We start from the raw sequence: 57,671 nt of genomic DNA, 5'->3' as shown, positions 1-57,671 counted from the left end.
AAAGTGAGTCTGAGCGACAACACGAAGATAAAGACCCACGAGATCAACTTCCTGATTTGAGTGCAGTCGGAAAGGTTGGCTCATCCTCAGATAAGTCGATGCAAGAGAAGCGTCGAACAGTCGGTCACTCAGAGTTCGAACTTGGGTTTCCCAAAGAGCACCGGCTTTCGGTGGCGGTTGACGTACCGAAGTTTACGTACTCGAATCGGTGGCCCCCCGAAGAAAACCTCGGTCTACGTAACACCTACAGCACTGCCCTGTCTACCGTGGTTAGAACAACACCAGGGAACGTGCTGGTCTGTATGCCATCTTACGACGAGGCTGCGTGGGCCAGTGATGTCCTCAACGAGGACTCGAACGTTCAAAAAGAAATTCTTACAGACTCACCTAGTTCCGACGCAGAAACCCAGTGCCTCAAAGAAGAGTTTATTGACGGCCCGCCGAAGGTGCTGACGACGAGCCTTCGGGGAACACTAACCGAAGGAGTAGACTACGATGGCGATAAGCTCCGCGGCGTCGTCATCTGCGGCGTTCCGATAACAACAACTGGGACACCTCTCGCCAAAGCAATCGAAACTGCATACAACCATCGGTTCGATGGGAAAGGATTCGAATATGCATTCACGGTACCCGCTGTGAGGAAGGCACGACAGGCTATCGGGCGCGTCATTAGAGGCCAAGACGAAGTCGGAGTCCGAGTGCTTATCGACCAGCGGTATGTCCAGACAGACAGTTACACTTCCGTACGAGAGTACTTCCCAGAACACGCTCGCGAAGAGTTCATTCCCATTGGTATTGACGACCTCGGGTATGAACTACAAACGTTTTGGAAATCAGTCTGAAGTGAACAGCGCAGTGCAACTCTTACCTAACATTTGGAAGAGTGCCCCGTGGGTGTGTTTGGTAAGATAACCGTCTGAAACTGTATTTTCTGTGGATCTTCGAGGGGGGACAGAGTGGTTTTTATCTCTCAATGCGAAATAGGAGATAGAGGTAGATAGTCCCCACACAACTCACCCCATAGAGACTAAGGATATTTGTGAGGGGGGTTTGAATACCTTATCACCGATAACAAGACTATGTCCCTGCAACTCTCAAATGTGAGTAAGCGGCTGAAGTCGAAACAACAATGGATCTGCTGGCGGACCACAATGCGGGACGGGAAAGAAACCAAGCTCCCCGTCGACCCAAACACCAACCAGATGGCGAAAACCGACGATCCCAGTACGTGGGGTTCCGTGATGGACTCCGTCCGTGCATTCCAGAGCAATAAACAACTCAAGGGCATCGGATTCGTATTCACCGAGAACGATCCCTTTGTCGGCATTGACCTCGACGACTGCCGTGACCCTGAGAGCGAGGAATGGGATGACTGGGCGCTCAGCATCCTACAAGACGTTGATGGATTCCGTGAAATCAGCCCTTCCGGCACCGGCGGCCACATCATCACCATCGGTGAAATCCCTGGCGACAGAAACCGGAAGGGGAGTGTCGAAATGTACGAATCCACTCGATACTTCACCGTCACCGGGGACATCATTTCTGAGGATGGTGAGCGTACCGACGAAGTTCCGGAAATCCAAGAAAGCCAGAATGGTATTAATGCCGTCTACGACCAGTTCCTAGTTGACGAGGACAGCGACTCTGCGACCGACACTGAAGTTGACGTTCACCTCTCGGGGTTAGACCATCTTGAGCTGGAGAATCACGGCAACGGCCCCTCTGGAACGTACACAAGCGGAGCAAACCTCGAAAGTCTACCCGAAGAAGAGCAAAAAATCGTCAAGACTGCCAAAGGGTCGAAAAACGGCTACAAGTTCACCCAGCTGTGGCATGGTAACTGGAAGCAAGTCTATCCTGGTGAAAGCCATTCAGAAGCCGATATGGGGTTCTGTGATATGCTGGCGTTCTGGTGTTCTGGAGACCCAGAACGAATCGACCGCGTATTCCGTGCATCTGGACTCATCCGTCCCAAATGGGACGAGCAACGGTACTCGGATGGATCTACCTACGGAGAGCGCACTATTCAACGAGCCATCGCGAAAGTTGACGACTACTATGACCCCGATCACTTCGACAATATCGCCACCGAGAACAGTAACGATACCTGTAATGAGAACGACGGGAGAGAAGGAAGCGCTGAAGAGGAAAATGAGAGTTCCGAGGCGAACGGGGGAGACTCAGATGGCTTTTCTGATGATCAAGCGCCGCCAGCAGAAGACGACGAATCCGAATCAGATTCCAGTGACGACCAATCTGAGTTCGTTGACGAAACAGGGTCTGACAAGGAGAACGCACCGAAGCGGCGGTCGCGGCGAAGTCGCTCCAACTCTACAGTCTTCGCAGAAAGCAAGGATGCTACCTCTGAATCTAGCAAGGAAGAACAAACAGAAGAGGACGACAGCACTGCAACCAGCAGCGATCAAAACATAAACTCCAGCGGAAACGCGGAAGAGAACAAGAGTAATGCCAGCTCCAGAGATAGCAAAACAACTGATGAAGGACTTAAGACCATAAACGGTACTCGGAGATCACGTAGTGGACAAAACCGGATTGACAGCAGTTCCGAATTCGACCCCGTGAACGTCAGCAGTTCCTCGAGTGAGACAACTGAAGACGGCACGTCAACGAAGAGCGAGAATGATTCCGGCACACCAACCCCTGTTGAGGACGGTGACAGCTTCTTCGATCGAGAATTCGATGACGACGGCTTCCTTGACGATGCTCTCGAAAACAGTGATGAGGAGAGCACTCTCGGTATCGACCGAGAAGAAGCAAAAGGAATCTACGACGATGATAAGGAACCCACGTCTGATTCCGAGTCGGGGCAATCGACCCCCGATTTGACTCCACAGGAGAGGGACAGTGACGAAGCCTCTTTTGATTCTCGGATGTCAGCAAACGGAAATCGAAAGATTCCGGGCGTGCTCGACGCCAAACTCCATGATATCGTTTCCGAGGTTGACCGGCTCCGTGAAATTGTCACCGATCTAGAAACAAAGCACGACAACGATATCGCTCAACAAGAGGACAAAATCCAACTCCTCCGTAAGGAGATCACATTCTACGAAAACCTCGTTGACCAGCAAGAACACAAGATCAATCAGCTCTCTCAAGTAGTCCTGCTCTTATGTCAGCACCATCCAGAACCGCTCTTCGATCAGGTTGAGCAAGCCCTTCTCGATGGCGAAGAAATTCCGGTGGAAGATATCGTTGAGCCATCCCAGCAACCTCGATGGGAGAGTTCAGCGGACGGTCGAGATTCAGATACAAGTAGCGAATGGGTTGAACAGAGCCAACGTTCCAGAACTAAAAAGAAAAAAAAGACGAGCGACTTAGACGAGGAAGAGGTCGCACCTGAAGAAGGAAAAGACGATGATGAGAATATCCGAGACCATCTGTCGAGATTCTTCTAAAATCACTCCTGTTTTAGATCGCGACCGTAATCAGACCGAATAAAAAGGTCAGTAGTTGGGTGCGCTTTTCGCAGGTTAGTTGACCGCTAGTTTGATATAGAGCGGTTTAGATAATCAAGGTATACATATGACCGCTTCAGCCAAGCGAATCGGACTAGCTACTTTAGCAATCTCCCTCGTGTTCCTCAGTAGCGGAGGGGTTGTAGGTACCACACTCGCACAGACAGATTCTTGTGACCTCAGTGGCCCCGAATCTCTCGAAGATTGCGAAGACCCTAGCTTGAATCCGTTCGAGAACGTACTGAATAATCTCTACAAAATCTCTCATACGCTTCTCCAGTATCTCGGGTTCGTTGCGGTATTCGCTGGTTCAACACTATACTATACTTCAGATAAGAACTCTTCGCGGGGTCAGACTGGTCTTTGGCTTTTCGTTGGTGGTCTAGCACTCATTGTGCTTTACTTCGGCATGTCCGCCTTCATTTCGATGGTTCGAGGGATTGCGGAAGGCGGTGCGATGTAAGCACGAGCCAAGAAGAGTCTCTCCTGGTTTTCCTTGTTCACAATACTAGGAGAGAACTGCTCTCTGTTCTAGTTAGTCCACCTCGGACCGCACAAATGGACTCACTGAAACACCGTAACACTGTTTCAAACGGTCTGCCGTGTAATACCTACATATAAACACCAAAATCTGGAACAGCGTTACTCTGTTTCACCAATTTAATCGGATACCACTCTTGTACCCCGATTTTCGATAATGGGTTGTCCGATTGACCGGTACATTAATATCCTATCTATGTTTTGTTGGTACTGAAGTATGGCTAATTCAGTCAAGCGAGTCGGTCTAACAGCACTGCTGATGTCCCTAATGGTTTTCACAACTTTCGGGGCCAGCGTCGGCACGGTTGCCGCCCAGTGTGAGGACCCGACCAACGTCGACAACTGCGAAGGCGGGATGGATCAGTACGTAAACATGCTGGACAACGTTTATGAAGTGGCCCATACGACCCTACAATATGCAGGGTTCGTAGCGGTCTTCGCTGGTGCGGTTCTCTGGTTCACGGCACGTCGGTCCTCCGACCGCGCCCAGACTGGCGTCTGGCTGCTCATCGGTGGCCTGATCATGATCGTGTTCTACTTCGGCTTCACAGCCTTCGTCAGTCTATTGAAGTGGATCGCTGAAGGCGGGTAATCCCGTTTCACACAGCAAGCACAATAGCAGCATTCCTGAGCGGCCCATTCCCTATTTTTAAGATGACAGACCCAGTACCGACTGTTATAATTAGTATGATCCTCCGTCTGATTAGGCATCTTACCCTTGAGGCACAATCCCAAGCACTACCAGTGCTCACGCGGGGACCGCCTCTACTCAACATCCAAAGTGACATCGCGAGTTCGTTCTCCAAATTCCAAGGTGTGGACGTCGTGATGTACTACGTAGGGCTCATCCTCGCCGTTCTCGGATTCATGGCGTGGAACCTGAACAAAAAGCACCAACCACGTCGGGCGTGGGGGAAACGCCTCTTCGGAATCGGAATCGCGTTCATCTTGATCGGTCAGAACTTCAGTTGGTTCTTCAGCCTTGTCAATTATGTCCTCAACACATAGCCGGCCATTCACTGCAACGATTTTCGCCGCACTAATTGTCACAAGTGGGATCGCTGCCTTCATACCAGTTCCAGCGAGCGCAGCATCACCCCCAGAAGCAAGCTTCACCTTCGACCCATCCGCACCAAACGCGGAAGATACAGTTACGTTGTCCGCATCCTCTTCATCCGCATCAAACGGCAGTATCAGTGAGTACAGATGGGAATACGAAGTCTCTGATAACAGCACAGAAACAGCATACGGCAAACAAATCTCTCAAACGTGGAACTCTGCAGGTGAATACCAAATCACGCTTACTGTAACAGACAACAACGGGAATACGGACACTGCACGACGCACGATCGGTGTCGCTCCAAAACAAATCGATAGCTCAGAAGGCAACCCGCTAGTGGAAAACGAATCTGGTGCATATCGACTCTTAACCAATAACGACCACGAGCTGAATGGAACCGGCGACTACGGCACGATGTACAGTATCCCGGTTGCTCGACTTGAACAGCGAATGGTCGCTGAAGGCTCACCGTTGATCCGGATTGACAACCAGGCGCTGACTCTCTCACAGGCCGCCCAGTTCGGACTACTCACTGATTCGTACCGAGAAAACCTCTACTTGCCTGTTCGACTGCCGACGAACGACACATGGCAATCTATACAGGACGTCGAGGTCGTCGATACGTACTTCCTCGGGTTCTCGGCAAACGAAACACACGGCCAATGGACAGGAGACAGCCGACTCATATGGGTAAAAACTAAATCTGGAGTCGGGTGGAAGCCAGTTCGGAACGCTCACGTCTACCGGAGCCACAGCGATGGCGAATACAGCACCGGCGAGTTCTACATCGACAATAAGGATGAAGCGGAGGTCTACAACGGGGATACAATCAATTACACCGAGTTCAATCGGCAAGTCGTCGAAGAGACGTTTATCAAAACCGGCCCAGATAAGTCCCAAGTTGTCGTTTCAGAAGGAGAACCCCGATACAGTCTTGGGAACGCCTCTGTCTCAGGACGTTGGAGTGGTAAGCACGAGGTTATCGTCGACCAATATGCAAGTACCGCCCGTATCGACGGAGGTGCAATTTATGACGATTTCTGGTTGGTCAACCCTGACGGGATCAACGTCACTGTCCTCAATGACTACCGTCTCCAAACACCGTCAAGATATGAAAGTGAGAGTGATTGTACGTACACCGTTGGAAACGAAACCAAGCACGGAACCGACACAAAATGGGAAGAGTGGACGCGAACAAACTACGATAATACCGTCCGGATCTACCACGCTGGAACGTACTATGAACCAAAGACTGGAGAGTACATCTTCAATATCCAAGACCCACAAGACTCAAAACTTGTTCCGTACTCCCGGACTGAAGTAACGTTCACCCATGAATACGGTGTGGACAGTACGTGCCCCGGAAACGACTGGTCTGAATCGGAAACCGTGACTGTCTCAAACACCTACAACGCCACCTCTCACAACATCAAGCCTGCGACAGCCGAAGATCTAAACATCACCGTCTACCTCGTTAACCAAGGGCAAGAGCGGGCCGTGTACTTCGACACAATTGGAGACAAGCGACCCGAAGCCAATCCACTCGATAATATCGAGCTCGTCGCGGACGGCGACCGCGTGAGTAGAAAGAATCTCATCCTCCGTACACCATGGATTTTCGTCTCGCAATCCCTGTACGACAGAGTCGAGATGCGTCAAGAGGGGTTCGACGAATGGCGGTACACAAGCACCGAACCCGAAGCCTCACTCCACAATCTTCACCGTGACTACTTAGACGCTAACAAATATAAAATTGGCAATCAGGGGAATATCAAAGTGACCGTCAATGAAAGAAGGCGTTCACAGGTATACGAGGGTGTGAACGTTAGCCCATACGTGAACAGCACAGCTGGGAACGTTCAACTCTACCAGACGGTTGGTGCAAAAATAACAGAGGTTCCTGGCGACCGCGAACTCAACAACCCCCGAGCATACGCTACTGATGTCTTTGGAAACAGATGGGAAGTTGATGTAGTGAGGCGGAACTACACAGAAACTGATATCGAACTTGAGCCCTCCGGAAGTAGAATTGACGGCCAACTTATTGACAGCGAAGGCAACGGTGTCCCAGAGAAAGAACTCTCCCTCAGCGGGGCTCAAAACTCCACAGTGACCACCAACAAAAACGGGAATTTCAGCATCTACGTTGCGGATGATGCCCCCATTACGTCCGTGGAATTCAAGGGTGACTCTTACCGAGCAGACCACGATATATACTACGATTCCTCCAAGACGCGAATCGCCACAGCTACCAATATGATAAACATCATCGGGACTCCGATGGGGTACCTGAGCGATATGATTTCGAATCTTATGGTCTTCGTCGAGTGGATGGCACTCGGCCTGTTCATCGTCTATTGGTTACGGTTCCGCGATCAAGAACCCCGAAAATAGTAGCAATCCAGTTCCCCTATTTCCGTACTGCCACATAACTCACAGCACGCGATGATGCGGCGCAAGAAATAAATTCAGCGGGTCCGACTCCCGCAATATGGCGGACCCGAATAGAGGCGATAGTGAGAATCGAGAACGAGACAACCCACCCTCTGGAGAATCTGTTGAAGGAAACGATAGGAATCCAGATAGACCAGCAAGTGAGCCGACTTGGGGGTTCGAAGACAGCAATCAGTCCGATACAGCCACCGAAGACGATCTGCCTCTAGGCGAGGATTCCCACTCCCGTCATCCAAAAGACGATGTCGAAGGTGGACTCGGTGATTTATTCAAAGAAGACTCGTCCCCAGTGGAACAACGTAACGATGTTTCAGACACTCAATCTACCGACCCTCGGAACCAGACCAACGGCAGTCACACCAAGAGACACTCCAATAACACACACCAGGACAAACACTCTAGCCCTCAACCGCACCAGCAGTCGTCTGAAGATGGCAGAGCCGAAGAAGCCCAGTGGCGAACGATACCTCGCGACGACCAACCTACTGAGGAGGAGGCCGACCCGAGTGAACACTTCGATGCAGAGCTTCCTGACGAGGAAGATGAGAGGGACGTGGAGGACTTCATCAAGGAAATTGAGACCTCGCAGAAGTACATCAAGATTCTCCCTGTTCGGGACAAAATCAACTCTGAAACAGTCTCCCGTGAACTGTACGGCCTGCACAAATACGGAACAGGGAGGAAGCTCCCGCTCGATATGGAGTTGCATATTGACGCTATACAAGGCGTCTCCAACTTCGAGTTCATCATCTACAAGCCCGAAGGATCGTCCCACTTCGACTTCTATCTTGGCCCCGGAGAGCGTGGCGACGTCTCCACCGATCGTCTTGAAAGCGCCACACGGTCGCAATATCCCGAAGACTTCGAGTTCGACCGGAAAGATTTCGATATCACTACCATCTTCAACAATGTTCCCCACATGGTCCGTTACGAGGGCCGTGAGGAACGCCGTAAAGACTGGATGACTACACTCACAACTTACGACACAGAAACCGTCGACCGATCCCCTCTCTCGAATCTTCTCGAAACCGCGATTCAGAGCGATGGATCCGTCATCTTCCAAGTTATTTTCGAACCACGCTCGGACTGGTCTCGGAAAGCCGAACGGCAGAAAGGTCTCCTCAAACAAGGCGTCAATTCCACCGCTGGGATGATTGGACGGACAATCCTCGATGGAATCCTCGGTGTATCTGATGAAGAGAAAGCGGAACGTCATCGGGCGGAAGCGCCCCAAGAAGTCGGTGGAAGTATCCACGACTCCCAGACAGCTGGCCAACGTCATGGCACCGACCGGATGGGTCAAATCGACCTGAAAGACCCTTCCCACACCTACAACGTGAGCATCCGTGCAGCAACAAGCCTCAAAGACTGTGCAGAGAATCTCACAGACTCGCTGAACCACCTCAGTGGGCAATTCTACACCATAGAAGGGGAGTACCTCGGCCAGAACGAGTACGAGTACAAACGAATGCTTTCTCACGGCATCACGTACCCGAATGGGTACGAGCTCGTCGGACGGCAAAAGCCGTTCCTCGTCTGTAACGTCAAAGAGCTCGCGAACTTCATTACCGTCCCAAGTATCGATTCACTCCCGAAAGCCAGCCGAGCTGGGACCGGCGGCACCCCGAAGGCACAGTCTCCACTCACCTCTCCGAACGAGGAAATATTCCGCGAGTTCTCGGACGGAATGACTATTGGACGCGCTGTCACCGCTATCCGTGATACAGACGTACCTCCCTCAGATATCAGCGCCATCGAGAGCAAAAACGAGTGGTGGGACCAGCTGAACCAACGCCACGCCATTGGGCTTTCAGCGAGTGACCTCACACATCACTACTTTCGCGCAGCTACCACTGGATCAGGGAAGACCGTGGCCACAGTCAATGACATCCTCTCCACCTACACCACCCTCAATGGCCCGACAGTCGTTGTCGATCCAAAAGGAGGTGATATGTGCGAGAACTACCTGCGTTGTCATCGCACCCTCTTCGGGGACCTTGACGACGTCGAGTACATCAAAATCCCCGAAGAAGACGGAATGATTCCGGGCATCCCCTTCTTCGACCTTCGCCCCCTCGTTGAGGCCGGTGACCTTGAACGTGCAACAGCTGTCCAGAACATTGTCGACCACTACTTCCAGGTACTGTACTTCGCGCTGGGAAAGGAAACAGTGGACCAAGCGTTCGTCGCCAACGAAATCCTGACGAACCTCATCAAAGCCTGCTTCGACCCCGTCTACGGCAGCGACCACTTCTCTATTGGAGAGCTACTGGAGGTAGCTCAGAACTTCCAACAGTTTGGCGCACAAGTTGATGATCTTCAAGACGATGCCCTCGCGGTGAGTCAAGCACTCCCGCAAGTCAGTGACGATCAAGTCGAAAGCATCCTACTGTCGCACCTGCAAAAGGACCAGCGTCAGTTTATGAACACAACTGATGCAGTCCTCAACCGAATTCGGAAGCTAAAGGAGCGCGACTTCATCTGGGATATGCTTTCGTTCGACGTCGATGACGAACACTGGGACCACGATACGGGCTGGTACGACCGCGAAGCAGTCCCAATGCTGGACCTCAAGAGCGTCCTAAACTCCGACAAGGTCATTCTCATCGACACCGGGGATATCCACGGTAAGTCCAGTAAAATGTTTACTATGCTGTTCCTCAGCCACCTCTGGACCTCAGTGCGTTCTATCTGGACGCCTAACGACGACGACTACATTGCGAACGTCATCATTGAAGAGTCTGCAGACATCGCCAGAACCGAGATCGTCTACGAAGACCTCCTTCCAAAAGGCCGCGAGTTCAACATGAGTCTGGGACTCATCATGCAGTATCCTGAGCAGGTTCTCGGTGACGATCCACAGGCAAACCGACGGGCCTACAAGGAGATTCTCAATAACGTCAATACCAAGATCATTGGCAACATCGCGACCGACGATATGCTCGCAGAATCATTATTCCACGAGGACTTGGACAGTGACGAGGTCAAAGACCGCATCGCCGGCCTTCGGCGTGGGGAATGGATCGTTCAACTCCCCTCCACTGGATTCCACGAGCAGAAACCCGAGATTCTCACCCTCAAACCACTCCCTATCCCACCAGGACACGATGAAGGCCCATTCGAGGTTCGCTCCCAAGCTGAGTTGATCCGCCGCCGGAGTCGCGCCCGACACTGCGTCAGTCGCGACCACGACGCCATCGACGTCGCGAGCGCAACGGCGAACAGTCGCGCCCCAAGCGAAGCAGAGCAGGAAATCAAAGACGAGGACAAAGACGACATCGAAGGCGAGGGACTCTCGCATAAGCATCTCGCGTATCTGGAACTGGTCTTCGACGCGCTGACGGATGGTGTCGACGGGTACACCCTCGGAAAATCGATGAAGGAGTTGTCCTTCAGCGAAACCAGCGACGACCTAGAGGCGAAGGGGTATCTGGAGAAGGACTATCTCGGCAACAACGAAATCTACTACAAGCCGACAAAGAAAGCAGAGACCACTGTCGACCGAACGCTCTCCCCCGAGGGTGGAGGCGAAAAGGGCAATGAAAGCCTCACTCACCGGATCGGCGTGCGCCTGACCGCGACCTACTACGAACAGCAAGGCTACGACGCAAAGATGTACCACAGTCCGGACGGCGACTCCAACGTCTACGACGTGTTCGTCGCCCCGGATGATGACTCTCCGGACCAACGCCACAAGATCGTCGAGGTAGAAACGTCCCCCGAGAAGCGCGGGCACGTCGAAGGGGACTACGACAAGCTCACAATGGCCTACGGGGAAGCAGTGTGGGTCGTAGAGAACTTCGAAGGAGCGAAGAGGCTACTGCGTTCCCTCTCTGACAAACTCGAATCCACCATCTCCACGGAGAGTGGGAACTTCTCCAGCATCAGCGACAAACTCGATTCGCCGGGTGCCCACGAACTCCTGAGCATCAACAACCTCCGAGACGAAGTCGAACGGTAGACTTCTCCGACACAGTTTCGTTCTTCGCACGACGCTTTCTCAACGCCGTTCTCAGACCGACCTCAACAGTGACCACACGATTGACCCACAACGGAGCCCCCAAAGCGCTCGGCGGCTGACCACTACTCCGCTGGACGACTCCTCGGCGTGTAACCAGCCGAATCACGAGCGCTCACAGCGGGCAGTCAGTCACCATCGACGAGACTACTATCAGATTCTGTATGTATGGGGCAGATTCGGCGGAACTAATCACGGCACGGGTGCGTGATTCAGCGTCCTTCTAATCAAATCACTAATCACGGGACTGCGGTACGATTGGGTGGGTTCGTAATCACCGCCCGAAAACAGCGCTCAGATTTTCGTAATTACCGCACGGCGTCGAGATAGGGCATATTCGTAGTTACATCGTTAATCACCGGACAGCGCCCAGTTTCGGAGGTGTTGTAATCACGCGGCTGTGGCAGCGGAAGTGGTACCGATCCGGCTCCCACCTCCTCGGTAATTACGGGACAGCGTTGGGTTTGGCACCATCTGTAACTACTTCTCTAATCACGGTACGGGGGCAGGATTCGGTGGGTTCGTAATCAACTGCGACGACGGCGGCTAACGCACTGATAATTACCAGACGGCGTGGCGATACGCCCCCTTCGTGATTACTTCCGAGGCCACCGGCCAAATTTCATAATCACAGCACGGAGGCGGGATTCGGGGGGTCTGTAATCAGGCTATACCACCGCACGATTCGGGCTGCATAGGCTTTCGCGGCACGAGAGGGCTTTAGAGCATCTCTAATATATCGGAGAATCGCTCCTGTATGGGCTGGCCAATTCACACAAATAGGGTCCAAGGGAGCTACCTACTCAGGGGTAGTCGCGTAGCGGGGAGTTCAGGCGGAGCCGAGGAGAGACAAGGGACAGGCGGGAGTTGCCATTGGGGTGGACTACCAGTTTGCTGACAGAGTAATGGGACCCTGGTCGAGCGTTCGAGAGGGGGACACAAAAGGCATCGAGAAGGACTGGAGAGAGTGGATAAAAACGAAGGTTCGGTGATCGATGCTGGAGTGGATGGACAACGTTCGACGAGGAGACAGCACCAGCAGTTTCAACGCCGACAGGGACAGCAAGGACAGCAGCGTGCAGCGATGGCGGAGGCGGCGGCGACAGCGAGAGGGAGAGTGGAGCGAGGTCGCGTTCGAGTGGACGTTCGGTCTGGTCGCGCTCCGTGGGGGTTCAGTCTGAGTGCGCTCGGGGCGAGTAGATCGGCGGTCGGGGCAAGACGCAAGAAGAAGCGTCCGACTGCATTGCGAGAGTGGATTTGAAGCGGAACGCGATAGGAGGGAAAAGCAAGATCGCATTTCATCTCGCAGACGGGGTGCTGGAAGAGCGCGAAAGCGACGGCGGCGACAGCTTCAACGACGACTGGCATCGCACTCGAACAGCATCAGCGACAACAACGGCGAAAACAGAGCAATGAGAAGGAAGTTGAGCGAGTGAGCTTCGCGAGCGATGTCCAAGATGGATAGCACCGCAAGAGAGACCGCACCCAAGAGAGTGTCGACGGTTCGACGTCGACGTGACCCGGCCCATGTTCGAGATGGCCCGGGGAAAAGGGGAAGCGTGGGCTAACGAGGCCCACGCTAAAAGAACACATTTGAGAGCGTCAAAATGTGTGTGGCAGTGGGGGCTTCAGAGAGTGATTGGATGTAGATGAGGACAAGGCGAGAAGCACTCCCCCTGGTTGCCGTTGGCGAGATGTTCAGGACGGAGCCGACGCGATAGCACATAGGCGGGGAGTAGCCGGGGGCCGGCAGACCGGAAGGGACAGCAGGGTCTGAGGGGATGGGATCTCGCCCCTTGTGAGATCGCGGATAGAGGAGCAACGACTTAGTAGGGTCGCCGGAAACGGGTGGGTATGGGAAAGCGAATCTCCGGCTATGTGTCTGATGAGTTGGGCAGCCAGATTGAAGCGATTGCAGATCACCACAACGTCGCTCGAAACCGGGTTGTGGAGATGCTACTTCAGCAAGGGATGAGCAACTGGGATACTCGGGTTCGGATTCTACAATTAGAAGCGAAGCTGGACTTGATTGTGGATAACTTTGCAGAGGAAGAGAACGCGAAGGACCGAATGCAGGAGCAGATGAGCGAGGCGTTGGAACTACCCCTACCGGACGGCGCAGTAATCGACGACATAGCTGAAGAACCATACGCGGCGTTTCAGTCGCTAGGGATTCGACCTGACGAGTGGAGTGGACCAGAGGGAGTTCAGACTGGAGTAGAAAATGAAAGCGACGACTGACCGAGCGAGCTCAGAGTCATAAAGAGGCCTCATGTGACGGGACACTTTCAGGTTGTGTTCTGGCAGTCAGTCGCAGTTCAGAGAGCTTGAAAGCCCTCGGCGGCTCGCGGTCGCTCAGCGACATATCCGCTAAGCGGATAGAGGTCGGCTGAGGCGACACCGTCGCGAGCCACCTCGCCCTTTCAGTCCACCAGGATCGCAGTTCGTCTGCGGGTACTCGCTTCGGGGTGTCTGGCAGACGTGAAACCCCCGACCATTCTCGGTAGCTTTTCCGACCCTCCTCGAACGGCATCTCGTCTCAAACGAGGCTCTCGACGAAGCGGCCTCAGGACTCACTCCACTGCTGCCCTCTCGTGAGTCGAGTTTTTACCCTTCCAAAACAGGTAGAAAGATGATTAGTACTGAAGCGCAGGACACGCAACCCGGCACGCAGTCCACCAGCATCACCACACTCAGTTCTACCGTCTCCGGGCTCCCATGGGACATCTGTCTCAGCAAGCATCCCCACCACGAGAAAGAGACGGTGACATTCACGTCCGAGCAAGTCGGCACCCTGAAGCACTTTGTCGAAGTCCGTCCGGTCTACACTAACGGAGCGTACTGTGGCTACCGCGTCAGCCGGTACCACGACGGCCAGGAACAGCCGACCGTCCTTGAGGAGTGCGCTCCGTCGCGTGATGAAGCACTCGACACCGCCCACGACTGTATGAAACAAATGACAAACTAACCGGAACGAGACTGTCTTTCTGGGTTGCTCCGTAACCCACAGTGCAGAAGAGAAACAAACCTGATCGTATTTTCTCTCCTCCAACAGCGGCTGGTCCGCCTGACTGCAACCGATCATCGTAATTTTTACCCCTCACTGGCGAGTGGGAGGAATTCAGAATGAGCAAAGACTTCGATCCCGATTCAATGAGCATCGAAACCCCAACCGAATACGACAAAGTCCCTAACGCCAGTAGCCCCATCGAAATTCTCGTCGACGGACTCTCAAGAGACGAGGCGACATACCTCTGCCAGCAACTCTCGTTGTTCATCGAGACACACGACGTCGACGCGCTCGGTCGCTTCGGCGCTGCGCTCCAAGACGCGACAAGCGACCAACCCCAGTCGGTCGTCAGACAGCGATTCGAGGGTGGCGAGCGGCGGCCCGGTCTCGAATGGCACACCGACACCGAAGCCGATCTCAACTCAGACTAACCTCTTAGAACTCATCTTCGATCAACAGCTGACGGCATATTTTTATTTCGCATCATAGCGAGCGATGACTGAATCAACCTCGCGCGAATCGATGTTCGCCAGTGCTCCAACTGAGGCAGACGCAGTTGAAATCTTCACCGGTCAGGACCTTGACGCGCTGTCAGAGCTTGACTTTCAGCCAGGTGAGTGTCGTTGTGTCACCGGACTTGCTAAGGGCCGGTGTTATCATCTCCGGGTCGGAAACCTCTTGCTTGAAATCACTGCTGATGGCGTCCAACAGCGCTTGCCGTCAAACATCCACTTCGAGGAATCGTACGGATTCACAGAATCCGTTGACCCTGGAGAGGCCTTCGAGTTTCTCCATGGGGATTACAGTCCACACAGAACTTACATGTGTGCTGGGTGTGGAGCTACTCATCATGGAGAGGATGTTTGCGACTGTCCACTGGGGAGCAGTCTAAGTTCGATTGAGTGGCCAGACATCCCAACTCGGTCTCCCCGGAGGGTTGAGAGAGGCGAGTTAATCACCTGTTCTAAATAGGCCTACTAGCGCTTCCCGTTGCCCTCTTCATTGTCAGTGAGAGGGTACGGGGTCAAGCTCCCGCACGCGTTTGTTCGGATGATCCCGTCAGAAAAAAAAAACAACCGTTTCAGTGTGGAATCCGATAGGTCGTCACCCGAGAACTGTGCTTTTTCTTGAGGAGCCGTCCGTCTTCGGTTAATTCCTCTAACCGATTTCGGATTGTCTCCCGGCCTGCCTCAAATTCATCCTCCAATTCTGTCACCGTATACGGCTCACAGCCCTCAAGATGTTCATACAACTCCTCAGTGCTTACAGCAGTTGGCCGACCACCACTCGCGGAATCGCTATCTGTCATTGTATATCTACTCGTACGGCCCCATCGTATTTACTATTTGGGTTCGTGCCCAATATGGGCAAAGTAACACTGTTGTTGACTTCTGGAGTGTCGCCAGCTCCGACGCTTCAGACTACTTCTTCGGACTAACCAGAACTGCCACTACTGCTACTACTGCTTTCACTGACACCGCAAACACCTCGAAACCCCTCACCCGCTCGCGGCCGCTCAGCGACATATCCGTGCAGTAGCGCGGATAGGGGCCGCTGAGGCGACCAAGTAAACGCGAGCGGGCTCGCCGTTTCATCCCTCCAGGGCAACTACAGCGGAACCGCGAGACGGCGGCAAGAAACGCCGTATTCTCGATCCCGTAAAGGGGGCAACACTGCCGCCCCCTTTACGCGATCTCCGAGACGGGGATTCCCGCCGTCTCGCGGACACTAGTGCAACCGCAACAAGAATCCACACAACCCGACATTCCCAACCTCCAGAAATCACCTTCTAAAACCCTCTACAGGGTTTTTGGGTACGTAACCAAACATACTTATGCATGGCACTATATGTGTTAAATGGAGACAGACAATGTACGACACCAACGCCACTGAGACCGGAGCGCTTGAAGCCAGCCACCACGATACCCACGACCTCGAATACCAGACGCAGACGTTCCAGTCGATTCCTCTGGGCAACGCCGTAGACAACGCTACCGGTATCATTGGCGATGCGCGGACTGTTGACAACAATGAGATGCGCATCGGCTGGGAGCGAGAGCAAGCTATTGAGAACCGCGCCAGCCGACGGCCAGACGAGCGTGTGGACCCGGACCGGCAGGACATGACCACTGAAACTATCGAACGCATCAACGGTGAACAAGAGGAACTCGAACGCCATCACGAGCGTGCCCACCGAGCCAAGGCCGCCGAACACGACAGAGCCGCCGCCTGCCGTGACGAGGTTACTAACACTGACCGCCACTACACCACCCATCTTGAAGATGGCCGTCCTGTCAGAGCCACCCCCGCGCCCGCCGACCACGACCTTTCGACCCGCTTTACGCCCATTTCAGACGACACCCCTGACACTGACACCCTTCCGAGTGACCCTTGGCCAAGCCTCAGTCAGGAAGAGGTCGCCGAAATCAACAAGTCCGCAAAACGGCTCTCCGAACAGTTTAGCGGCGAAACGGCAATGGGTCGCGCCTCGTTCGCCTCCCTCCTTGCGAAGTATGTGGCTGACGGTAGCACGGTCACAAGTGCCCTGTTCACGGTCAAGGAGGGGCTTGAATCCCTCCCGACGGTCTGCCAGCCAATCGCAAACATCGACCCATACGACCAGTACGAAACGACCATTGAAGCCGAAGTTGTCACTCTCTGGCAGCCGAAAGGCGACGGTCAGAAGCAGGTCGGAGTCGTCCGTGACGATAGCGGCGAATCGGCCAAACTCACCATTTGGGAGAACGCAGGCGACAAGCCAACCCTCCACGAAGGCGACACGGTTCGGGTCGAGCGGGTCAAGGTCAACGCCTATCAAGGGGACGCCACCCTCGCTGTTGACTCCGAAGCAGTCGTCACCCGCCTCACTCACGGAAATGGCGACGCACCCCAGTCCCAATCGGCCACTGACGACCCGACTATCCCCGCGTGGAGAGCCGACAGCGACACCCATGAATGGCTTGAACAGGGTGACGCTGATCGCGACCACGATGCCTTCCTCACCCACGCAGAGATAGAGCGAGCAAACGCCTTCGTCAAGGGGAACATCACCGCCAGCCAATTCATCGGTATGGACGACTGACACCACCACCCGGTTGGTCTTCACCACCACACAGCCTCGCCCCAGCTCCGCAGCCGCACCGCTACCACATACAGCAGCCCTCCCCCGAAGCCCGGAAGGTCGGCCTCCGCCCTCCCCTCCTCCCCTCCTCACGGGCTCTCTCCACACCGCCCGAGCCCGTTCGGCTGCGCCTCTCGTACGCCGCCAGCGCCGCTACGGCACGCGCTCCCTTGGCGCACTCGCCCTCCGGTTCGCGGGTCTCAGAGCCATCCGACCACGTTCCTCGGTGTCAACAGCGCGACGTATCCAACAGGGGCTTTCCCTGTCGGCCATCAACGGGGGTTATCGGGTCGCCAGAGGCGTAAAGCTCCCGCAATCGCCCTTCCGGTGCAGTAGCGCCGGCTTGCGATTGTCCCGATGGGATTCCAGTAGGACGGCAGCAATACACCCTCTGGCGACCCGCGCCCCACTTACGATGGCCGACGAAGCCTGCCCCTGTCCGGATTGCGACGCGCCGATAGTTGACTCCGAGTCCGCAGTGGTCGGAGACTCGCGCTCCCCTGACCCGCGAACCGAGTTCGTCGTCGAGTGCGCCGACGGACACAAGCGCGTGCCGTAGCGGCGCGGCTCCAACTGCCGTGTCTATCGCCCCTCCCACCGAAGCCGGAGCCCGACGGACGATGTTGCGTCGGCCTCCCCCTCCTCACGGGCTCTCTCCACACTACCTGAGCCCGTTCGGCTGCGCCAAAAAAGCGCACTCACAGATGCCTATACAAGTCGGAAATTAACCAGATTGTGCTCTGTGATAGCTGTGCAGACGACCAAGATAGCACCTGAGCCAGTAATTGGAGTTGCACCGGAACCCACAGACAGCACTACTGAATCGCACAGTAGTTTTTACCCCTCCAGTCGAAGTACGAGGAAAATGTCCAATTCAACTGCTTCAGACGGAGGGAAGCACGGCACGCCGACCCGCGTCGGCCACTGCAAGCGAAACGATTGCAGCGTCTACATCGGACGAAACCGCACGGACGGCAAACTTCGGCATATGAACAATACGCCAGTCAAGACACGCGGATGGTTGGGGAATCCGTATCCACTTGACGACGGCTACTCTCGCGAGGAGTCCGTCGCGAAGTTCACCGAAGACCTGTTAGCGCGAGTGGATTCCGACCCCGAGTTCCGCAAGGCGCTCTATGGACTTCAGGGGGAAACGCTCGGGTGCTGGTGTCAGGGACTCTCCGATGATGGGCCACTGTGCCACGGCGAGCCGCTCTCAAGGGTTATCGACGCGATAGAAAAGCGCTAGCCGACCGTCGCAGAGCTGAGTTGAACAGGCACTCTCTCCGAATCTGTGACCGCGACCTCAAAAACCTCTCATCACTCGCGATTGGTCAAGATGACCACGTAAGTGCTACGCACACAGTTTTTCCTCACCTAACGCGACAGCCCCACGACCGCTCAGCCCCGCCAACCACGACGCGCGCGTTCCTCACGCGCGATTTCTTCGAGCCGACGGTCCACGCTCCGATTCGCCTGCTCTGCACAGATCGTCCTCACCGTTTCGGTACCAAACCGGGGGTAATCGGGTCAGGAGAACGTGAACCCGTCGCCGCTCGTCCCTCGCGGTTCCCTTCGGTCACCCCACAAGGGGGCGAGAATTCATCGTCTCCTGACCCGCGCCCCCGGATATGGAACCGACTTGCGAGAAGGACGATTGCGATGCAGAGCTTACCGAAATCGAGCGCGTGGCGTGCGTCGACTCGAAGTACAGAGGCGATGCCGTTGGGCGCTACGCTGGCGCTTGCGCCAACGGCCACCTCTCGGTCTGGGACGAGCTCGAGGCCTGACCGCCAGGCCTCGACTCGTCCGACCTCGCGACCACGTTGCGCACGTCGGAGTCACGCGCAGTTAACGAACGTCGACCGCACCACACGCCCGCTCAGCAGCCCTCCCCCGAGCCCGGAGGGTCGGCCTCCACCCTCCCCTCCTCCCCTCCTCACGGGCTCTCTCCACACTGCCCGAGCCCGTTCGGCTGCGCCGGAGGGCATCACCACCAATTTTTTATCCGGCCCAGAGAAGTGACCCGTATGAGAATATTTAGCTACAACTTCGGATTCGATGGAGATCTTGATGAGCCGGGCAGGGAGAAAGAAGTGAAGTCAACAATACGAGGCTACTTCGACTCTCGAGACGACACTGAACTCATCAAATTCACGGGTAATCCTGACAATGTACCAAGCGATATAATGACCTGCCGAGTACGAGTCTTTGAGGAAGATAGTGTTGATGGGTATAATATCATCGACGATCTGGTGGGCTCAGATGGGACGAATCTCGACAACGACGTGTATATCATACAAGGCGGTCCGGAATAAACGACTTCCACCTCTGACACCACCTCGAAAGCCCCTCGCGTTGTCGCGGCCGCTCAACGACATATCCGGACCTCACGCGCCGGCTCGGTCCGGATAGAGGTCGTTGAAGCGACCAAGCAAGCGCGACAACGCGAGCCCCTTTCATTCCCACCCACTACCACTCTGTCCAGCTCTGCCAACGACGACGCGCGCGTCCTTCGCGCACGGTTAGAATCGAGAAGCGACACGACGATCAGAGATAGTCGGTCGCTCTCATGTGGGTGATTTGGCCGTGCAAGGGTACCGGCGGCTGATTTCCGGGACACTGCTCTACGCGCGTTGGACACCTGAACCCGCACGCCTCCGGCGAATCGCGTAGCTTTCGCCGGACGCGCACGGCTCAGGAGTCAACCCCCGAGAGTCGATGTCTCCTTCGACCGCCAAAGACGGGAATTGCGCGGCCCCGAACCCACCGGAGGTCGGCGGAACCTGCCCGCGCTCGCAAGCCTCGCGCGGGTCCTTTCCACCGACCTCCGCCGGCTCGGGACACCGCTCATAACCCGTCTCCGACGGCCTTCAGTCCCATCGAGTCGTGCTACGACCAGGTTTCCTCACTCCGTCTGCTCCCTTGCGGTGGCGCTGGCGTAGCAGCGCCACGCACCCGTCGCGTTGGAACGCTGAACCACCAGCGATATCCGGCGGACCCTACCCGCCCCACCGGGCGGGTCCCATCCACCGGATATCGGGCGGCTCTACGACCAACCCGACGGGTCGGGACGCCGCCGGGAACGCGCCCATGGAACGCCGACCCCACCGGAACCGCGTCGGTCGCTTCGCTCCCCTCCGTCACTTCGGAACGGTTGGCTGAACCGGACCGGGTCCGGGTCCCTTCTCCCGGAATCGACCGGTTCAGCCACCGTTCTCGCCGTCGCTCGTACTCAGCGCGCGATTCGAACAGCGAGCGGCTCTGAGCCGGCTCACGATTCCTGCTGGGAATCGACCGGCTCAGAGGCTACGCTCACTCTACGAATCACCCGTTCGAGGCCGACGGCTCATTCCTCCGCCCGACCATATCCGCCCGATTCATCGGCGTTCGCCCACCCGCGCACGGCTCTCGATCTCGGCAGACACTACCCGCGCAAACCACGCGCGGGTCCCTTCTCCCGAAATCGACCGTGCGCGGGTGGCTCACGTTGTGAATCGACCGGATTTGACGGGTTCGTGCTTCCGGCGGCTCGGCGACCAGGGCACGTACCGGGCGGCGTTCCGGCGGTGGGGGCCGACCGCCGGAATCAGCGGAGCCACATCAATTTCTTTGCACTTAAGCGCCTACCGTTCCGCGCCGGGCCGACAGACCCACGACGCGCGCGTTCCTCACGCGCGTCTAGCAGCATTGCTGTCGGCCCGCCCCGGAACACGACGGCGCTCGCGGCAATCACCCAGCCGCGAGCACCGCCGTTCCGACAACCTGTGGGCACTGACACGGGTGATTCTGCCGGACCCTACCCGCTTCGCGGGTCCCTTCCGATTGAATCACCCGTCTCACCGCTCCTCGCCATGTCGGAAGGAACGCTTAAGTGCAAACCAACCCCCCCACTTGTCGGCTATCGACTGCACGCCTTGGGGAGCCACTTGCCGGTTGGAACTGCCGCGTCCCCACGCCGACCGTGGCCGATTCCGGCCGGACCCTACCCGCTTCGCGGGTCCCTTCCGATTGGAATCGACCACGTCGACGGGGACCCGACAGTTCCCTTCCAGCTTATGGCGGTGAGCACGTCCTCGATATCGACGGACCCTACCCACTCGAATCCGGTAGGTTCTCGTGGGTCCCTTCCATCGATATCGGCGCGCTCCCCGGCCAAGGCGCACAGTCGCTTCCAACTTTTGGGGGGGGGGTTTGAAATCATAGGGGTAGGTGAGCCCACACGGGTCGTACCGGCCATCGGCGGTCGGTTGGACGTTCTCGTCCATCTCGCGGACGGACGTAGAACGTTCCGCGCGTTGTTTTTTATCCCCCTTCGAGGCCGAAGGGGGCTCGCGTGACGCCCCTCGTGGACTCGGAGTGTTAGTTATGCACGACAACATCGATGCCACCGACAGCGGCGCACTGGAAGCTAATCATCACGATGCACACACGCTGGAGTACCAGACGCCAACATTCCAATCGATGCCTCTCGGCGATATGGTTGAGGACGCGAGCGAAATCGTTGAGGGTGCTCGGACGCTTGAGGGCTACGAGATGCGCGTTGGCTGGGAGCGAGAACAAGCCATCGAACACGGGGTTGACAAGCGTCCCACCGAAAGCGTTGACCCGGACCGTCAGGATATGACCACGGAGGTCATCGAGCGCATCAATGGCGAACAGGAGGAGCTCAAGCACCAGTACGAGACTGCACACCGAGCCGAGACGGCAGAGCACGACCGCGCTCAGGCGTGTCGCGAGGAGGTTACCTCAGATACCTACTACCAGGAGACGACACTCGACGAAACGCCAGAGGTGGAGGGTCAATCCGAGAGCCCGTGGACGGAGCTGTCACAGGATGAAGTAGCGTCAGTCAATCAGGGCGCGAAGCAGTTGGCGGACCGATTCGAGCATGAGACGGCGATGGGGAGTGCATCAATGGGCAAACTGCTGGCCCAGCGCGTGACCGAGGGTCAGAACCCGGCGTCGGCGGCTCTAAATCTCAAGGATAGCATCGAGCAGTTGCCCGAAGTGAAGCAGCCCATCGCGTCTATCGACCCGTTCAATCAGTACGCAACCACCATCGAAGGGACGATTGACGTCCTGTGGTCTCCGAGAGGGGCAGGTCAGCGTCAGGTCGGACTGATTTCAGACGAATCGAATGAATCCATCAAAATAACCGTGTGGCAGAAGGCTGGACAGAAACCGACGCTCCACGAGGGAGACAAAGTGCGTGTTGAACGTGGGAAGGTTAACGCCTACCAGCGCAGCGGTAAGTGGGAAACATCCATTGCCATTGATTCCGAAGCGCGAATCATCCACTTGGAGCAGGGAGACGGGCCGGCTCCTCGTCAGAAGAGGATGAGTGACGAGCCCCGACAGGCTCCGTGGGATGTAGACTCTCGCGCTCACTCGTGGGCGAACCAGCACGAAATGGGCTCCACGAACGAGTAGAGCTGCGTCGCCCCTTTTTTGCCCAGTGCGTAGCACACTAGTTAGTTGGCGGGCTATCGCCTTCTTGCTTGCACAGGGTGTCGTCCGCACGCTACAGCACCCTCCCCCGAGCCCGGAGGGTCGGCCTCCGCCCTCCCCTCCTCCCCTCCTCGCTCCCTATCCGGTCGCTCGGCTTCGCCGGAGGGACTAACGCTTCAATCTGCCTCCATCGAACTGACTCTCAGCTAACGACAGAGATTTTTTATCCCCCCCTATTGCGGTAGAGGCTAAAATCAGATGTCCAGAAGCGAACACAGCAAGGTGAATTCCGACAAACAGACGTACACCGAAGAGCAGTACCAGACCATTGTAGAAAGCGCCCCAGCGTGCCTCAGCGATCCTAGTGAATGGGCCGACAATCGTATTGCCAAATTCGACGAAGATCCATCCTGTCCAGAATGCGGGATGGGACCAGCTGGTCTGCGAGATGTCACCGGCAGCGGTGACTGGGGCCAGCTCAAGACGTGGTACTGCCGTCACTGCGAGAACCGCTTCAATGCGGGCCGTAGATAACATTCCGAAGGTGGATTTGTAGCTCCCGACGGGGGTAGAGGGTTATCAGTTATGACGCGCATTCCGACGATCCAAAGGACGAACCTCCAGACAATCACCCCAAAACGACTTCAGAGTGAAATCGACTACTCCGTCTACAAGCAATTCACCGACTTCATGCATCGGGGTAGTCGCTGTCAGGTTGACCGACTACTCTCCTACCTCGGTGCATCAATCGACAACGCCGCAATCCAAGCCGGCAGCGAGTCTGCACCCTCCACTCTCTCCGAGTTCGACGTCGTCAATGTCGTTATCGACGCTGTCGCTAGCAAGTACCCAGCGTGGTTTGGTGAACCGAATGCAGTTCAAAACCTGGACCAGACCATCTCAGACTACCACTTGGCAGAAAGCGACCTTCGAGAGCAGTACTGGCAGGAACAACTCAATTCCGATGATCACATCGAAGGCGATAACTGGTCCGAGCAAAAGCGCGTTATCATTCCGCTCACCGGCCTCATTCTCCAGTCAGTCCGGATACAGAAGCAAGCCGACTCCCACGCAGCAACCGGTGATGCCCAAGACCGAATCAAAAAGACGGTGATGCGAGAATCGTACGAGAACGATCTATCTGAACATCAAGTACAGCAGGCAGTCAACGAGGCGCTTGGCACGCTGCGTTCATAACTCTCTCACTCCCATAATAATGACATCGAACTCACAGCCAACCAACGACGAGCACGGTACGATATCTATTGACGGACTCGGTGAAATCACCTCACCAAGCGCCCTTCGCGAGCAGAACCGCTCAAAGTACGAGACTAAACACGTCCCAGTCCCCGACAAGTGCCCTGTTCTCGGTTGTAGCGCATCAGGCTACAGTAACTTCAAGGAGCTCCGAGCACACTTCGGGAACGCTGCAGACGCCGCTCACCGAGCTTATAACCTCAGCATTGACGACTATCGCAATACAGAGAAGTAGGCGTGATCATTATCCAACTATTATAACTAATGCGAACATTTGTTTCTACACCCCCTCCAGAGGTGAGGAGTTTCAGAAATGAGTCAGTCACAGCCAGAGCAGGTTGACCCAACAGAGTCCGACGTTTCAGACGTTCAGACCGGCCCAATAAACATCGGGTCGGACTTCGACTTCGACAGTCGGTGTGGGAGCGATGTCAAACGAATTAGCGACAAGTCCGAGCGGAATGATGGCGTGTTCCGCCCTATCTACACCGCGCTCGGCGAAGACATTGAAGTCGAGCTGGTCACACGCGTCAACCAAGAGAACAGCCCATACAAAAACGGGCACCTCGTCATCACCCGCCCCAATTGGGATGAACCACGCGAGGCACCCCCACAGGACATCCGAATCGAGACCGAGGCCGATCTCCAATGAGCCCCATCTACGGATACCCCCTAGCTGGCTGTCTATTCTTCCTCTCAGGATTCCTTACTCTCTGCATCTTCATATCCATCATCTAGCAGTGCACTCGCTTTTAGGCGATAATGCCCTCCCCCGAGCCCGGAGGGTCGGCCTCCGCCCTCNNCTCGCGCGGTCAACAGACCGCGCTCGGCTGCGCCGGAGGGCTCCCCCAGTTATATGGACCCTCTACAACTAGCCAATGGTACAGCCAGTTTCTACCCCTCTACCCGAGTAGAAGGCAGCAAACGACTATAAGAACCATGTACTACTCTATCATGACCTTCGACGACAATGTCGCGCCAGCATATCTCGGTAAGATACCGCTTGTACAGGCAGACGACGGAATCCGAGCTGTCCACCGAACCGGCGATAAAGGACGTCTGGTCGGTGAGAATGGGACCGTTGAGTTCCACTGGGGTGACCGGAACGCCTGCGAAGTTCCGCTCCCGTCAACCGTCGATTCAACTGACCCGTTCCAACTCGCCCCAATGGCCAGCTACTACGGACGGCCCTGCGGACCTCGCAGCGAGTTCATCAAACACTGTCCCGACACAGTTTACGTCTATAAAATAGAAAGCGACTCTGACGAGACAGTCTCAGCCGCAAACCTCGACTGTATAGACTACCATGAATCAACTGACGACACCGACAATCCGCAGACGAAAAAAGTCGAACGGTGGTACGAATGGGACGACAACGAAGTTCCGCCAAGAGATGACCTGAGAGGCTATCCAAATTTCGACGACGCCAGCCACGTCATCGGCTTCGTGGACGGACAAGATATGTTCGACCCCTACACACATCTCGGTGTCAGCACAGCAGAGGACGGTGCTCAAGCAATCCGAAACGTCCTCGACCGACTCGATAGCGTTCCACTATGGAGCCCACAAGCCACTCCAATCAAAGATATCCGGGCCTTCAACGCGACTTGTGTCTTCAACGTCGCAGTTCCGACCTCTAGTGACGCCCTCGCATAACGTCAGTCACGGCAGCTACTGAACTCACAGCCAAGGAGGGCGCTGGAAGGCACAAAACTTGAATAGCAGACAGTGAGAATCGGGTCATAGACAAAGAACGCACCGTGAGAGTTTCTACCTCCCCACGGAGCGATAGAGGATATAATCAATGAACGCAGTTCCCACCGCCGCAGACCTTGACGTGCCGGTCCCAGAAAGCATCCAGAAGCTCCTTCGCTACCCCAACATCACCCTCACCAGGTTCAACTGCCCACACAACCACTGTTCCAAGCCACTTGCATACACTGGGACCGAACACAACGACATATACGACGACGCTGGCTACCGCATCGGCCACAAAGAGCGCAAAACCTACGAGTGCTTCGATGGCCACCGGGTCCACGAAACCGGTCCCGAACGTGACCTCAGTGCGTAACCACACCTGCCCTTCTTGCTAAGAGAGTTTCTACCCTTCAAGAACAAGCGAGGGTTACGCAATATGTCCTGCTACTGTACTACGTCCGGTATTGACGTCTCGTTCGACAGCCAACTTCCGATCAGTAGTGATGACACATTGCTTGTTCTCTTCGGTAGCCGCTCATACACCCAGCAGGAACAGGCAGTCAACCTTGCCGACGATATTATCGATGAAATCGAAAGCCGCAAAATAGTGTTCGACGCTATCATTAGCGGTGGTGCAAATGGAGCTGACGACGTTGCCGAGGTGGTGGGTGTGAAGTTAGGTGTCCCCGTCATAGTCTTGAACGTTGGCCGGCGGAAACACGAACGACACAGCATCCGGGCTGACTTGAGCGAGGAGCCGTACATCGTTGAGACGGTCGCGACGTATGAGGGGGACTCAAACGATCCGCGTTCTGGAAAAGGGGCTTATCTCTACCGAAATTGCTTGATGGCCAAAGTAACTGCTCAGCACGGTGGGACGGGGTTAGCCATCTGGAACGGACAGTCAACCGGCACCCAGCATATGATGGATGCCTGCGAATCCCACGGCGTACCTTACTCTGTCTATCACTTCAACATGTAACCCTCCGGTACAACCGTCATCACGAACATTCGAGTCTTGAAATGACTAGGCTATCAATATGGTCCAGCCGTGCCGTGAGGACGAGAAAGCCAAGACGCCTAACTCACCCCTATGAGCCCAGCAGGTGCTTCTGACCGCCGTGCACTCATTTACTGCTCAGTAGCCCTCCCCCGAGCCCGGAGGGTCGGCCTCCACCCTCCCCTCCTCCCCTCCTCGCTCCCTACCCGGTCGCTCGGCTTCGCCGGAGGGACATCCATTTCTGTGGGACGAAGCGTAGCTCACACTGGATGAGGAAGGTGATGTAGCAGTGATTTTCTGCCCCCGAATTGATGAAGGGCAAGCAACATGCGACGACACACGCGAACTGATGTTCGCTCCTCTCAGGACAACCACAACTGTCTTCGAGATAGCTCCACACGTTGTTTTTATTCCCCATCTTAGGTGAGGGGAATCGTCCCATAATGCAGACAATGCTCTTCATTTCGAGCTCTGTTCGCCCGCTTGTAGCCTGTCCGCTTCAGAGGGGGTTTATGTGCCCCAAATTGGGTGAAGGGAGAAATCGAGATGCGCGGCATGCACAGGCCTCTCGGATCATCTGGGGTCTGGGTAGCCGTGAGCAGTCTTCGCTCCTCAAGTACATTCGTGGGTTTATATACCCCGGTGTGGGTGAGGGGCGAGATGCAGAGTGCGAGCGTCGAACGTCCCTTCAACTAGAGTGAATACCAATGAACGCAACTGACGACACTCAGAACGGTAGCAACGGCAACGAACTCAACGTCCTCGTCGCGGCCCTCGGTCTCACCGGTAACTCCCGGTACGTTCCAAACGTGGAAGCACTGGCAGATAGGGCAGAGAAGGCCATAAAGTCGATTGCGGGTATCAACGGTCGCCGTGTCGACACCGTGGTCGTTCGCGAGAACTATGAGCTCTGTCAGGTCCTGCAGGATCGGATGGAAGGCGAGGCGCTTCCGGACGTGCAGTACTATGGGATCGACTGGCGGCGACTCCTCGACGACACTGATGAGACTGACTCCGAAGGCAACGTCCTCGCGAAGGGCGTGATGCAGGAGGACGAGAAGCCGGTCGGCCAGCTGATGGCTGAGGCTCACGAGGACGTCGACGCGGATGGGTTCAACCTCCACGACCGGGAGGACCGGGAAGAAATCGATTACGATCTCCTCAGTCAGGACCGCATCAACCGTGCAAAGGCCCGTGCCCGCGGCAAGACAGACGAGCGCCTCTACAACGACTACTTCGATTCAGTCCCGACGGTGAGCGAGGCAATCTTCCTCAACGATGGGACGAACCGCGGAATCGCAGCAGTCGAGGCAGCCCGTGGCATCAATCCCTTCGTAAAGTACCCCTCAGAGTGCTCCGGCAGCGTGCTTGAGGTCTCCTGCAACAAGGACGGCGACCAGATCATCGACTGGGCGCGGTACTTGTTGGAGACGGGCAAGGTCGAGGCTGACGAACTCACCGAGGCTCAAGAGACGCACCTGCGTGAAACCTACTCTGTTGAAGATCTGGAGTACATGGGTCTCAGCGTTGAGGCTGACGAAGAAGCAAAGGAGCCGGCTGTCGAGCCGGATGCTATGCCCGATCGCGATGAGGTCACTGCTGCCGAAGCGGAAGCCGTGGTCGGTCAGCCGGTGAGCGGGGACTAAACAGGACGTTCAACGCAGGCTTTTTTTGCTACCGGGACGGAGCGATGCGACCCAGTCGGGTCGCGTTCCACCGCGCCATAGGGCGCGGTCCTCATCGACAGTTTGGCTTCGATTCTCACCTAGCTGCTCACTAGACCACACCAAGGGTTTTTATCACCCCACTGAGGCGGAGGCGTTTCAAAATGGCGAGCAACCACACGCACACCTACGACGAACCAATTTCCGATACCAAGTTCCGATGCTCCTGCGGAGCCGTCAGTGACATCCGTTCGATACCCGACGGGGCGCAGCAGATGTCTCACACCGCTTCACCGATAGACACGGGTCGGAAGCAGAAGTGGTGAGCTGGCCGCTGCACCAGCGCCGACATCCTCAGCATTTCGGCGACCGAATTGCCCTCCCCCGAGCCCGGAGGGTCGGCCTCCGCCCTCCCCTCCTCCCCTCCTCGCTCCCTACCCGGTCGCTCGGCTTCGCCGGAGTGCAATCCTGTGACTGCCTGACACGATATTTTTACCCCTCACCAACAGGTGAGAGATTCAAAAAATGAATTCAACCACCGACAATGACAGTCCAGTCGACTGCACGCCAGAAGGCGACAAACAGAACGCGGCACTCCCGAGCGGAGAAGTGTTCGACGAATACGGTGTTGTCGACCTCAACCGCAGCTTTCCCAGTGAGCGCAAGGAGTGGCATCCCGAACTGGGACCAGCTGAAGATCACGTCGTAGTCCCGTTCCGCGTCGTTGCTCGTGGATTCCGGTCGCAACGAGCCGCTGAAGCCAACGCAGAACGTCACGAAGAGGAAAACGGCGGGACATTCAGAGCCGTCAGACTGAACGATACGCGCGGCCTCTGATCGGGAGTTTCTAACTCCCAGTTCTATATGAGGTGTATGTGTATCGACCCAGCACCAGCACCACATGACCCCGAAGCGCGAGCGCACGCTCGTCAGAGCGCTGAGCACGGTACCTTTGAGGTCGTCATAATTGACGCCGATGGCGACAAACTGGGGTCGCTCAACGAGACGTTTAGCAACGGCTTCAACGCGAGCGTAACTGCCTACGACAACCAGATTCCTGATCTCGGCATCACTGCCGAGGTTCGCCGCATCGACGAGTAACCGCACCACACCGCCCTACACGGTAGTTTCTATCCCCCCATTTGGGTAGAGGAGTACAAAACGATGTCCGAGAGTCAACGCAGCACGCTCAGTCGCTTCGCCACCAGTACCGAGTCGGACCATGATAGCGACAAGTGGCCTGTTCAGGTCAACGGCCACACTGTCATCCGAGTCGAGCCCCAAAAAGTCGTCTACGGAAGCGTCGATGAAGAGCTTGCCTTCAAATGTGAGGACTGTGACAAACTCGTCCGCATCCCTGATGTTCGTGCCGTCCCTGACCACGAATACGCTGAGAACCGTTTCAACACCATCTCATGTACAACTAACGACGGCATCTTCTCATAACGTATACATCCCTTAGCACACTATGACACGAATTATCTTCACTGTGGACGGAGCGGATATCCAGGCACTCGTCGCTGCTGACGCATTGCTGAATGACTCAGGCCTCGCACCGCTCCTTCAAGCAGCCGGAACACAGGTCATCTCTTCCACAGAAGTCGGAGACGCCTTTACCGGCTCTACCGAGCTTGTGGGAGTGCACATCTCTATCAAAGTCGCCGCTGCTCAGAGCGCTCTGGACAGTATCACCAGAGCCAACAAGCGTGCTGGTTTCCAAGTCAAACGGCTTGAGGACCTCGCTTCGACGATTCGCGCGGAACTCACTCAACACAGCAAGCCAGTCGACACCTCTGACGATGTCGAGTGGGTCGCTACATTCGACGGCGCTTCTCGCGGTAATCCTGGACCAGCTGCCGTTGGTGCGACCCTCACGCGAGACGGCAACCGTATCGACAGTACTCACAAGACGATCGGAACAACGACGAACAACGTCGCCGAGTACCGAGCGCTAGAAGCTGCACTTGAACTTGCTTCTGAAAACAGCGTCTCTTCGCTAACCCTTCGCGGAGACTCCCAGCTCATCATCAAGCAAGTCACTGGAGAGTGGAACGCAAACGAGAAGTTAGGCCAGTTACGCGACACTATCCACGACCAACTCTCTGCCTTCACAAACGTTGAGTTCGAGCATGTCAGTCGCAACGACAATCGAGCGGCTGATTCGCTGGCGAACCGAGCGCTTGACGCCTGTGAACCGTAACCATGTAGAGATCTGCCTACGCACTCGTATTTAGACGATAATGCCCTCCCCCGAGCCCGGAGGGTCGGCCTCCGCCCTCCCCTCCTCCCCTCCTCGCTCCTGCCAGTCGCTCGGCTGCGCCAGAGGACATAATGTCCTACTCTGCCCGCTCACACTCAGGATGCCTCTATCGCACTGCCAGGACTGTTTTTAGCCCCCACTTGGGGCAGAGGGGAATCAAAATGATTGCACTTATCGCAACGGTCATTAACGCCGTTTCCGACAGTTCCGACATCAAAACTGCTGGCGCAGATGAAGCCCCTATCGCTCTCGAAGACGTCAAAACGGAAACGACACTCTCGGACGTCGTCGACATCCACCGGCTATCGAATGAGTTCAATGCTCACTGGACGGCACGCTTCAATCTCTCGCAATCGTCCGAAGATGGGCTGTACGAGACGATTAACATCTCTCATCGGTCGAGCCATATGGAACTGACCGTTGTTCCAGCAGACTACTTAAAACCGACAGGCAAAACAGAACTTTATCTTGATGATTCATCGTTTACAAATTCACGAAAACACGTCAATACCTTCGATACCCTCGATGACGCCATCGAAGAGGTCAAAAGCCGTGCTTATCAGTAATTGGTAGCGCAATTTCTTCATTCAGATGATCCCTGAAACTGAAACAATCAGACCGGATACTGAACAGCGCGCTATCGCGTGATTTCTATGCCCCATTGGGGCGAGGGGCGTTCGATAGAGGGCGCTCTGCCTACCGATTATGAGTAAGAACAAGACGGACAAGACGGCTGCACAGCAGTACAACAACTACCCCGATCCCGACGCCATCGTTCACTTTGGCGACGCCTCGGAGGAACTGGTCGAGCTGATCGAGGAAACGCTGGAGACCTCCGAGTTCCTGTCGACCTCTCGCGACGACCTGCCCGAAACGACGCTGCTTGTTGAGGAGGTCGAAAATGAGTGACGACCACCTGTTCATCGTCGTTGAGGGCGTCGGGCCAGCAGATTTTTCCGAGAACGAGGCGAGTACCAACAAGCAAGACGAGGCCGTTGCTCTCGCGAACGACATCCATGATCTGATTCGTGAAGAGTACGGTAAGGAAGATATCGAGGGCGTCATTCCGGTGGTCAATTCCGACGCACACAAGCAGATGCAGGCGACTGAACTCTAACCGAAGAGTCTTACCTAACATTCAGAAGTAAGTTTCGTCTGTTAGGTAAGACTCGACTTGTCCCCCTCCTGCTCCGATGCGTAGCTCACATGGTGGGAAGAGATTGAAGAGTTTGTAACTCCCAGTGGAGTGGGGTGAGATCCACTCAAAGCGCACTTCGGCCAGCGAATCTGTAGTGGGTCCAGAAGCGTCAACCCCTTCCAGATCCAGATGATTCCTGTTCACTCTTATTTCATCAGCGCGCTACAGCAGTCGATAGGAGAATTGGACGGTCAATCAGCTTGGATCCGGTTCCGGTCCGTGTGGACGGGTCGGAGAAGAGGTAGTTTTGTATCCCCCATGTGAGGTGAGGGGGATTCGAGGTAGGTCGTGAAGCCTCGATCAACTAAGTTCATCCCTTCAAGCGAATCGCAGTTAGCTGTCAAGGTGACAACTATGAGTTCCAACGAAGACCCCAACAACGGTAGTAACGATAACGATTCGATCAACGTCCTTGTGCTCGCAACTGGCCTCGTCAAGGCTGAGAGGTACGTCAAGGACTACGCGGCAGTCGCTGAGCAGGCAGTGAAAGGCATCACCGGCATCGAAGCGATGCTCAGTTCAGACGTCGACAAAATCCTGACGCGCGGAAGCCGCGAACTCCAGACTGAACTGGACACGGTAGTCGATACGGAGGTCGATTCGGCATACTTCGGCTGGATCGGCTTCCTCAACGACGAAGCGGAGACTGACGACTCTGGAAACGAGGTCGTCCCCGCTGTGCGTCAAGAAGGCGAGATCGAGGTCGACACTGACCCCGACGATGTCTCGGAACTTCCATGGAGCAAGATCAGCAACGCTCGCATCCAACGCGCCAAGGCGAAAGCGGGCGCGAAAATGAACCACTTCCTGTTCGACGACTACTACGACCAGTTCCCCTCGGTCGATGCGGTCGTCACCCTCAATTGCGGGTCGCACCGTGGGATGAACGAGATCCAGGACTCTCGCGGCTCCAACACCTGGGTCGTTGGTCAGGCTGGACACGTCAAGCAGCTCGTGGACATCAATGTACAGGACGAAATCCTGTATTCACGCCACCTGCTCGACGGCGACGACGACATGACCGCCGACGATCTCCAAGATTCCCAGGTCCAAGAGCTTCGCTCGCACCTGTCTGCGAGTGAACTAGAGGACTACGGAATCGAGACCGCCGCGACGGCGAGCACTGGAGGTGTTCCAGCAAGCGCGGACTGAACGTCACACGCAGACCCCCATATCTGCCCGTCAAACCTGTCGTGCACGGAGTCCCACGTAGCGTTCTACGAGGGGGCTCCATAACACTCCACGCCCATTCGGTCTGAAAATCAACGGAACCATCGACGAGCGTCCCTCTGCATCTCAACGTGACCTCACGATTCACGCCAGCCAACGATGCGGACAATCGCCATCGTCGATCGGCTGGGTTCGACTCCCAGCAGGCCATTCTCTCAGCATCGCACGCATACCATGCCACAACTGGGCACGTCGACTCCAAATCACAGGGGTCCACGCGCTCACGCCCCGCGTCGACGCTTACCCGATACAGTAATTCCGAATACACTCGCCCGACAAGGGTGGCCCTATACGGGCTCGGAGTCCAACCCATCAACCGAGGACAACTCTACCGCGGAGGTCACAGAACACGAGTCGTTCGAGGCCGCCAAAGCCGAAGCGGAGAAACCGAAATCGAACCCAGCTCTTGCTTGAGCCTCACAGGGAGTGGATGCAACGCTACGCCCAGCCCGAATCGGGCAGGAAAACCGATTCGTACGCCATACACGTCCCGTATCCACAACGAAGGCCATGCTCGGCTTCCGGGCCATATGGCCAAGGAGACGCTAAAACCTACGGTATCACTGGATAAGAGGTATCCAGGTAAGTCGGCTGAATCAGACCCACCGCAAAAGCGGTTATCGAACTCGCGTCGACGCGAGGTGCCCTTCGCTTCTTGTAGGGAGGAAGGACATCTCCAAAGGAGTGCAATTTTCGGGGGGTGCCCTTCGTGACACCGTCCAACGCCCGGTGCCCCTCAACACCCGGTGCCCTCCGCTACCCGACAGGGCCTAAAACAACGAGGCCGCCTTCCCGTCGTTAGAGGCCCCTCGTCAGTATCCCGTGGCTCTTGGATATCAGAGACCCGGCCACTTACGCCCGTCCCTGGATCCGTGCAATAGGTGACGTCGAGTGCCCACTACTACTGAGGCTCGCCCTTTCTCATGTTTTGATGTCTTGTGCCACAAGAATCCGTAGAACCTCGGTTTCCGGGTGCCCTTTACTGCCCGGTTCCCTCTGACACAACAAGTCCCGTCAACCTTCTACGTCTGGTGCCCTCCGTTGCTTGGTGCCCCCCATCACAACGGTGGCCGTAGTATTCTAATTCCCGGTGCCCCTCGCTGCCCGGTGCCCCTCGCTGCCCGGTGCCCCTCGCCGCCTACAGTACCGATCTCTAAAAGCGGATTAGAACTACACCCAAATTTTCCAGTCATCTCCCGACAACCGCAGTTCAACCTTTTCTTCTCGCCGTTGTACGGACCCATCGGCGTCGGTCAGAACAAGCGTGAACGTCAGCGTCACCGACGCCCCGTCCGATTCGTCTTCGACACGCTGCATTTCCTCGATTTCGTACTCGTAGCTTCGAAGGTTCGACAGCGAGCCCTGAGTGTACCTGGAGACAGAGCTGTCGTTATGGAGAAGTTTGTTCGCCGTGTCCGAGTCACCAGCGTACAACGCTTCGTAGAACGTCCTCACCACAGCCTCCGGCTCATTGTTCTCGAGAGAGACGGTCTCTTCTCCCCACTGCGGCGTTCCGTTTTCAGTTGCAGCAGTGGTGTCTTCTTCAGGAGACGACGTCGGCTCCAAGGTTGGCGTCTCTTCTGATGGCGTGTCGGTACTCTCGTCCGTCGGGTCGATCTTGGGGATCATCGAGCAGCCCGCAAGCGTAATGACTAGCCCGACGCCTCCCGCAAGGTACGCTCGCCGTCGCATATTGGTTCTCACCAGCAATTTCTGTCCCCGGCTACATAAACTGAGGTGTGGATTGCTTCCACCCCGACCACATACCGCCTTTCTCTGAGGCCACAGCGCGCTGCTCACGGCGTTCCTCTATCGACACGGGGCAAACTACCTCTACAACCAACAGAAACGCCAGCTCCTGCCTTGTGCCCCGCTCGTCGCTCTATAGTTGCCAGCAATCCCTCAGCCTTGGCGATGTTGTTCCACGAATAGAACCAACTTCTGGCAATTCGATGGTCCAGTATGGACAACTCGGCCGTAGCGTCACCATCAGGCGTCGATCTCGATTACAGACTCTCTGAATACGACGTGTCCCAACAATGAGCACAAAAAAACGACCACGGTGGTGACGGTGCGGACTGGTACGTCTTCGCAGACAGAGTCATCTCAAAAAAACGTTTGTGACGAGAACCACGGCTGGGCGATTGATCAAGCAAAACCAGACACCGACTACAGCGATAGCAGACGGAGAAACGGCGGCGGTCACTAGCCCGTGGAGTGAACGACAACTGGTTGGTGGTGGGTTTTTGCCCCTCCTCTGCAAGCAGAACGGTAGATGGGTAGAGAGGCAGCCGAACCCAGCATCCTCACTACATCACCCGAAGAGCATCCATGAGACAAGACAAATTCGCCCACAAGCAGCACGAAGACGACGTTGAGCTAGTCGAACGCCGAGTCGAAGGTCACCCGGTACTCGCGTGGTACGTCGAGCGAGCCTGCCCCCGTGACGACTGCCAGCATCACATCATCGAAGACTTCGAAGTCAGCCACAACGTCGAGCCGTCCATCGACATCGACGAGAAGTTGGACTGCTTTCTCGAAGAAATCGAACTGCCGGTCTTCCACACCTACCACCGGGCAGGTGGGATGGACGAGGGACGGGCAGCCTTCCGGACGATGGAAGAGGCATGTGCGTACATCTACGGGCGGTACGGCGATGGCAGCCGCAGTCCCGGCCCTGGCCAGATTCGGAAGACGTACAGCCGTACGAGCGGGTCGCATACCCAGCACGCTCGGGAGATGGACCATCCGATGGTGTTCGCCATCGTCAACACGGAATCGGGCGAGGCGCTCAAATCGAATCTCGTCCCGAGAGACGACGACGTCCCCAGTTCCGAACCACACTGGCGGAAGTCGGTGATGTATCATCTCGAGAAACACCTGAACCCGGCTGAACACATTGTTCAGTCGCGTCTTGGTGAGTTCGAGTACCACGTCCCCAACTGGTACGAGAAAGATGCCTTGGCGTGGTACGTCGAACAGATCCAGTACTGGGACGTCGTCATCCAGACGCCCCAGTTGCTCCTCGATGATGAGAAGCACGAACGCGCCATTGACCTCGTCGACGAGTACACTCCACCTAAGAATAGATTTTTATCCTCCCAGTGTACCCAGAGAAGTTCTACTTGAATTAGTCCCCACATCAGACGTGGAGAACTGACTCGGAGAAATTGAACCTATGTCAACCCATAACAACCCGAGTGGAACCACTGATTCCACCCCAGAATCCGATGACGAACAAACGGTCCAGACGCTACAGGATGTCCAGCCTCAGTTCGACTGTGAGATTTCTGTTATCGCTTCAGTCAGGACCGAGAAGAGTATGCGCATCTCCGGAGACGGCCACATCAGTACCGACGAAACCTTCAGGGAACCCGACTGGCTCACCGTCGAAATCGAGACGTATCGCTGTACTGGCTGCTTCGAGGATTATGACACTGAAGCCGAGGCTAAAGCGCACCTTCGGGAGAAGTACGGCCTCTGGCAGAACCGCCACACCCTTCCTGGGATTCCCGGTCAATCCACTGACACACCCGGACTGAAACCCGAGTTCCGAGAGGAGACGGAAATCTCCATCGGAGATTTCTCAATTTCGGGGTGTCTAGACTCCACCGACTGCCTCTTGCTTGTCAAAGACAGTATCGACATCCTCATCGAAACCAGCCGTCGCGAATATTCCATCCCATCGAAGTTCAATTTCGAGTCTTGGGACCCGATTAATGGCGGGCGGTTAACATTCCCGAATGGGAATAAACGAATCAGCAAAGAACAGCTTTCGAGAGCGATCAAGCACCTCTCTCAGGCAAACGGTCCAAGCTATGACGCAGAAGAGTTCACGCTCTACGATCATGGTGATGATCCTTTCCTTCTCGTCGCCTACGGGAAAGGAATCATGATTGCCCCCCGTATCACAGACTGCCCTACTGAGGAATAGCCACGATTAGACAGTCATTCCAATCCCTTACAGCATCATATTGCCGGATTGTTCGAGCAGAAACTTGACCAATGTGCTGCGTCATTCGTCAACGCGGAAAACACCGTCCCGCGGTCGATAAAAAAGAATTCACAGATGCCAACATGCCAAGACTGCGGTAACCAGACCGCATTCGAGCACGAAGTGAGTGGTACCGAAACCCGTGTCTATGACCCCGATACCAGCAAGCTAGATGGGGTGGACACTGAATCGCTGAACACCGAATCCGTCACATGCGCGGAGTGCGGTTCATCGAACATCAACCGGGATTCTCGATAGCAATGAGTGCGACAGCCTCTCAACCCCGTCTATTAGAACAGAGTTCTCAACAGCCAGTTGCAGACCGGCTCAACGCAGCCAACAACTGGAATGGCGAATCCCTCGACTCCGTCGCTGTGTTCAAGGAGTACACGACCACCAACGAGGGCGAGTGCGGAACACGACCGCATGTCCTCAACCATCAGGTTCCAATCTCGATCGGAGAAGCGATCCTGACAACGCTCCCGCTTTCTCCCCTGTACCAATATCATCGGAAGACCGAGCAAGTGACGGCTTGGCGGGTTGGTGAAACGTCAAAGGCACTCATCCGACTGGACACTCAAACCCGCACGCTATATCTCCTTCCCGCTCTTGGTGAAACACAGCTAGACGCATTCTGGATGCTGGCTTTCAGCCTTCGGTTCCGTCACCCATTCACGCTGACCTACCTCACAGTATCGACCGTCGAATCGGTGCTATCCATTATCCCTCCGTCGTGGCGAGAAGGTGCAGAGGAGCTACTCTACAACCACTTCGACCGAGACACGCCTCGCATGACCTTCAATTAAGTACCAATATTGGCGTCCTCAAACACCGGTTGAGGAATATCGGGCCGCACACGGGTTTGCTCCTACTGCTAACATTCGAACGAAACAGCTCCGCGAATGCTTTCCACCAGCCTACGTCAAGAAACTTCAAGAGCAATATCTCGTCTACAGGTGTGGCGCGAGTAGAACAAACGGTCGTTGAATACCGAAAATGGACATACCGCCAACCACAATATGAACGCACTCACAAAAGCGCTCGACGACATTCTCAAGCCGGAGTTCACTCGGTTCAATCGAGGCCGGAAACGGCCAACGAAGCGATCGATCGAACGACTCACCAAAGAATACGGACCTCCTGGCGAAGAAGACCACCATACGGTCACCTACTATCTCGTCGAGGTCGAGCTCGGATACCTTCGCGACCTCAACGCTAATCCACCAACGTACCCTGCTGCCCGAATAACATACCTCTCAGAAGACGGGCGACTCAACCAATGTGTGATGAAAGCCGTTCCCAACGAAGACGGTAAACTTGAACCAAAAAGCGGGGTCAAGCCAGTTGTCGTTCGTCCTTGGATGGAGGGCACAGCCGCTACCGAGGAGCAGTGGCAGGAGTACGCTCCGATCCTGCATCGGGCTCACGGCTTGTCTCTCTCCCCCAACGAAGAGTAGGTCTTAGAACCGGAAAATCGCTGGACAGATGACGATTGTTTTTATCCCCCTTCCAGCCCGAGGGATACTATGAATAGGAGGAGTACCCGCAACACCCACTCTCAGAGAGGTATCCGAATCTATGGTTGACGCAACGTGGTCCCGAACGTGCCCGTGTGGAGCGAAAGTCCAAGTGAACCTACTTGGACAGCACCACCACACCGACTGCGAGCACAACCCGCTCCATCCAGGATGCTGTAGTGATCCTTCCGTCAAACGACTCTGGTACTTCGACGGGTCTGCGGGAACTCGATGCGAGTCATGCGGTGAGACATGGAATGAGACCCTCAGAAAGAAGGTTTCCGCAATGGCGTCCCATCTCGTCGACGATTTCAATATCGAGCCTAAAGCACGTGGCGTGATCTACCAGCAGAACCGAAAAGCAATCACACGTAGTATCGGAACACCCGATAGCACTCACAATACAATGGACGACTCACGAAAAGTCGAGATACTGGAAGCACTGATCGATGACTCACTCTGGGGGCTCGTAAGCGTCTCTCCCAGCAGTGATGAAGGTACCATTCTCTACGAGCGAGGGGCCAGTCGCGTTGGCGGCGAACCTGCAATAGAAATCCCTCACGAGAATCCGCATCTCGTTGACGAAAGCCAGCAGCAAGATCCGCTCACGGGAGGGGTAGAAAACGTTCCGGGAACCAGCCCGCCACAGAAGTCCTTGGAGGAACTACTTTCCGAGTATGGATGCCTAATGAAACAACGCGACGGCTTCACGTACGTAGTCGTGGACGAGAACGTCGCCTCAAAACGACCTGCTAAAAACTGAAACAATCGAAGAGAAATATCGATGAGTGAAAGTCAGCGTCAATAGGCGATCAGAACGCATCAGTGGATCACGAAATTACATCTTATATTATTCTCGTTGATTCCAAGCTTCTCACTGCTCCATTCAGCAATCTCAGATAATCGGGCTTGGCTCATAATCCCGGTAGTATGGACCTGTATGTTTGGCCTTATTATGAGCGGTGCATTAATATTTCTAATAGAAGACTCTTATCAATGGCTGAGAACGAATGATGGGGATAAAATTAAGCCTCGTGGACGATATCGAGATCGCAAGTACGCCAGCAGATCGCTCACAAAAAGAATCCAACCGATTACTCGCATGGAGAGGTGAATAATGCATTTCACTGCAACAGATGGCCTTATTGTTGGACTCAGCCTAGGAAGCCTTCTAGCGTGGCAAGCGGTCCTTCCTGAGTGGTTCACAGTGGCGGTTATGGCTGGTTTAGTGCTTTTGAGTAGTGCGTCTAAATTGACGCATAGCACGGATACACCTATCGGGGGCGGAGAGTAAAATGTCTAACTACACAGTGGAACGAGAATCACCACTCCGTTACCAATCCGCATCCACTTACAGATGAAATTAAAGATCCTATCAATCACGCTTATCTTGGTCCTCTCAGCAGGTTGTGGCGGATTCCTATCAGATCCTACACCGACGCCAGAGCAAACCGAATCAGCACCAGAAACTATCGAGCGCACTTCTACAGCTGATCCAACTCCTGAAGTAGCAGATGCAAGCAGACAACGGTTTCAATTCGAGGATTCTCCGTTTAGGAAAGAGCGGGTTATTGTAGGAATCAATGATACCGTAAATTATGGTAACTTCACCTCTGCCGCATCTGATGCACTATCGTATTGGAACAAATATGGTAGTACATATGGCAGGTACGACGCTCACTTCGTGCTACAACCAAATGCCACGAACCCCGATATTGAGTTGCGGCGTTCAAAACAGGTTAACTGCCCGAAGGAGAGACAGATCGGATGTTCTCCAACTCCTGCCGAAGAGACTGTTTTCAATGGCAGCTCCAATCACACTGCATTTGTTGATAACACAACAGTTATCGTCCGCATTGAAAGTAGCTCAGAAACGAACTGGCGGATGGATAGGAACAACGTCATTCATGAAATGGGCCACATGCTTGGCCTAAACCACTATAATTATCCAATCTGGGTCATGGCCCCTCCTGGGAAAGGCATCAAGCACTCTGTTAAGGACGTATCTGAGACATCGTATCCTTGGCGTGATCCAGAGTTGAAGGTGTACGTAGATACATCGAATGTATCCAAGAGCGAACAGTCGCAGGTGGTGAATTCAACTCAAGAGGTTATTGAGTACTATAATTCGGGCGCAGAGGATACCCGAATCAAGGAGTTGAATCTTGAGTTGACGGATTCGCAGTACAAGGCTGATATTATCATTAACCCCGGAGCGAACGCATCTGACATCTACCCGAAAGGACGAAGCGTTGACCGAGATGCAAATCTGGAGTATCTCGTCAAAGTTGTTATAAATGTTGGCGCTGAAGATACTGACCGGTCGTACGATCTCATTGGGCGTATGATGGCCTACCTAACTCGGCCAGGTAGTCCCCCACCGGAGTTCAAACAAGTAACTGTGGGCACAAAGCAGGGATAAGAAATCTAAATCTGTACCAGTACCGCCAACCCACCTTCGGGATTGGTATACATATCGTTCTACGTGTCGGTAACAAGCAACTTATTGAATTGTCATTTCATTTTCCAATTGTTGAATATACAGTTGTTCCAGCGAGTGTTTTTAGCTCCCCAAAAGGGGTAGAGGTTTCCAGATATGAACTCAATGAAGACCCTAACAGCACGCGAAGCGTACCATGACTGCCTCCAGTTCTTCGAGAAGACGATTCGACCCTCAATGGAGATTGCGCTCTCAAACGGGACCTTCGGAATCTCGTTCAGTGGGAGGGTGGATCCATGCAGTGACTTCGAAGTGAAGGTAACTGCTACCCACGCAGCGCTGGTAGCATTCGTCAAGCGGTACCCTAGTGCGGAGTTCAAATTCCACTCTGAGCGAAACCGAATCCCCGGCGTTAGCGATGCTGCTCTCAAAGATGACCCGCTAAACACTCAGTACATCGTTTTCACCATGAATTTTACCCCCTACGGAACGATGTTTGGAGGTTCTTCGGACAACGACGGGGGGAACAAAACATTCGCCAAGTGTGGCGAAAATGAAAGTGCAGGTCGCGGTGAGATTGAAGAATCCAAATCGTCCGGACCGATGGAGGTACCACCTGGCCCGTCCGGCCCCACTAATACATCTTCTCCTGTCACACCAGCTACCGCGTAACTGAGCAATCCAATCGGCCTAACAATTTCTGATAAACCAAGAGGTGTTATCTATCAGGAGGTATAGTTTGTCGCATATATGGTGCAGTTTCATGCCCCTACAGATACTGGGCAAGGAAAATCTCCGTCACAACAGCAGACAACAGTTCTGCTGGTAGACGATGAACCGGACTTCCTCTCTCTTGCTAAATCAGAACTGGAGGATCAAATAGAAGAAACAAAATTCATCACTGCATCATCGGTCAGAAAGGCCCATTTCCGTCTATCCGAACTCGATATCTCTTGTATCGTTTCTGATTACGATATGCCTGCTAAGAGCGGTTTACAGTTCCTTGAAGAAGTTCGCGAAGACCACCCTAACCTTCCGTTCATCCTATTTACAGCGCAAGGCTCAGAAAATCTCGCCAGTAAAGCGATCTCAGCCGGCGTCACTGACTACCTCCAGAAACGCGATGGCGGTCAATTCGACATTCTCGCAAACCGAGTCATAAACGCTGTCAAACAGTATCAAGCAGAACAGACACAGAAGAAGCTCGCTGAAACAGCAAGTCGATTACGTGCCGTCGTTAACAGTACCCCTGACTCTATCTTTATCATTGACAGCGCTGGGGCGATCGTCGACGTCAATGAGCAAGCGGAAAAAACGCTCCAGTATAACCACAGCGAACTTGTGGGAAAACCGCTCTCATCAGTTATCACTTCCCGTGAAATCAATGATAGCATACCAGATGTAATCGGAAGTAGATCCAGAGTCCGGTTCGAGGGCCACCATACTCGTCGGCGTGGGTCAAAGTATCCCGTTGAGGTCCGGATCAAAGAGATAGACCATGCTGACACAGACCAATATATTGTCATTGCACAAGACATCACCTCTCAGAAAAAGCACAAGCAGACAATCGACGAGTTGAACGAGACCGCGATGGCTTTGATGCAGTCTCGGTCGAAAGAGGAAGTCGCAGAAATAACGGTCCAGACTGCAAGAGAAGAGTTGACGATACCATTCATAGGCATTTGGTTCCAAGACGACAAGCACGATGTCCTAACACCAGTCAAGCAGACTGGGAAAGCAGAAGAGACACTCGGAGCACAATCTGAGATACCGCTGGAAGGTGCAGTCGCTGATGTGTGGGGTGAAAAAGAACCTTGCATCTTCGAGGGAATACAAACCCCCGAAACACGGTACCCAGAAGATGTAAGTGTCGAAGATGAAATGCTGTTCCCGCTCGGTGAATTCGGGATGATGATCGTCTCCGTCACCGACTCTCGACTTTATAGAGAAGAAGATATCAATCTGGCCAAGCTCCTCGCGACGAACGCGCAGCGAGCACTGAAACAAACTGACCGGGAAGAGCAAGTTCGTGCTGAGAAGATGTTTTTCGACGCCGCGATCAACACCGTCGAAGACCTCTTTTTTGCTATCGACGAAAACGAGAACCTCATCCGGTGGAACGATCAGGTTTCGGCAGTCACAGGAAATGAAGCGACCTACATCGGCTCACCAACTCTTGACGACATATTCAATTCTGAAGACAGGGGGAAGATAACTCACGGTATCAACGAGGGATTTGAAACGGGAGGGTCACGGGTGAAAGCGACAATTCAAACGGTCGAAGGCCCTCAGACATTCGAGTTTAAATCGTCGAAGATGGACTACCCTATTAACGACGAAACGTACCTCATCACACTTGGGCGCAACATAACCCCCTTAGAGGAAAAACAAGCAGAGCTCCGTCAGAAGAACGAGCGGTTGGATAAGTTTAGCAGAGTCGTCTCTCACGACCTTCAGAGCCCCATCAATATCGCTTCAGGAAACTTCGGCATAGTTCGAGACGACATCAGTGATGAGCACGCTAGAAACGCGGAAGCGGTCGAGAATGCGCACAGCCGGATGGAGAACCTCGTCAACGATTTACTCACACTTGCTCGCCAGGGCCAGCAAGCGATCGAAATCGAATCGGTATCACTGGACCGCCTCGCGAGGAAATGCTGGGAAATCGTTGACGCCTCAGACGCAGACTTAGAGGTCCGCTCCAGCGAAAATATTCAGGCAGACCCTTCTCAACTGCAGCAGTTACTTGAAAACCTGATGAAGAACGCGGTCACACACGGAGGGAACGATATAACGGTTACAATCGGTACCCTTGAGGACGGATTCTACGTTGAAGATAACGGAAGTGGAATCCCTGGTGACAAAATGGACCACATCTTCGACACTGGATTCACGACGTCTGACAGCGGCTCTGGTATCGGACTGATGATCGTTAGCGACATCGCGGAGAACCACAGCTGGGGGATCAATGTTACTGAAAGCGACAGTGGGGGCGCGCGATTCGAGTTCACTGAATCGCCTTGACCAGTGTAGAAGGCACTTATGCCAGGCGGAGACAAGTTTACACAACACCACATCCGGTAGCGAGGTGAACTAGGGGCCTCTTGGTTTACATCTCCTCACCGTTGAGAGCGCCAGAATTGTTCTAATTTCGGTTGAAGCTCACCCGGTTTTACTGGTGTAAACTCATCTCTGACGTGCTTGGGGAAATGTTCTCGAACGTCGCTGAATCGGTCCGAGCGAGCGTACCGCTCGTCCGCCACAACACGGACTCCGATGTCGTCCGTCCCCCGAATCACGCGACCTAACGCTTGCCGTGTCTTGCGGATCGCGGGGACCGTATACGCGTAGTCGAATCCGTTCCCACCACCAAATCGGTAGCCGTATGCCGCTTCAATCGCTTCTGCCAATTCCGAGCCCGTGTGAGCAATCGGGACGCCGCAAATAACTGCCCCAGACAGTTTGTCGCCAGAGAAGTCAACACCCTCGACGAGCGTTCCGCGAAGCCCCGTCGTCAACACCTTCGGCTCACCACTGATGAATTCGCGTTTCAATCGTTCTGTTTCCGCGTCAGAACTGCTTTCATCAGAGAGAACCGGCTTCGAAACAGCCTGATTCTTCTCAAGAACCTGCGCCGCCCAGTTAGCCTCAGCGTAGCTCGGCATGAATACCAAAACGTTTCCTGGAGTCGTCGTTGCGACGGTTGTGATGATGTCGTTATACTGGTCGCGAAGATCACGATGCTCCTCAGGGGGCCACCGATTCGAGTACGTAAATTTCGGTACGTCAACCGCGAAGCTCGCGCGATTCTCTTTCGGAAAGTCCATCTTGAACATCGACTTCTCTACACGACGCTTCCGCTCATCTGGATCAAGCGTCTCCCGTTTAGACTCATCGTCTTCGCCCCCATCACCACCGTCCTCTGTATTAGAACCATCCACTGACTGTTGAGAGGTGTTGGATTGATCCTGGTTGTAGCGTGCCGCTGCTTTGGTCACAAGGCTGTGGGAGGGTTGAAGACCCTCCTCTAGCAGGTCCACACCGGTCTCTTCGCTATACACGTCGATGGGGGCCAACGTCGCGCTCTGGAGGATAGTACCACCGAAGGCGTCGAGCGTGGCGGCGATCTCCTTCTCAGGGATGCAGTTGTTCACCTTGAGTTCTGCACGGAAGCCAGCTCGCCACGGGCAATCGTCTGGGATATCCGAAGTAGGTTCTTCTGGAATCAGCAGGATTTCGCGGAAGTATTCGGTATGGTTACCGATCAGCCATCGGTGGAGAAGCTCTCGGACTTCTGTGATTGCGAAATCGCCTTCAGGCATCCTGTGTTCAACTTTCCGAGCGACAGCATCTCGGATACTGCCTACAGCGTAAGAGAGATAGAGCGCTTGGACCCAGTCACCCTCCTCAGCGTTTGCGTCGACCCACCGCTCAAGGATGTCACCGTCCTTCCCTTCCTCGTTTTGAATCTGGATTGAGTGTTCTGATAGTGCGTCTGGCCCAGCACGTATCGCTCGCTTCCAATTCGAGCCATATTCCTGTTTTAAGAACTCAGTAATACGATTAGCGAACAGTTGCCTGATTTCCTTGAGGAAAACGTAGAGCGCCTTGATCTGGTTCTGTTCGAAACTCCCTCGCTCCTCCATCGCACGAACGAGCGACACTTTTCGGTGATATCCATTTCCGTTCAACCACTTGAGAGCCTTCGAGACATCCCCAATCGCGTAGTTCAGCGTGTTCATCGTAACCGCGTGCGAAAGTTCGTCTCGAACCTCGCTAACGAGTTCGTGAGCCTCATCGACTATGAGGAGCGTTTCCTCGTTCATTACGCGTCCCGTGAATCCTTCCACGGTCAGGGGGGCAAATACGTGGGCGTAGTTCCCGATGAGGACATCGCCTCCGGTCGCCATCTGTTTCATCGCGATGTGTGGGCACGTTCCAGCGCGAACGCCGTTCGCCATCGTCTCGATAGCCGTCATCCCCTCATCGACAGTCACCGGTTGCTTGTCTTGGTAGTCGTTGGCGAAATGTTGCGCGAAGAAAGGGCAGTACTCTTCACCCTCCGCTACTGGGATAGAGTCTTGATACGGTGCTTTCGCTCCACCAGCCATCAGTGGTTCGGCATCGGACTCGGCACGAGCTGCGAGCTCATAGGCGGCTTCAGCCTTAACCTCAACAACTCCGTCATTTGACGCTTCTCTCATCAGCCGGTCCGTGTTCTCCTTGAGTTCGTCGCACTTGTGGTAGATGTCCTTGGACTCAACCACACCCGCGTCCACGAACGGACAGACATCTGCCTTCCCAACCAGAGTCAGTCCCTCAAAATCGCCTCCATGCGCGTTAATCTCTTTCAGGTCGTCCTCGAACGCCCGGATCTGCTGCTTCTTACTCGTGATGACGAGGATTCGTTGGTACTTCGTGTTCGGATTCCTGACAAGTGTCAGCCCTGCTGTGAGTGCGATCAAGGTCTTTCCGGTTCCGCACGGTCCCTCGAGAAGATATACTCCATTGTCCCGGAGTATATCAATCGCAGTCGTGATACCTCGCGTTTGCTTGTCGTATGGGTCGTAGGGAAAGATATCCCGCCAATCTGTACCCTGACCCTGTGCTTTCTGACCTGCCATAGCTATCTCCGCTGCAACACTCTGTTATAGATTCGTTCCCACTTCGTCGTGTTACCTCTTTCCACATACTGTAGTCTACTTTGTTCAATGCACAACCAGCTATAGTCAGACCCCTTATCCCCGAAACTTCATAAGCGAAAGCGTCACATTCCAGGGTGAATGAACGATTCCACAGACTCCAATGAGGTAGAACAGACTGAGCTTGGCTTCGACGGCGAGTCTGCTACTCAAGAGGACCGCATAGAGGAACTGGCGGAAGAAAACGAGATGCTCCGCTCACAGAACGAGCAACTGGAGATGAAGCTCGTCGACGCGAATGCCGAGCGGAACAAACAAGAACAGAAGGCCGACCGTCTCCGTCGAGAGAACCAGAAGCTCAAGGATGATCCACTGTTCATCGCGACGGTACAGGAAGTGACGGACGACGGTCTCGTAATCAAGCAACACGGAAACAATCAGGAAGCGCTCACGGAGGTCACCGACGAGAAGCGAGAACGCATCGAAGCCGGCGACCGCGTCACGATCAACAACGCTCTGTCCATCGTCGACGTAATGGATTCGGAAACCGATACCCGCGTGCAGGCGATGCAGATCGACCAATCGCCGGATGTCACCTACGCCGACATCGGCGGCGTGGACACGCAACTGGCAGAGGTCCGTGAGACCGTCGAGATGCCTCTCAAATCGCCTGAGATGTTCAACGAGGTAGGCATCAACCCGCCGTCCGGAATCCTCCTACACGGCCCGCCGGGGACTGGAAAAACGATGCTTGCGAAGGCCGTCGCCAACCAGACCGACGCGACATTCATCAAGATGGCCGGCTCCGAACTAGTCCACAAATTCATAGGCGAGGGCTCGAAACTCGTTCGGGACCTCTTCGAGACCGCTCGTGAGAACGAACCAGCCGTCCTCTTCATCGACGAGATCGATGCAATCGCGTCCAAGCGGACGGACTCAAAGACCAGCGGTGATGCTGAAGTGCAGCGGACCCTAATGCAACTCCTATCGGAACTCGACGGTTTCGACGACCGAGGCGATGTCCGAATCATCGCGGCGACGAACCGATTCGATATGCTTGACGATGCACTACTGCGCCCTGGTCGCTTCGATCGTCTAATCGAGGTCCCAAAACCCGCCGTCAGCGGCCGTAAGCAGATCTTCGAGATCCACTCGCGAGAGATGAACACCGTAGACGATATCGACTTCGAAGCCCTCGCAGAGATGGCCGAAGATACCTCCGGTGCGGAAATCGAAGCAATCTGCACAGAAGCCGGAATGTTCGCAATCCGGGACGGGCGCACTGTCGTCAAGACCTCGGACTTCGAAGCCGCATACGAGAAGATCCGGATGGAAGATGACGAGGACACGGAGGCGAGCCCGTCATCTCTCGCCTTCGCCTAATCGCCATGGACAACCCGAATGATCCACAACAAGAGTTCAACGCAAAACTTGCCAACCATCGCGCCGACACACCCAGAGAAAGCTCCAAGCGTCGAAAACGACCGCTCTGCTCTCTCTCACCGTCATCGGCGTAAGTAGCGCTCTCGCGTGGCTTCTATTCGGAGTCTGCTGTCTCCAAGCTCGCCGAGCCCTCAAGCGGTGATGCACGCGGTACTCTATTAGTTGCGCCTGTCAGCGATGTATTCTCTGTGGAGCAGTTAGTTTTTCTCCTCCCTTCCAGCTGGAGGAGTTATCTTGAGATGAGTTCTGGACAATCTGAGCTGGATGACTACGGCATAGCAGTCCCTCAGTCTACAATCAATACTAATGAAGGTCAATCGGACTGCAGGCCCAAACTGGGCTTTGAGACTCCGCCATCTGCTCCGTCACTCGCAGACGACGTCGCCGCCGCGAGAAGCGCCGACTGGATCGTATTCACCGGACGCTATCCCTACGTCTTCGATGCAGCACGACTTGGCTTTAGTATCGGCCATCGAGAGGACTCCTCTTACCAATGGACGCCAGATGAAGTCCGTCTCCCAATCCACTTTCTCGACAATAATTACCAAGACGCCGATCTGGAGCGGTTCGTCAAAAGAGCCCTCAAGTTCGAACCTGAGATTGCAGTCTTGGGCGACATCTACAACGAAGACGACCTCCAGTCCTACTTAGATGCGGCTGACGAAATCTGGGAATCATTTCCGGAGATGGAACTGATGCTCGTTCCCAAATGCAGTGGTGTTCTTGAGGACATCCCCTCCGAGTTCGTACTCGGGTACGCGAACGGATCGTCCCAAATCCAAGCAATAGATGTTGCTTCCCGTCGGAAGTGGAGAAGTATCGAGAATCGACTGCACATCCTCGGCGGGACACCTCTATCCACATACGAGGAAATCGTCGCACTCACCAAGGAGTGGGTGACTGGCGAATCACCTGCAAACATCGCCGGCCTCGACTGGAACGGTTACCAACGATACGCCGAAGAGCACGGAGACTACGCTTCTGCGGCTGGGGGATGGCACCGAAACCTACGCGATCAGTATCTTCCCGCGAGGGACCTCATCCGCTACTCGCTGTTGAACGCGAAGCACTTCTGGATCAGCAAAGGCATCTGGCCGAATGTCGACGTCGACGACCTTCCGACCAGATCGGAACTCTTGGGCGCGAACCAGAGCGGACCGGTACCGTTGAATGCCCAATCAGACCGTCGTGAGCTTGTCCTCTCCCCACCACCGTCGAACAGACGGCACGAAACACCGATATACCGAACGGACAGCACGCAGGCCGAAATTATCGAGCCGCTCTCCCCTCTGGCTTCAGTCCTCAATGCTGCCGAGTGGTCGCCAAGTGGTGTATTCTCTAAATCTGTTCGCTACCAGACACCGAAGGCTCATCACGTCGAGTTGACGTGTACCGGCTGTGGCGCGCACATCCTTGCAGAACCCAAAGAATGTACCGGGGTACAGAATACTTATCGCCAAGACGGAGAGATTTTGGAACCACCTACATTCCAGATCGTTTCATACGAGCACCAGACGGAATCCCAGTCGAACGACTACGAGTCAGTCCCACAGCAGGGGCCATCCACATTAGAATCACGGAAGCGGTTCCCGCAAATTCACGCCTACTGCTCGGATACCTGTCGGCAGCGTACTGAAAGGCAGACTCCCCGTTTGCTTCTTAGCGCAGATTCGACTTCCAAGGGGTCAGAGGATTCATATCCAGATGGAGAACTGATCGCAGAGCTTACCCTCACCACCAAATAACGCTTGTTGGTTTTTATGCTCCAATGGAATGAGAGTCAATGAAATTTGGACTTGAGCCGCGGTTTGACCGAGAAGAACTGAAAGCGCTCAGCGATGACAAGCTAATCGAACTTCAGCAGTACGCACAGTCCAACTTGCCACATCAGCAGACGTACACGGAAGCCGACTACCAGATGATGCTGGACGAAATCAAAGAGCGGTTTAAAATGAAGTGCGAAGCTGAGTCGCATTTCGGGACGGAACTGACTGACCTCCAAGTCGGTGACGAGGCTGGCCTCATCGAAATCGAAAGTCGGTCAGGCTACATACGCATCGCAATCGAGCGCACTCCAAGTGAAGAAGCCGATCGTATGAAGCTCCAAGTCCCCAGTGGCAACAACGCTGAGGACTACACCGACGAAGAACTCATCGCGACTGCTGGACGGTGGTTCAGTCGTCACGCAACGTGGGAAGACTTCGCTACAGACACCTAATCAGAGCACGTTCCTGTGTCTTCCGTGGAACCCAGCTGCTAGTTTCTATCCCTCCACTGGGGAATGAGGTAGTGAGCAGGAGATAACGTGCCTACTCGCAGAATTATAGATCATGTCACCGACACCCGAATACCAACCAGGAATACCGAACAAGATAGTCGCGACGGTCAAAGAGATGAGAGACGCTCTGATAACCCGTAAACTCGGGGAAGACTGCTCTCCGTCCGATAACCGGCGCGTTCTCGATGGGTACTGCCACGAGAACGCCTATCACATCGCGAAGATCCTCCTTGAACGCGGATACGAACCATACGTGGTTTGGGGCGCAGTCTCCGCCACGCAAGGTCACTCACTCAAGATCGACACCATTGACCAACTGGAGCAAACAGACCGAATACACTTCTGGGTCGAAATCCACCCAAGGAGCGTCGACGAAGCAGACCATCCCATAGACGAGATTACCAGCCCAGTTATCATAGACCTGTGCAGTGAGACAATCGGTCACGTCAATTGCCCCTACGTGTCGCTGCAACGGCCTGCCAGATACCAACGGATGGGCGTTGACCCATCGTACATCCGGTTCGAACGATCATTCGAACCGGAAGACCTCATCTCAAAGGAAAGCTACCAGCGTCTACGTGAGCGCTCTCCTGAGCTATTCAGTACTTGCCCGTGGGACAACGATGAGCCAACGGCCTGCACAGATGTAGACGAACAGAGACACAAACGTAACTCACTCGACACCCAATAACAATGGCGCGAAGAGGCGGATACAGAACGGATGCACAGAAACACGGCGGTGGGAAGACCCGCCAGCAACAGGTTCGAAACAAAATCAACCGGCATCGTCGCCGCCTCCGTGAAAACGGGCTTGAAGACCTCGTGTTCAGTACGAAGCCAGCATCGGTAGCCCGCGGTGATGACACCGATTACGCGATCTTTGGAGTTTACAAGGACGGGTCAGAATGGGTACTTACCGGGCTCGCGGCCACCGACAAGATTGAAAAAGTGAACCGACACCGAGGAGGTGGCTACTCTCGAACCGAGGTTCGAGGTCGATATGTCGCAACTGGCGGCTCCAACGGCATCAAGCCCAACAAGGGTATCGAAATCAAGCGATTTGACACCAAGACAGCCGCCCTAAAATACGTCTCAGCAGAAGGAAGCGAACGAGTTGAAACAGGATCATATCTGGTCCGCTCAAAACACAACCCTCGGACTCGCCGCGAAGAGGTCGACAAGAACGAGTTCCAGAAGTTCAGGCAGAAGGCCACCATCGTTCGAGAATAGTCCCGAGAAACAGCCATGCCAAACACATCACCACTCCTCAAGTACATCTTGCACGACAACAACAAGCAACTAGACCACATCAACAACCGAGACAAACTCCGAGACGCGATCCGGAAACGAGACGAAACACTATTTTCAGCCCTAGCCGGCAAGCAGATCACGCGTCTCGCGAAGACCCTATCGTGGGATGACTACAATTTCACTCCGCGTGGTGAACAAACCAAGCGAGCGAAAGCTACCATCCTTGAGGAGGTGAACAACAAGACACTATCCGTGCTCGCTCCAGACGGAGTCGTCTACCAACTTGGAGATATCATCCGGTTCGAAGCGACGACATCGGCAGTGTGGGGAGGAACAAAAAGTCAGAAATCTCAGACATACAAAAATCAGATCGACTTCTTGAGCAACAATACGGCATCCATCTCCCGGATGCCGACGTACAGCAACACGCCATCGGACTCCCCGACCGCATACTTCTCACGGACCGACATCGAACTCGTTTCTCGAAGCAATCTTCAGGACTATCGAGACCGCTATACCGAGGGAAGTGATATCGACATTCCATCGTCCGTAAATGGCTGGGAACTTACTGAGACGAAAACCTACGAGAAGGACCAGACTACACTTCCCACGAACCTCGTCACACGGATGCAGTGGTCAAATGGAGAGAGTACGTACATCACTGCCCAATGGCGCGGCGGGTACAGCACATGGCGTCTATCCACTCCGTGTGAAGGGGTGTTGACTGGCGAGAATATCGACGAGTACTTATACGAAATCGATGTCCCGCAACAGGTCGTTCGGACAGACACCATCATCACGCTTGCGACCGCCGCGATGAAGGAACTCAACCCCCACGACTTCCAAGACCCCTACGACCTCAGGAAGCCAGAGGACATCGAGCATCCGGACAAAATGCTCGTCGCCCCAGTCCCGGTTAAACTGCCAGCGCAGCTTGGAGACTGGCGCGTCGACGAACGACGGAAACGTCAGGTAGTATGGAAGAACACGAATCCGCAGTCGGCATGGAGTTCGTTCACCGTCAAGATTGACTACCACGGCGGTGTCTCAGTCCGGAACGAAGCCGAAGAGGAATCCCACGACCGTCGCCTCATAGAAAAGTACAGTCCGAACGGAACACCGTTCAACGGAAATATCGAAGTGGACTACGCCTGGAGACGTCGCGAGATGTTCCGTGAAAACTGGTTCTACGGTATCGCATTTATGATACAGTCGAGTCGAACATCAGTTGAAAACAGTACGCTTACCCGACTCAACGAACAGACGCCTGAAAAAGTCGACATCGAAGCGTTCAATCACGGCATTGACATGGACCCACAGAAGACGATGAACCGTGAAAACGGGACGTTATTCGCCTACGGACAGGGTTCTCAACCAACTCGCGGACGGGGCTAAGCCTCATCTAGCTCTACGCGACCGTCTGGTTGATGAGCGGTGAACTGCCAAGTTGTCCCGTCCACGTTTTCAAATGGGCCTCTATCTACAAGCTCCTTAGTTCGTTTTCGGATCATGGTTTTTTCTTGCATGCCTGTTTGCCGGGTATAGATCTCTTGAATTTTAGTGATTGACACCTGTTCCGGATTCCACGCCTGAATTACCTGGAAGACAGCCACATCCCGGTAATCGAAATTGGGAGTCGTCAAATCTTCAACGCTCCCATCGGTCCCAACTCCAACGGTGTTTTCAACATACGTGAGCCGGTCAGCGATTTCGTCAACAGTTTCATTGGTCGTAGCCGCCTCTCCGCAAATTTTCACGAGTATATCAAGTAGTTCTTCGACTTGGTTATCTTCAACATCATCACGAAGGCTATCGATCCGGTCTAGGAGATGGTCGTTCGGCATATTTACCGATATGATATCATATACTAAAAATCCATACTCTCGGACGGTTAACTCCAAACCTGTCCTGTAGTGTTTTTCTCTCCCCATATCGGGTAGAGGGTATAATAGAGATGGCACCAAGCACAAAATCAAGCAGTGTCTCAGGGACTGAAGCGCGATCCTATCTTCAGACAGAGATCAAGCGTATTGCTCAATTCCTCAGCCAACGAGGATTCAGCACATCACATCAACCAAAGGATGTTGGGACTGGCAATGGCTCAGATAGCCGCCACCTCTCTATCGAAGTAAAGGTCGAACAAGACCAACGAGCAGAACTCGAAAAAGCTCTCAAAGACGTCAAGACAACCGCCTCCTACCGTGTGATTTGGCCAGAAGACACATCGGCTCTACGTGGATGGCCGTCAGCTACTAGCGAGTCTCGTCAGAGCAGTCGAACCGCAATCGTCACGTCAGCACCCGACTCTGGATTTGATGCTCAAGAGGAGGCACAGCAACGGGCTTCATTTCTCTGATGGAACACCGTAAGGGTGTTTCACACTATATGATGGTACAAAAACCAGTTCGCTGAGATGTATCAAAGTAAGCATGATACCAGAAGAATTAATTAAGCTAATTGTTGTATATATGGCGCAGACATCCCATGCGTCTTTCAATATTCAAATCTGATAATTACTACTCAAAGACTATATCCCAAAACGTAGTCATACATACTCAACACCTCCAGAATTCATAAATGAACGTGCAATCGCCACAAACCAAACGCCCTGATATCCGGTCAGAAATCGAAGAGGAACGGGTTTGGAATTTCGTCGATAGAGTACTTGTCGACAGTCTCTCACGGGAGATTGCGCAAAAACATTTGCGGCCAACACAGACCGTCGAGTTGACTGCTCTGAGTCTCAAGCAGATGATTCCACAACCAGAACACTGCTATCAAAACACTTTCCTCAGCAATTGGAGCGTGTCGATAGCAGAGACTGTTGGGACAGACGTAATTTCTGAGAGTCTCGAGAAAACTCAGCGAATGACCCCATCGAAATCGGTCAAGCAATTCTCGTATAAACAGGCCGTTCTCTGTATATCCTGCTTCATTGCTAAAGAACTCGACGCCTACCTATCAAACTCTCCCGACGACGCAAACCGAATTTTTAGTCTCGCCGAGGATATTAAATTCAGCCGACAAGAACTCATACAAGAGGCACACCGCTGAATCTGTTTATATCCCTCCAGAGGAAGTGAGGGTACACTTATGTCAGGATATCCGCCAGGCGTCAGCTCTGGCACGTCAAGAGCTCCGTGGAACCAACCTGCTGCTCCAGAATGTGGGTGCTGTGAAGAGATCATCCACGACGAAAATGACCATAGCGATGACTGCGTAAACGCAGAGATGGATGCAACTGATATTCGCACTCAGCGTGAAGAAAATGCGAAAGCAGACAGAGCCGAGGCAAAGATCGAAGAGCAGCGACTTCAAAAGCAATCCAAATGAGTTATCGAGGCCTCAGTGCAGACCCAGAAGGCTTGCTAGTTTTTGATGAACCCACAAGTGTCCAAGTTCATGATGGCTCCGGGTACTCGTCTGTTTCTGTTGAGGTTCTCCCATACAACGCCCTACTCGACGAACAGGAGCACGCAGATAGAGGAGTCGAACTATGGCTTGGTGACGAAACGTACTATCTCCCCGAAGGCGCGACGTATACCACCATTACAGACCTTGCTACGGTTCCGTCAAGGATCGAAGTAGCAACGTACGATTCAATCGATAGGCAATCGCACCAAACGGTAGAGTCGTGAATGTAGTTTATACTCTCTGTCCGAAGTGAAGAGTAATCGATTCAGAGAAAAAAAGAGAACGTTCGTGAATCAGTTCGAAGGAACACCAACTCAAACCGATGGTTACCAAACTCCAACTCACCCTCGATACGAAAGATGAAGTACAGCACCTCAGCAATACGCTCAGCCACTTACTCGGAGACAAGATCTACCAGCGTAATGCCGAGCAGTACAACACCGATATCGATATTCCCGACAGTATCAACTCAGACAAGGCACTGGGGACGCCACCAGCTCGTGTTAGCGGGTCATCATTAGGGGGCGTTCTCACATTCAAAAGTGATGTTCCGTTCGCGATGGTCCACCTGTGGTACGACCCAGAAGACGGCCCTGCCTACTCACTCAGTACTCACGCCGGGTGGGACAAAGCTGGTGATGTCGATGATGTGCGAGAATACTGGAAAGCGCTCGACTCGATCCTCAACCAACTCGGAGTCCTCCCTGAAGCATACAAAATCTGCTGTCCGTGCGGTCACACCGAAACTGTTGCCGCCGGTCATGTACCCGTGAAAGACGCAATTAGCACTCACTACGACGGTGACCATCCTGAGGACAGAATCCGGACGACAACGCTCGTCGAACGTGAAGTCATCCCCGTCGACAGCACGTCTGGTCAGCTGTCGCAAACGACTCCGATAACCACCTGAGGCCAGCAAGGTTTTTATTTCCCCAGAGTGGGCAGAGGATAATGGTAGACCAGCATGACTCCACGCATACCGACGCAGCAGACGCTGAGCGGGAAGCAATAGCCGAAGACACCGACTTCACAACAGGCGGAGAGCCACCACTCGTTATCGACGAATCGGAAGCCGCGAACGTCGTTCGTAAACTTCGGGCGGAGGGCACCGCGGAGGCCATCCCTGAAGACCAACTCCTCATCCACACTCCTAGTGGCATCCTCTTCAAGTCTGACAAAGCCTTAGCGTACTTTCATAAGGGGTGGACATCTGGAGAGACCTGAATCAGATACCCCATTTTCGTGCTGTAACAGCCACACGAGAACTGCTCGCCACCCTCGGCGAAATGATTCAGGATATAAGCCCCTATGGGAATCAAAATTGGAGCCAAAACTACAGGTATTGACCCAAGTCGAACAGCAGCGGTTGTCCCAAGCGGTATCGTAGACAATCCACGATGTATCGCAGATCTCTCTCAATTGGCTCGCGAGATCGTGGACGGCCTATCGTCTATTCGGGGAACGATCCGTCTGTCTGGAAACCGCCTCAAAAGAATCGTGATCGGCGGTTCGCCGTGTATCGCCGCTGCCGTCGACGTAGAAACATCAAACACAGTCGATGTCGTATCCCACCAACGGACTTTCGAGCGATACCTCGACGACGACCGCAACACTGGTGATGGATACACCATCCCGTCTGTGATTCAGGATCAGCAACCAATCGCCCACATGCTTGCTGATCTCGGAATACTCTCTGGTGATGCAATTGATGAGTTTGACCTCGATGACGACGCTGACCGCGCTCAAGTAACGAACTATGTCGCTCGTCATTTAGATCTGGAGCGCTACTTACGAGCGAAACAGAAGGCGCAGTGCAAGCGACTCGAACAGCTCACGAACGACTGGTTTGATTGGATACCAACCGCTACCCACGTCCTAATTCTTAACGACGGCAAGACAAGCGATGAGCACCTTGTGTCTCACGCTAACGGCAACGGGGTATGGGTGAAGTACCCATCAGGATGTGACGGGACAGTTTCAACCACAACGGTAAGTACTGGTACGGGAAGAAGTCTGAGCTGGATGCAGGCAGCTGTTCTCGATCCGTTCTATCAGAAACAGGTATCTTATTCTCGACTTTCCAAAGAGCAGCGGAAAGCGGTCCAGCAATGGCTAACGGAGGCTGAGCGGGAGATGCTTGGGTTCCCCCAGCAGACAATACAATCAACCGACATGAACACCGAGACGGCCAGAGCAGGACAAGCAGCATCGTCGGCAGGGTAGTTTGTATCTCCCTTCCTGAGTGAGAAAAAAAA

At 54.4% G+C, this 57,671-nt stretch carries 49 protein-coding genes (1 of these 49 running past the window's edge); 45 read left to right on the top strand and 4 right to left on the bottom strand.

The annotated features are described in order from the left end of the window. From AV929_RS20500 to AV929_RS20485, 3 genes are all read left to right on the top strand, one after another. Positions 1-842: the end of an ATP-dependent DNA helicase gene (locus AV929_RS20500; RefSeq protein WP_064289174.1), read on the top strand. 1,642 nt of this gene lie to the left of the window's left edge; the window shows 842 of its 2,484 coding nt (coding positions 1,643-2,484); its start codon lies beyond the left edge, outside the window; it ends in the stop codon at positions 840-842. Between the two features lie 237 nt (positions 843-1,079). After that, on the top strand, positions 1,080-3,416 hold the full coding sequence (locus AV929_RS20495) for a hypothetical protein (RefSeq protein WP_064289173.1): 2,337 nt from the start codon (positions 1,080-1,082) through the stop codon (positions 3,414-3,416). 817 nt (positions 3,417-4,233) lie between these two features. After that, positions 4,234-4,608, top strand: a complete 375-nt coding sequence (locus AV929_RS20485) for a hypothetical protein (RefSeq protein ID WP_064289171.1) — start codon at positions 4,234-4,236, stop codon at positions 4,606-4,608. Between the two features lie 173 nt (positions 4,609-4,781). Here the strand turns inward: AV929_RS20485 and AV929_RS22710 are convergent, their stop codons facing one another. Beyond that, positions 4,782-5,252 (bottom strand): hypothetical protein, encoded by a 471-nt coding sequence (locus AV929_RS22710; protein ID WP_230458928.1) that lies wholly within the window; start codon positions 5,250-5,252, stop codon positions 4,782-4,784. Here AV929_RS22710 and AV929_RS20475 point away from each other — a divergent pair. The 25 genes from AV929_RS20475 to AV929_RS20360 all read left to right on the top strand — a co-directional run bounded on the left by AV929_RS20475 (position 5,173) and on the right by AV929_RS20360 (position 33,359). Next, the gene (locus AV929_RS20475) at positions 5,173-7,470 is read left to right on the top strand and encodes a PKD domain-containing protein (RefSeq protein WP_369802704.1); all 2,298 of its coding nucleotides are present in this window, start codon (positions 5,173-5,175) and stop codon (positions 7,468-7,470) included. The two genes, AV929_RS22710 and AV929_RS20475, sit on opposite strands and share 80 nt — an antisense overlap. A 97-nt stretch (positions 7,471-7,567) precedes the next feature. Beyond that, complete coding sequence (locus tag AV929_RS20470) at positions 7,568-11,491, top strand: ATP-binding protein (RefSeq protein ID WP_230458927.1); 3,924 nt, start codon at positions 7,568-7,570, stop codon at positions 11,489-11,491. A gap of 1,064 nt (positions 11,492-12,555) precedes the next feature. After that, positions 12,556-12,729 (top strand): hypothetical protein, encoded by a 174-nt coding sequence (locus AV929_RS20465; protein WP_155120780.1) that lies wholly within the window; start codon positions 12,556-12,558, stop codon positions 12,727-12,729. Between the two features lie 673 nt (positions 12,730-13,402). Further along, complete coding sequence (locus AV929_RS20460; protein ID WP_064289167.1) at positions 13,403-13,789, top strand: hypothetical protein; 387 nt, start codon at positions 13,403-13,405, stop codon at positions 13,787-13,789. Between the two features lie 391 nt (positions 13,790-14,180). Then, the gene (locus tag AV929_RS20455) at positions 14,181-14,516 is read left to right on the top strand and encodes a hypothetical protein (protein ID WP_064289166.1); all 336 of its coding nucleotides are present in this window, start codon (positions 14,181-14,183) and stop codon (positions 14,514-14,516) included. Between the two features lie 158 nt (positions 14,517-14,674). Continuing rightward, complete coding sequence (locus AV929_RS20450) at positions 14,675-14,989, top strand: hypothetical protein (protein ID WP_064289165.1); 315 nt, start codon at positions 14,675-14,677, stop codon at positions 14,987-14,989. 1,439 nt (positions 14,990-16,428) lie between these two features. Next, on the top strand, positions 16,429-17,640 hold the full coding sequence (locus tag AV929_RS20445) for an SOSS complex subunit B family protein (protein WP_064289164.1): 1,212 nt from the start codon (positions 16,429-16,431) through the stop codon (positions 17,638-17,640). 454 nt (positions 17,641-18,094) lie between these two features. Then, positions 18,095-18,238, top strand: a complete 144-nt coding sequence (locus tag AV929_RS22060) for a hypothetical protein (RefSeq protein ID WP_155120779.1) — start codon at positions 18,095-18,097, stop codon at positions 18,236-18,238. 306 nt (positions 18,239-18,544) lie between these two features. Beyond that, entirely contained in the window at positions 18,545-18,928 is a 384-nt protein-coding gene (locus AV929_RS20440; protein ID WP_064289163.1) for a DUF4326 domain-containing protein, read from the top strand. Positions 18,929-19,709: 781 nt separating this feature from the next. Continuing rightward, on the top strand, positions 19,710-19,997 hold the full coding sequence (locus AV929_RS20435) for a hypothetical protein (RefSeq protein WP_064289162.1): 288 nt from the start codon (positions 19,710-19,712) through the stop codon (positions 19,995-19,997). A 2,050-nt stretch (positions 19,998-22,047) separates the two neighbouring features. Then, positions 22,048-23,112: a hypothetical protein gene (locus AV929_RS20430; RefSeq protein ID WP_064289161.1), complete on the top strand. Its 1,065-nt coding sequence runs from the start codon at positions 22,048-22,050 to the stop codon at positions 23,110-23,112. A 603-nt stretch (positions 23,113-23,715) separates the two neighbouring features. Then, complete coding sequence (locus AV929_RS20425; RefSeq protein WP_064289160.1) at positions 23,716-24,327, top strand: hypothetical protein; 612 nt, start codon at positions 23,716-23,718, stop codon at positions 24,325-24,327. Positions 24,328-24,700: 373 nt separating this feature from the next. Then, positions 24,701-25,039, top strand: a complete 339-nt coding sequence (locus AV929_RS20420; protein ID WP_064289159.1) for a hypothetical protein — start codon at positions 24,701-24,703, stop codon at positions 25,037-25,039. A 302-nt stretch (positions 25,040-25,341) separates the two neighbouring features. Then, on the top strand, positions 25,342-26,043 hold the full coding sequence (locus tag AV929_RS20415; protein ID WP_155120778.1) for a hypothetical protein: 702 nt from the start codon (positions 25,342-25,344) through the stop codon (positions 26,041-26,043). Positions 26,044-26,191: 148 nt separating this feature from the next. Further along, a complete protein-coding gene (locus AV929_RS20410) occupies positions 26,192-26,458 on the top strand; it encodes a hypothetical protein (protein WP_064289157.1) in 267 nt (88 codons plus the stop codon). Positions 26,459-26,521: 63 nt separating this feature from the next. Further along, a complete protein-coding gene (locus AV929_RS20405; RefSeq protein ID WP_064289156.1) occupies positions 26,522-27,067 on the top strand; it encodes a hypothetical protein in 546 nt (181 codons plus the stop codon). A gap of 725 nt (positions 27,068-27,792) precedes the next feature. After that, entirely contained in the window at positions 27,793-28,731 is a 939-nt protein-coding gene (locus tag AV929_RS20400) for a hypothetical protein (RefSeq protein WP_064289155.1), read from the top strand. 543 nt (positions 28,732-29,274) lie between these two features. Next, the gene (locus tag AV929_RS20395; RefSeq protein WP_064289154.1) at positions 29,275-29,586 is read left to right on the top strand and encodes a hypothetical protein; all 312 of its coding nucleotides are present in this window, start codon (positions 29,275-29,277) and stop codon (positions 29,584-29,586) included. Positions 29,587-29,622: 36 nt separating this feature from the next. Continuing rightward, a complete protein-coding gene (locus tag AV929_RS20390) occupies positions 29,623-29,850 on the top strand; it encodes a hypothetical protein (protein WP_064289153.1) in 228 nt (75 codons plus the stop codon). 63 nt (positions 29,851-29,913) lie between these two features. Further along, positions 29,914-30,195: a hypothetical protein gene (locus tag AV929_RS20385; protein ID WP_064289152.1), complete on the top strand. Its 282-nt coding sequence runs from the start codon at positions 29,914-29,916 to the stop codon at positions 30,193-30,195. Between the two features lie 22 nt (positions 30,196-30,217). Further along, positions 30,218-30,949: a ribonuclease HI family protein gene (locus AV929_RS20380; RefSeq protein WP_064289151.1), complete on the top strand. Its 732-nt coding sequence runs from the start codon at positions 30,218-30,220 to the stop codon at positions 30,947-30,949. A gap of 221 nt (positions 30,950-31,170) precedes the next feature. Next, a complete protein-coding gene (locus tag AV929_RS20375; RefSeq protein ID WP_064289150.1) occupies positions 31,171-31,575 on the top strand; it encodes a hypothetical protein in 405 nt (134 codons plus the stop codon). Between the two features lie 139 nt (positions 31,576-31,714). Then, entirely contained in the window at positions 31,715-31,918 is a 204-nt protein-coding gene (locus AV929_RS20370; protein ID WP_064289149.1) for a hypothetical protein, read from the top strand. Continuing rightward, complete coding sequence (locus AV929_RS20365) at positions 31,911-32,126, top strand: hypothetical protein (protein WP_064289148.1); 216 nt, start codon at positions 31,911-31,913, stop codon at positions 32,124-32,126. Before AV929_RS20370 ends, AV929_RS20365 begins: the two co-directional genes overlap by 8 nt. A 435-nt stretch (positions 32,127-32,561) precedes the next feature. Further along, a complete protein-coding gene (locus AV929_RS20360) occupies positions 32,562-33,359 on the top strand; it encodes a hypothetical protein (RefSeq protein WP_064289147.1) in 798 nt (265 codons plus the stop codon). A 1,248-nt stretch (positions 33,360-34,607) separates the two neighbouring features. Here AV929_RS20360 and AV929_RS20355 read toward each other — a convergent pair. Further along, entirely contained in the window at positions 34,608-35,129 is a 522-nt protein-coding gene (locus AV929_RS20355; protein ID WP_155120777.1) for an NTF2-like N-terminal transpeptidase domain-containing protein, read from the bottom strand. Between the two features lie 639 nt (positions 35,130-35,768). Here AV929_RS20355 and AV929_RS20350 point away from each other — a divergent pair. The 8 genes from AV929_RS20350 (at position 35,769) to AV929_RS20315 (ending at position 44,412) form a co-directional block, all read left to right on the top strand. Then, on the top strand, positions 35,769-36,566 hold the full coding sequence (locus AV929_RS20350) for a hypothetical protein (protein WP_064289145.1): 798 nt from the start codon (positions 35,769-35,771) through the stop codon (positions 36,564-36,566). 49 nt (positions 36,567-36,615) lie between these two features. Continuing rightward, the gene (locus AV929_RS20345; RefSeq protein WP_064289144.1) at positions 36,616-37,371 is read left to right on the top strand and encodes a hypothetical protein; all 756 of its coding nucleotides are present in this window, start codon (positions 36,616-36,618) and stop codon (positions 37,369-37,371) included. Positions 37,372-37,691: 320 nt separating this feature from the next. Further along, positions 37,692-38,237 carry a hypothetical protein gene (locus AV929_RS20340; RefSeq protein WP_155120776.1) on the top strand — a complete coding sequence of 182 codons (546 nt, stop codon included), beginning with the start codon at positions 37,692-37,694 and terminating at the stop codon, positions 38,235-38,237. A 213-nt stretch (positions 38,238-38,450) separates the two neighbouring features. After that, positions 38,451-38,888, top strand: coding sequence for a hypothetical protein (locus AV929_RS20335; RefSeq protein WP_064289142.1), 438 nt, complete (start codon positions 38,451-38,453; stop codon positions 38,886-38,888). Between the two features lie 466 nt (positions 38,889-39,354). After that, positions 39,355-39,711 carry a hypothetical protein gene (locus tag AV929_RS22705; protein WP_230458926.1) on the top strand — a complete coding sequence of 119 codons (357 nt, stop codon included), beginning with the start codon at positions 39,355-39,357 and terminating at the stop codon, positions 39,709-39,711. A 627-nt stretch (positions 39,712-40,338) separates the two neighbouring features. Then, positions 40,339-41,370 (top strand): hypothetical protein, encoded by a 1,032-nt coding sequence (locus tag AV929_RS22050; RefSeq protein WP_155120775.1) that lies wholly within the window; start codon positions 40,339-40,341, stop codon positions 41,368-41,370. Between the two features lie 174 nt (positions 41,371-41,544). After that, the gene (locus tag AV929_RS20320; RefSeq protein ID WP_064289139.1) at positions 41,545-42,060 is read left to right on the top strand and encodes a hypothetical protein; all 516 of its coding nucleotides are present in this window, start codon (positions 41,545-41,547) and stop codon (positions 42,058-42,060) included. 78 nt (positions 42,061-42,138) lie between these two features. Beyond that, the gene (locus AV929_RS20315; RefSeq protein ID WP_064289138.1) at positions 42,139-44,412 is read left to right on the top strand and encodes a PAS domain S-box protein; all 2,274 of its coding nucleotides are present in this window, start codon (positions 42,139-42,141) and stop codon (positions 44,410-44,412) included. Positions 44,413-44,507: 95 nt separating this feature from the next. On the opposite strand, the gene AV929_RS20310 is transcribed toward AV929_RS20315, so the two are convergent. Beyond that, entirely contained in the window at positions 44,508-47,012 is a 2,505-nt protein-coding gene (locus AV929_RS20310; RefSeq protein WP_064289137.1) for an ATP-dependent DNA helicase, read from the bottom strand. Positions 47,013-47,171: 159 nt separating this feature from the next. Between AV929_RS20310 and AV929_RS20305 the strand changes: the two genes are divergently transcribed. The 6 genes from AV929_RS20305 (at position 47,172) to AV929_RS20280 (ending at position 53,397) form a co-directional block, all read left to right on the top strand. Next, positions 47,172-48,413 carry a proteasome-activating nucleotidase gene (locus tag AV929_RS20305; RefSeq protein ID WP_064289136.1) on the top strand — a complete coding sequence of 414 codons (1,242 nt, stop codon included), beginning with the start codon at positions 47,172-47,174 and terminating at the stop codon, positions 48,411-48,413. A 299-nt stretch (positions 48,414-48,712) separates the two neighbouring features. Beyond that, positions 48,713-50,218 carry a DUF6610 family protein gene (locus AV929_RS20300; RefSeq protein WP_064289135.1) on the top strand — a complete coding sequence of 502 codons (1,506 nt, stop codon included), beginning with the start codon at positions 48,713-48,715 and terminating at the stop codon, positions 50,216-50,218. 38 nt (positions 50,219-50,256) lie between these two features. Next, entirely contained in the window at positions 50,257-50,691 is a 435-nt protein-coding gene (locus AV929_RS20295; protein WP_064289134.1) for a hypothetical protein, read from the top strand. Between the two features lie 112 nt (positions 50,692-50,803). Beyond that, positions 50,804-51,442, top strand: a complete 639-nt coding sequence (locus AV929_RS20290) for a hypothetical protein (RefSeq protein ID WP_064289133.1) — start codon at positions 50,804-50,806, stop codon at positions 51,440-51,442. A gap of 2 nt (positions 51,443-51,444) precedes the next feature. Beyond that, positions 51,445-51,981, top strand: a complete 537-nt coding sequence (locus tag AV929_RS20285; protein WP_064289132.1) for a hypothetical protein — start codon at positions 51,445-51,447, stop codon at positions 51,979-51,981. A gap of 15 nt (positions 51,982-51,996) precedes the next feature. Next, complete coding sequence (locus tag AV929_RS20280) at positions 51,997-53,397, top strand: hypothetical protein (protein ID WP_064289131.1); 1,401 nt, start codon at positions 51,997-51,999, stop codon at positions 53,395-53,397. Here the strand turns inward: AV929_RS20280 and AV929_RS20275 are convergent. Then, entirely contained in the window at positions 53,394-53,846 is a 453-nt protein-coding gene (locus AV929_RS20275) for a hypothetical protein (RefSeq protein WP_064289130.1), read from the bottom strand. The genes AV929_RS20280 and AV929_RS20275 overlap by 4 nt on opposite strands. A 1,892-nt stretch (positions 53,847-55,738) precedes the next feature. Between AV929_RS20275 and AV929_RS20265 the strand changes: the two genes are divergently transcribed. The 3 genes from AV929_RS20265 to AV929_RS22045 all read left to right on the top strand — a co-directional run bounded on the left by AV929_RS20265 (position 55,739) and on the right by AV929_RS22045 (position 57,639). Then, positions 55,739-56,326 carry a hypothetical protein gene (locus AV929_RS20265; protein ID WP_064289128.1) on the top strand — a complete coding sequence of 196 codons (588 nt, stop codon included), beginning with the start codon at positions 55,739-55,741 and terminating at the stop codon, positions 56,324-56,326. Positions 56,327-56,367: 41 nt separating this feature from the next. Further along, the gene (locus AV929_RS20260; RefSeq protein ID WP_064289127.1) at positions 56,368-56,640 is read left to right on the top strand and encodes a hypothetical protein; all 273 of its coding nucleotides are present in this window, start codon (positions 56,368-56,370) and stop codon (positions 56,638-56,640) included. Positions 56,641-56,724: 84 nt separating this feature from the next. Next, entirely contained in the window at positions 56,725-57,639 is a 915-nt protein-coding gene (locus AV929_RS22045; RefSeq protein WP_155120774.1) for a hypothetical protein, read from the top strand. Positions 57,640-57,671 lie beyond the last annotated feature (32 nt).

The organism is Haloarcula sp. K1 (genome assembly GCF_001647155.1).
GTDB lineage: Archaea > Halobacteriota > Halobacteria > Halobacteriales > Haloarculaceae > Haloarcula > Haloarcula hispanica.
The sequence above is the reverse complement of the archived record's forward strand: the minus strand, read 5'-3'. Positions and strand labels throughout refer to the sequence as shown.

Excerpts from the sequence above, each read along its gene's own strand:
- AV929_RS20310 (WP_064289137.1), bottom strand. The coding sequence starts at position 47,012 with ATGGCAGGTCAGAAAGCACAGGGTCAGGGTACAGATTGGCGGGATATC.
- AV929_RS20465 (WP_155120780.1), top strand. The coding sequence starts at position 12,556 with ATGGACAACGTTCGACGAGGAGACAGCACCAGCAGTTTCAACGCCGAC.
- AV929_RS20410 (WP_064289157.1), top strand. The coding sequence starts at position 26,192 with ATGAACGCAGTTCCCACCGCCGCAGACCTTGACGTGCCGGTCCCAGAA.
- AV929_RS22045 (WP_155120774.1), top strand. The coding sequence starts at position 56,725 with ATGGGAATCAAAATTGGAGCCAAAACTACAGGTATTGACCCAAGTCGA.
- AV929_RS20470 (WP_230458927.1), top strand. The coding sequence starts at position 7,568 with ATGGCGGACCCGAATAGAGGCGATAGTGAGAATCGAGAACGAGACAAC.
- AV929_RS20430 (WP_064289161.1), top strand. The coding sequence starts at position 22,048 with ATGCACGACAACATCGATGCCACCGACAGCGGCGCACTGGAAGCTAAT.
- AV929_RS20300 (WP_064289135.1), top strand. The coding sequence starts at position 48,713 with ATGAGTTCTGGACAATCTGAGCTGGATGACTACGGCATAGCAGTCCCT.
- AV929_RS20495 (WP_064289173.1), top strand. The coding sequence starts at position 1,080 with ATGTCCCTGCAACTCTCAAATGTGAGTAAGCGGCTGAAGTCGAAACAA.
- AV929_RS20450 (WP_064289165.1), top strand. The coding sequence starts at position 14,675 with ATGAGCAAAGACTTCGATCCCGATTCAATGAGCATCGAAACCCCAACC.
- AV929_RS20375 (WP_064289150.1), top strand. The coding sequence starts at position 31,171 with ATGATTGCACTTATCGCAACGGTCATTAACGCCGTTTCCGACAGTTCC.
- AV929_RS20345 (WP_064289144.1), top strand. The coding sequence starts at position 36,616 with ATGTCAACCCATAACAACCCGAGTGGAACCACTGATTCCACCCCAGAA.
- AV929_RS20355 (WP_155120777.1), bottom strand. The coding sequence starts at position 35,129 with ATGCGACGGCGAGCGTACCTTGCGGGAGGCGTCGGGCTAGTCATTACG.
- AV929_RS20365 (WP_064289148.1), top strand. The coding sequence starts at position 31,911 with ATGAGTGACGACCACCTGTTCATCGTCGTTGAGGGCGTCGGGCCAGCA.
- AV929_RS20435 (WP_064289162.1), top strand. The coding sequence starts at position 19,710 with ATGAGAATATTTAGCTACAACTTCGGATTCGATGGAGATCTTGATGAG.
- AV929_RS22705 (WP_230458926.1), top strand. The coding sequence starts at position 39,355 with ATGGACGACTCACGAAAAGTCGAGATACTGGAAGCACTGATCGATGAC.
- AV929_RS20425 (WP_064289160.1), top strand. The coding sequence starts at position 23,716 with ATGACGCGCATTCCGACGATCCAAAGGACGAACCTCCAGACAATCACC.
- AV929_RS20280 (WP_064289131.1), top strand. The coding sequence starts at position 51,997 with ATGCCAAACACATCACCACTCCTCAAGTACATCTTGCACGACAACAAC.
- AV929_RS20295 (WP_064289134.1), top strand. The coding sequence starts at position 50,257 with ATGAAATTTGGACTTGAGCCGCGGTTTGACCGAGAAGAACTGAAAGCG.
- AV929_RS20380 (WP_064289151.1), top strand. The coding sequence starts at position 30,218 with ATGACACGAATTATCTTCACTGTGGACGGAGCGGATATCCAGGCACTC.
- AV929_RS20485 (WP_064289171.1), top strand. The coding sequence starts at position 4,234 with ATGGCTAATTCAGTCAAGCGAGTCGGTCTAACAGCACTGCTGATGTCC.
- AV929_RS20405 (WP_064289156.1), top strand. The coding sequence starts at position 26,522 with ATGTCCTGCTACTGTACTACGTCCGGTATTGACGTCTCGTTCGACAGC.
- AV929_RS20335 (WP_064289142.1), top strand. The coding sequence starts at position 38,451 with ATGAACGCACTCACAAAAGCGCTCGACGACATTCTCAAGCCGGAGTTC.
- AV929_RS20320 (WP_064289139.1), top strand. The coding sequence starts at position 41,545 with ATGAACTCAATGAAGACCCTAACAGCACGCGAAGCGTACCATGACTGC.
- AV929_RS20305 (WP_064289136.1), top strand. The coding sequence starts at position 47,172 with ATGAACGATTCCACAGACTCCAATGAGGTAGAACAGACTGAGCTTGGC.
- AV929_RS20395 (WP_064289154.1), top strand. The coding sequence starts at position 29,275 with ATGAATTCAACCACCGACAATGACAGTCCAGTCGACTGCACGCCAGAA.
- AV929_RS20340 (WP_155120776.1), top strand. The coding sequence starts at position 37,692 with ATGAGTGCGACAGCCTCTCAACCCCGTCTATTAGAACAGAGTTCTCAA.
- AV929_RS20460 (WP_064289167.1), top strand. The coding sequence starts at position 13,403 with ATGGGAAAGCGAATCTCCGGCTATGTGTCTGATGAGTTGGGCAGCCAG.
- AV929_RS20265 (WP_064289128.1), top strand. The coding sequence starts at position 55,739 with ATGGTTACCAAACTCCAACTCACCCTCGATACGAAAGATGAAGTACAG.
- AV929_RS20260 (WP_064289127.1), top strand. The coding sequence starts at position 56,368 with ATGGTAGACCAGCATGACTCCACGCATACCGACGCAGCAGACGCTGAG.
- AV929_RS20420 (WP_064289159.1), top strand. The coding sequence starts at position 24,701 with ATGAGTCAGTCACAGCCAGAGCAGGTTGACCCAACAGAGTCCGACGTT.
- AV929_RS20390 (WP_064289153.1), top strand. The coding sequence starts at position 29,623 with ATGTGTATCGACCCAGCACCAGCACCACATGACCCCGAAGCGCGAGCG.
- AV929_RS20385 (WP_064289152.1), top strand. The coding sequence starts at position 29,914 with ATGTCCGAGAGTCAACGCAGCACGCTCAGTCGCTTCGCCACCAGTACC.
- AV929_RS20360 (WP_064289147.1), top strand. The coding sequence starts at position 32,562 with ATGAGTTCCAACGAAGACCCCAACAACGGTAGTAACGATAACGATTCG.
- AV929_RS20370 (WP_064289149.1), top strand. The coding sequence starts at position 31,715 with ATGAGTAAGAACAAGACGGACAAGACGGCTGCACAGCAGTACAACAAC.
- AV929_RS20415 (WP_155120778.1), top strand. The coding sequence starts at position 25,342 with ATGACCTTCGACGACAATGTCGCGCCAGCATATCTCGGTAAGATACCG.
- AV929_RS20445 (WP_064289164.1), top strand. The coding sequence starts at position 16,429 with ATGTACGACACCAACGCCACTGAGACCGGAGCGCTTGAAGCCAGCCAC.
- AV929_RS20400 (WP_064289155.1), top strand. The coding sequence starts at position 27,793 with ATGAACGCAACTGACGACACTCAGAACGGTAGCAACGGCAACGAACTC.
- AV929_RS20315 (WP_064289138.1), top strand. The coding sequence starts at position 42,139 with ATGGTGCAGTTTCATGCCCCTACAGATACTGGGCAAGGAAAATCTCCG.
- AV929_RS20275 (WP_064289130.1), bottom strand. The coding sequence starts at position 53,846 with ATGCCGAACGACCATCTCCTAGACCGGATCGATAGCCTTCGTGATGAT.
- AV929_RS20440 (WP_064289163.1), top strand. The coding sequence starts at position 18,545 with ATGTCCAATTCAACTGCTTCAGACGGAGGGAAGCACGGCACGCCGACC.
- AV929_RS20455 (WP_064289166.1), top strand. The coding sequence starts at position 14,181 with ATGATTAGTACTGAAGCGCAGGACACGCAACCCGGCACGCAGTCCACC.
- AV929_RS20350 (WP_064289145.1), top strand. The coding sequence starts at position 35,769 with ATGAGACAAGACAAATTCGCCCACAAGCAGCACGAAGACGACGTTGAG.
- AV929_RS22060 (WP_155120779.1), top strand. The coding sequence starts at position 18,095 with ATGGCCGACGAAGCCTGCCCCTGTCCGGATTGCGACGCGCCGATAGTT.
- AV929_RS20285 (WP_064289132.1), top strand. The coding sequence starts at position 51,445 with ATGGCGCGAAGAGGCGGATACAGAACGGATGCACAGAAACACGGCGGT.
- AV929_RS20290 (WP_064289133.1), top strand. The coding sequence starts at position 50,804 with ATGTCACCGACACCCGAATACCAACCAGGAATACCGAACAAGATAGTC.